The sequence below is a fragment of the Nocardia callitridis genome, from assembly GCF_039543305.1.
Lineage (GTDB): Bacteria > Actinomycetota > Actinomycetes > Mycobacteriales > Mycobacteriaceae > Nocardia > Nocardia callitridis.
In genome coordinates, this window is the sequence record NZ_BAABJM010000002.1 from 1357618 (window position 1) to 1415288 (window position 57671).

The following is a 57671-nucleotide window of genomic DNA, read 5'->3' on the forward strand; positions in this document are numbered from 1 at the left end:
TTCACGTCATCACCCACGGCAAGAATGCTAGCAATCTACCTTGTTAGCCACAAGAGGTGACATTCCTACGGCTCGGCGCCAGATTCCCGTGCGAGCTCGACGGGCCGTCCCGGTCGGCTCACGACGCGGCACCGTCGATCAGCCAGTGATACTTCAGTCGCGTCGCACGCTCCATCGCCGACAGCGCCGCCGCGACACCGATCGCGACGTTCGCCCACCCCGAAAGGTGGATCGGCGAGACAAAGGTGCCGATATGCGCCGCGATCACCGCACTGCGGGTGAGGGCTTCCGCACCTTGTAGCAGGCCGAGGACCAGCGCGCCAAGGAGAATCACGACGGTCATCACCCCGACGACGGCACTGGTGCGCGAGAACCGCTTGTCGAATCGCGCCCGCAGTCCCTCCTGTGAACGGTGATGCGGGTGCAATGCGCGCCGATCGCCATCCTCGGACACGAAGCGGATGCGCTTGAGACCGAAGGAACTGGTTGCCACCTCGATCACGCCGCCAGCCACCGGAAAGGTCGCGGGAAGATTGGCGCGAGCGACCTGAAAACCATTGCGGTACAGCGCGACAGGGCTCTTACCTTCGCCGTTCTCGTGCTGTTTCCTGGTTTTCGCGTCCGCGAGATATCGAACATCCACCGCGAAGGTATCGCCGCGTCCGGTGTGGTCGGTGAGCTCGAGGAAGAACAGTGAACGGGCGAAGAGCTGCCAGAGCCGGTACTCGGGGAGCGCGCTCCCGTCCCCCGGCCGCACCCTGCTCAGCTGCCAGCGCTGTCGGAACTTCTTGACCATGTTTATCTCTTCCTCGGGTGCGACCACGTGGTCGGCGTTTCGATGATCGGAGGTCGGGCCGTCGCGGAGAAACCATGCACGACCGGCGCCGACGCTCAGTACAAACGCTGCCCCGGGGGCAAGGTCAAGCGCGGCGCCGCACGAGCACCTCGGCGTGCTTGACTGTGCCCCAGGGGCACGGTGTGCACTGGACACCCAGTCGCGCGGCATACGGGCTCCCCGCGATGATCGGCATCCTCCGGAGGCAACAGCGCATGGCATTCAGCACTCGGCAACTCGCCGACCTCGCGGGCACAACGGTGAAGGCCGTTCGGCATTATCACGAGATCGGATTGCTCGACATGCCCGAGCGCGCGTCCAACGGGTACAAGCAGTACAGGATGTCGCACCTGATGCGACTGATCCAGATCAAGCGGCTCAGCGACCTGGGCGTGCCGCTATCGCAGGTCGCGGCGATGGGTAGGGCCGACGAGGAGCCCGACGAGGCGATCCGTGTGCTCGACGCCGAACTGGCGGCGACGGTCGACCGGCTCAACCGGGTACGAGCCGAGCTCGCCGTCATCCTGCGCCATCGCGCGCCGATGCATGTGTCGCCGGATCTCGCCCCCCTTTCTCGCAACCTCTCCGACTCACAGCGATCGCTGCTCACGGTCTATTCGAAAATACTCAGCAAAGAGGCCCTGCCGGAATTCCTCGAGATGATCTCCGAGTCCCACAGCACCGACGACGACTTCGAAACGTTTCCCGACGACGCCGATGAGGCCGCGATCGATCAGCTCGCCGAACGCATGCTGCCGGAAGTCCGTGCGCAGATCGCCAAGTACCCGTGGACGAAGAACCCGGCGGCGACTTCCCCACTCGGACCGGAGTTCGCCGCCAACGCGATGGGGCACGCGGTGGCGGAGTTCTACCGCCCCGTGCAGATACAAGTCCTGATCCGTTTGGACGCCCTGCTCAGTCAGCAGGAATCCGACGACGACACGATCTGACGAACTGTTCGGCGCGCCGTCTCGCGGCGAACGATCAGCACGCGAGTCGGCGACCCGATCTCCGAGGACCGGGTCGCCGACTCGCGTCACTCAGCCGGAAGTCCTTGCCGCACAAGCCACGTCCTGCTCCGGCATGGTCCCGTTCACCAGGAAGTTCGTGGTGACGTTCAACGCGCAAGGGTTCTTGCCGAGCACGAAGGCACCGTGCCCGCTTCCGTCGACACTCACCAGCCTCGACCGCGCACCGAACTTCTCGTTGATCAGCTCCGCGCCACGCAGCGGTGTCACCGGGTCACGCTGGTTCTGCACGACCAGGATGTTGCTCGGCCCCTGGTCACTCACCTGTACCGGCGGCTCGGTGGGACCCGATTGCCAGAACGCGCACGGCATGATGTTGGCGGCGGCGCCACCGTAGAGCGGATAGCTCTGACGGTCCTCGGCCGCGGCGCGTTGATAGGTCTGCACATCCTCGGGCCATTCGACGTCGTTGCAGGTCACCGCCAAGAAGACCGACCAATTGTTGTCGGTGGGCACGGGCCCGGGCGCGGGCTTCTCCTGCGGCGGCGCAGTCCCGGGTTCGAGCAGCGACTGCCAGGTCTGCGCGGCCATACCGTAGGACGATTCGTTGTACAGCGACGCGAAGGTGCTGAACCGGAAGAGGCCGCCGTCGATGCCGAGCGCCGGGGTCTTGTCGAGCTGTTCGGCGAGCCGGAGATAGGTCGCGCGCACCTCTTGCGGCGTGCTGCCGAGGCCGTAGCTGTCGTTGCGTGCGGCAGCCCATTTCGCGAAGTCCTGGAACGTCTCCTCCATTCCCCTTCCGTACCTGCGCATCCCGTCGTGGTCGAGGAACGTGTCACCGATATTGCTGTCCAGCACGATCCGATCGGTAGTGTCGGGGAACATCGACGCGTAGGCGGCACCCAGCGCTGTGCCGTAGGAGTAGCCCAGAAAGCTGGCCTTTTCCTCACCGAGCGCCGCCCGGATCCGGTCCAGGTCGCGAGCGTAGTTCGCCGTCGTCAACTGACTCAGGTGCCCATCGTGGTCCTTGGCCGCGCATTGCTCGGCGACCCCCCGGGCGATCGTCGCCTGTGCCTCGACCGCAGCGTCGTCGACCGCGTACGGCGGAATATTGCCGAAATACGGCTGATCGGTGGTGAATCCGCAACTCACCGGCGTCGAATGCCCGACGCCCCTGGTATCCATCCCGATCAGGTCGTAACTGTCGAGCACGGTCTGCGCGATCCCCTGGGAAACAAGCAGCTTCGACAAGCCCAATCCCGACCCGCCGGGTCCACCGGGATTCAACAGCAACACGCCACGACGCTTGTCCGGGTTCGCGCTGGCCAACCGAGAGATCATGATCTCGATCTGCGCGCCCTCGGGATCGGCATAGTCCAGCGGCACCGGCACGGTGGCGCACTGCAACTGCGGCGGATCGGCAGGAACATCCTCCGGACACGCCCCCCACTCCACCCGCGCCGCGCCCTCCTCTTTCGCCGCCGCGGGACAAGCCCCCACCAAGGCGACGATAAGACCGAGTACGGCCGTCAAAGCCACCCCTCGACCAACATTTCGTTTTCGGACCATCTGTCGAACTCCCGACATATCGCGCAAACCAACCCTGTCGAGAATCAGTCGACACCGTGTCCTCGGGGCAGGGTCAAGCCCAACACATCGCGCACCACACCCGTTCGCAGACACGATGCGACCGAAGCGCACCGCCCCCGCACACGAGTCGACGCCGAGCGCTGCGCCCACACACGGAGGATTGGGTAGCGTCGAGCGATCCACCCGGTGATCGTGACCGCGAGCTGATCGGACCCCGACGACAGCCGCACACTCGACACCGGCTCGCTGTCGGTGTCCCGGCGGACGGGGCGGGCGCGCCGTCGAATGAGTCAGCGGGGTGCCGCGCCCACCAATTGTGGCCAGATGCTGTTCCCGAGCTGTTCTGGCGTGCCAGGGCAGTCGTGCCGCAACCATTCCAGGACGGTGCCGAGGAGCGCTCCGGCAAGGAAGCCGCCTGCCGGATCGTAGGGAGCTTCCGTGGGGTCGTCGGCGTGTGTCGCCGCGCCGTCGCCGGTGGAATTGGCGTAGATCGCGACCACGATGCGCCGATGCAGGTGGTTGATCACCCGCGCACTGCCCGCGCCGCCGAGCACCGCGCGGTAGAGACGCGCATTGGCCGCGACATGGTCGAACACCACGACCAGTGCCGCACGCGCGCGCCGCTGCTGCGGCTGCGTCGCCGCCTGGTTCAGCGCGAATACCGGTGTGGCGGTGATCAATTCGTCGAACATGTGGGTGCACGCCGCATCGGCGAGGTCGTGCACGTCGGTGTAGTGCTCGTAGAAGGTCGAGCGGTTCACCTCCGCCCGGGTCGTGACGTCGGAGATGGAGATTCGAGTCAGGTCGCGTTCGGTGATGAGGTCCAGGAGCGCGGCCTCCAGCGCGGTGCGTGTACGACGCGTTCGTCGGTCGAAAACCTGATCGGCAGCCACCAACACAGCGTAACGTGTCCAACATATGTTGGCTAAACAACATGTGTTGGAAAAAGAACAAGGACCCGCGCTCGGTCGCCGAGCGCGCTCTCGTGGAAAGCGAACAGGGATGGCGCAGCAGGTTTTAGTGCTCATCGGAGCTGGCGGCATGGGCCAGGCGATCGTGCGTCGTATCGGCGCGGGCAGTCACCTACTCGTGGCAGATCTCGATCAGGAAGTGCTGCATCGGGTCGCCGAGGAGCTGCGCACCGAGGGGCACCTCGTGAGCACCCAGACCGTGGATGTTTCCGCGCGCGAGTCGGTCTCGGCACTCGCGAGGCGTGCGACGGAGCTCGGTGAGGTCAGGTCGGTGGTGCATACCGCCGGGTTGTCGCCGGTGCAAGCCTCGGTCCAGTCGATTCTTGCCGTCGATCTACTCGGTGTCGCCCTGGTTCTCGAGGAGTTCTCCAGGGTCGTCGCGCGCGGTGGGGCAGGCGTGGTGATCGCGAGCATGGCCGGACACTTCCACCCGGGTTTGCCCGGCGCCGAAGCACTTCGACTCATGACGACACCCCCGGACGAGCTGCTGTCGGTACCGAGCACGAACCAGGACAACTTCGATCCCGGCTCTGCTTACGCATTCGCCAAGCACGTCAACCGGTTACAGGTCCGGGCGGCAAGTACGAGTTGGGGTGCCCGCGGCGCACGGATCAACTCCATCAGCCCCGGCGTCATCGCGACCACCATGGGCAATGCTGAACTCGCCAGTGAGCGCGGCGCGACCATGCGCAGATTGATCGACGATTCGAACGCAGGTCGCATCGGCACCTCCACCGACATCGCCGCGGCCGCCGAATTTCTGCTCGGCCCGAACGCCTCCTTCATCTCGGGGACAGACCTGCTCGTCGACGGTGGTGCCGTCGCGGCACAGACCAGCCGCAACCGCCCGGACACCGAGGGCACGGTGCGTTGATATTGTCCGACAACGCATTCCATCCTGATTTGCACCGACTGGCACGCTTTCTGCCACGGCAACCGGTATCACGGCGCACCCTTCCACTGATCCGTCGGATCCAGGGCTTCGCCGGGCGCCGAGGCGACGACGGCGTCGAAATAGTACGACTCGACAATGACGTCCAGCTCAGAATTCATCGTCCGCCGACGTCGACGGGAAGCACACCCGCGCTGCTGTGGATTCACGGCGGCGGATACGTCATCGGCAGCGCGCGACAAGACGACCGGCTGTGTCGGCGGTTCGTGAACAAGCTCGGGATCGTGGTAGTCGCCGTCGATTACCGACTTGCCCCAGAACACCCCTACCCGACACCTCTCGACGATTGCTACAGCGCGTTGACCTGGCTGGCCGATCGCCCCGAGATCGACTCCACGCGTATCGCGATCGGCGGCGCCAGCGCGGGCGGTGGACTAGCCGCGGCCCTCGCCCTGCTCGTACGCGACCGCAGCTCGGTCACTCCCGTACTACAACTACTCGCCTACCCCATGATCGACAACCGCACGGTCGCTCACTCGGACACCGCCGCCTACCACCGCCTCTGGAACGAGCGAAGCAATACTTGGGCATGGTCGTGTTACCTGCGTGATGCCGACCCATACGAAGCGGTGCCCGCCCAACACCCCAGCCTCACCGGCGTTGCCCCCGCCTGGATCGGCGTGGGCACCTACGACTTGTTTCATGACGAAAACCTCGCGTACGCGCAGCGACTCACCGCCGCCGGAGTAGCGTGCGACCTCGAGATAGTCCCCGGCGCCTTCCACGGGTTCGATATCGTCACCCCCACCGCCCCGGTGTCTCGCTCATTCTTCGCGAGCCAATGCGAAAAACTAGCGACAGCCTTCGACGCCAGCACCGCACCGTGAGGCGGCAATCCACTCGAACCTGTTGGCCTGCACCGCAGTAGATGGTCCCAACCGTTGGCCCGTCACCGCGAAATCCGAGGGAGTGAGCGGCCTCGCTACGCCGTCGTTATCTTAGGGCGCACGGCCGATAGCCCACCGCAGCTCGCGCAGTCACCTCGGTCGTAAGTCGGTAACCAAGCGAAAACGTTCGAGGACCAGCAGGGTGTCATCGTCGACGGTGAACCGGTTGTCCGCCATCGCCGCGCGCATTTCGGCGCTGTGCCAGAACTTTTCATGGTCGGCTCGCCACTCGGCGACAGTGCTGAAGCCCTCCCCTTCATCGACGGCGTGCGCCAGGTCGACATCCGCAAGCCGGGTCACCCGGATGTCGATCGTCTCGATGACCGCTACCCGAACCTCGTCGGAATCGATCACCGCCGCGAACGAGCCGACCTCGGGCAGCGGGTCTGCGTCGTGCTCGTATTCGGCGAGCACTCCGGTTGTCGCGGTCTTCGAACCGTCGAGGATCGCGGCCACGAGTCGGTCACGGAGCGGGCCGGGAAAGGCGAACTCGGTGGTCGGCAACGAAGTCGGATCTCCGCGCACGGAAGGTTCCGTTGTCATGCGGCTGAATCCTAGGCGCATGCGGCGCGAAGGACCGGCGTCACATTTATTTGGTAGTTAGTAACTGGTAACTTATCCTCCGTAGCCGACCGAAGGATTCGATCGGTGGGCCCGGATACCCGACGTCGCGGCGAGGGAGTTCGTCGCACGGATGACAAGGGAGCCGCGATCGCCCCGTGCGAATGAACTGCGGGATGTCAGCACCGCCGCAGTCGACGCTGTTCTCGCACAGCACAAACGGAGAAAACGATGAACACCTCGAACGACAACGCCACCCGCCACGACGAACGACTCGGCGCCGCGCTGGTGTGCACGGCATTGGCGGGCGCGGTCATCGGCAGTGTCGGGGCGCCGCTCATCACCGCCGTCGCCACGGGAATGAATGTGTCACTGAGCTCCGCGCAGTGGACGTTGACGGTGCCGCTGTTCACCGGCGCGATCGCCGGTCCCGTACTCGGCAGGCTCGGCGGTGGTCCGTATCGCCGGATCACCATCCTGGTCGCGCTCGCGCTGGTGACAATCGGCGGACTGCTGACGGTGCTTCCCCTTCCGTTCACGGCATTGTTGATCGGGCGCGGATTGCAAGGACTCGCGGTCGCGGTCGGGGCGTTGTTGATGAGTGTCGCTCGAACCCACTTGCCCGAGCAGCGATCGATATCGACGATCGCCGCGCTCTCCGTCGCGACGACGGTGGGCATCGGGGTCGGCTATCCGGTGATCAGCCTGCTCGACCAACTCGCGGGACTGCGCGCCGCGTACGGACTGGGACTCCTGCTCTCGGCCATCGCATTACTCGTCGCTTGGCGGACGTTGCCGATCGAGGCGCCCGGTGCGCTGCCCCGAATCGACATCACCGGTGCCATACTCCTCGCACTCGGGACCGGTGGCCTGCTCCTGGTCATCGCGCAGCCCTCGCTCTGGGAATCCTGGTCGGCCAGCGGAGTCCTCGCCGGATCACTTGTGGTGCTAGCTATCTGGGCATTTCTCGAACTGCGCGCCAGCACCCCCCTGGTGAATCTGCGACTACTCGGCCGAGAGCCGATCCTGCGGGCGAACCTGGCGATACTTGTCGCGGGAGCAGGGTTGTACCTGCTGTTCAGCCTGTTCACCCGCTACGTGCAAACCCCGGCGGGCGCCGACTACGGGTTCACACTCCCCGGTGTCGCCGCCGGTGCGGCGCTGATCCCGTTCTCGCTGCTGGGATTCGTGGCGGGGAAAGCGATGCCGCGTCTCATCATGCGAATCACCGAAAAGTGGACCTATGCGCTCGCCGCGGTGACGGCCATGGTCAGTGCGCTGCTGTTCGCCGCGTGCAACCAGTCGCTACTGGTTGTCCTGGCCGCGATCGCCCTGCTCGGTTTCGCCGTCGGCGCTACCTTCGCGGTCGTTCCCAGGCTCGTCCTCGTCGGCGTTCCCGGGGAGGAAACCGCCAGTGTGCTCTCGATCAATCAGATCGCGCGCAGTATCGGTATGAGTGCCGGCAGCGCACTCGCTGGTTTTCTCCTCGCCACCAGCACACCGAACGACGCTATGCTCCCCACCCGGCACGGTTACGTCACGGCCGCGCTGTGGGCACTGCCGCCGCTCGCCATCAGTACATTGATCATTGTCACGAGGCGGTCCGGCCGCCACGCCGCCCAGGCGTAGCGGGGGTAGGACAGTGCGCGGGTTGCTGGTCGACTACACCGAGTTTCAAAACCCTCAGCAGGACAAACACATTCATGCATGTTCCCGGCACGTCATAGACACGCCGGTTGCGTCGCGGTTTCGGAAGCGACGGCCGAAGAATCACTCAGGGTGACCGTCAGGAAGCGTGGCCGATAGATGCCGGTGTCGCGGTACAGATCTCCGTCGGTCGCGGTATCGAAGCTGTTCACATTGTAGGAGATGACCAATGTCGTCGCGGTCGAGAACTCGGGATGGACGTGCGCGTTGTAGGTGTAGATGTCCGGGTCGCGGTACGAACCGGAGGCACCGGTCTCCGGCGTGATGTACAGCGTTGTGGCTGGTCCGAACGGTCCGGTCGGTGTCGAGGCGTATCGGCCGATCATGCGATCGCTGAGACCGTCGCCTGCCATCGTGACCAATAGATAGCGGCCTGCCGAGACTCGGTGAACGGACACTTCGGAATTGACCCCGTCGACGACCCTTGCCGATTCCGCCTCGGAATCCGACCATCGGGTCCCCGTCCAGAACGACAGTGGTTGTCGCAGATCCGTTCCGGCGACTCGTGCCACGTGGAGATGCTTGTCGTCGCCTTCGGTCTCGACCCCGTAAACGTAGGTCCATGGCGCCTCCCACTGAACCCACTGTCCCCATTGAATCGCTTTCGTGCGAGGCAGCGGTGTCATCGAAACAGGTTGCCGCAGATCATGTTCGGCGACTCGCACCAGCGTTGATCCGACGAACTCGATGTCGAAGGCACCTGGCCCGACCGAACGCCACTCCCCCACCGGCACCTGCAACGCACCATCGCCGACCGTGACAGCGCCCAACCAGTACCAGTGCGACGGATCGGGTGGCGCGAGCCAAGCCTCCGGCTTGTCCTGGGAGCCGCCGACGAGTGTGGACAGCCGACCGTCGCGCTCGCGCACGACCAACGAGTTGTGCACGAACACCGCCTCGGACGGTCGGGTCGGCGCGGTAACAGGAGGCAGAAACGTATCGGAGAACGCGAACACCTCGCGGCCGTCGGACAAGGCGGCCGACCAGGTCGAATCACCACCGGTCCAACCCTGTCCCGAGTCGGCGTAGTGAGCGAGGGCGCTGTCGAGACAGGTCAACGGTCGAGCCGCGTCGACGACGGGAGCGGCGGCGCCACCGCCCACCGCGGCAGGTTCGGAGCAGGAAACCATCAACCCGGCGGCGACGATCACGACCGTGCCGAGTGATCGAGTGCGGCTCAGCACGTGCAGTCGGGGTGGCATCGACGCTCATCGTTCCACCATCATCGCCAGATTCGACAGGCGGCCTGAACCGCCCGCCGCGAGAAACAGCGCGCGCCCTGTGATCGAGTTCAGCGACGATCCCAGCACAGACACTTACGACGCGGCGACGGCGCTCGCCCAGCGATAGTTGGCCTTACCCGCCGGGGTGCGCTCGACCTTGTCGACCACCACCATCGAGCGCGGAATCTTGTACCCGGCCAAAGTTTTTCGGCAGTGCTGCTGGATCTCCCGCAGGGTCGGACGCGCCGTGCCGGCGTAGATCTCGACGACCGCCGCGACCTGCTGACCCATGCGTTCGTCCGGCACAGCCACGACGAGCGCGTCGGCGACCGAGGGGTGCGCGTGCAGTGCCGCCTCGACCTCTTCGGCGAAGACCTTCTCGCCGCCGGTATTGATGCATTGGGCACCCCTACCGAGAAAGACGATGGTGCCATCGGATTCCACGCGCCCCATATCACCGAGTACCGCGAGGCGGGTGCCGTCGGAGCGCGTCGGGAAGGTCTTCGCGGTCTTCTCGTCGTCCTTGTAGTAGCCGAGCGGGATGTTGCCGATACGGGCGATGTAGCCCTCCTGCTCGGTACCGGGCGCGAGTTCGTTCAACTTCTCGTCGACCACGATCATCGTGTCGGACTTCGGCATTCGCAGACAACCGGTCTCGTCGACGCTGAACGCCCCGTCGTTGCCGGTTTCCGAAGCGCCGAAATTGTCGCGCAGCAGCAGTTCCGGCTTCACGGCCAGCATGCGGTCGCGCACGCCGACCGACCAGATGGCGCCACCGGAGGTGATCGAGAACAGCGAACTGAAGTCGATGTCGTCTTTGCGGCGTTCCATCTCATCGACCAGCGGCAACCCCATCCCGTCACCGACGATCAGAATCACCTGCAGCGACTCCTGTTCGATGGCCTCGACGACCTTGCGCGGCTCGAAATCACGCATCAGCACCACACGGGCGCCGAGGGTGAAGAAGGTGAACAGGGAATACAGCGCGGCGCCGTGCATCAACGGCGCGGCGATGAGGAAGGCCAGCTCGGGGAACTCCTTCGCGGCGGACGCGACCTCGCCGAGATTCTCCCGCCCCTCCCCGCCGTAGGGGTTGCCACCGGAGAGGGGCTTACGGAAGAAGTCGTCGTGGCGCCACATGACGCCTTTGGGATATCCGGTGGTGCCGCCGGTGTAGAGCAGGTAAAGGTCGTCACCGGAACGCGGGTCGAAGCCGCCGTCGGAGGGCAGGTCGCGCGATTCCGAAAACGCGACGACCGCGACCGACCGCGCCGCAGCCGCAGCGGCCAACTCTCCGGTCACTTCGCCGACGACGATCACGGTGCGCAGCAGCGGGCACGACTCGAGCAGGTCGGCCAGCGCGCGTTGGTGTTCGGGCAGCTCGACCACCACCGCGACCGAATCCGAGTTGGTGAGCAGGTATTCGAGTTCGGCGGCCGTGTACCGGTAGTTGATGTTGATCGGCACGGCACGGCTCTTGATCAGTCCGAGAATGGTGGTCACGTGCTCGACGCTGTTCTTCAGATACAGCGACACATGTTCAGCCGGGGCGATGCCTGCCCGAATGAGTAGCCGCGCCACCTGATTCGCCTCGCCGTCGAGCTGCGTGTAGGTGAGGCCGCGCCCCTCATAGGTCAGCGCGACGCGGTCGGGCACCGCCGAGGCGACAGCCTCGAAGACATCGGCCAAGTTGAACTGCACCATCGCCTCTTTCCTGACGTCGTCTTCGACGCTTTCCACTGCGTCGCCGCGCGGCGGCGGGCATGTCCACGACCGAAGCGCCGTCACCACGCGCGCGAAATGCCACCTGACGAATCCACACGCTCCTACTAGAACTTGTTCTAGATTATGCCACCATAGGCGGTCCGTAGCCCGATCGAGCAGACCCCGATCCAAGGTCACAGCCGTTACCTGCGACGCGCCCGAAACGGGCACACATCGTCGCACGACGTGCACGGCGGCGCGGTAATATAAGTCGACACTTATATTAGGAGGTAAGAATGAGCATGCTCACCGACCCTGTCGCCGTGGCCGGACTCGTCACCCGCGAGATCCGCGCCGGAGAACGACAGGGCGCGCCCACCAGGATCGCCGTCGCACGCCGTACTTACGCCACCGATCCGGACGATCTGTGGGACACACTCACCGATGCCGAACGAATCCCGCGGTGGTTCCTGCCGATCACCGGCGAGCTGACCGTCGGCGGTAGGTACCAGCTCGAAGGAAACGCGGGCGGGGTGGTCGAAGAATGCGAACGGCCGAAGCACTTCGCGGTGACCTGGGAGATGGGGCCGATGATCTCCTGGCTCGAAATCAGGCTCGCCCCTGCCACCGAGGGGACGACGCTCGAATTACTGCACGAAGCGGCCGTCGATCCGGACATGTGGAATCAATTCGGCCCCGGCGCGGTGGGCGTCGGTTGGGATCTCGCCCTCATGGGTCTCGGCTTGCACCTGGAATCCGGCGCGGCGGTCGACCCGACACTGGCACTGGATTTTCCGTCCACCCAGGAAGGCGTGCAGTTCATCCGAACCGCGGCCACCGGCTGGGCGGAGGCCGCGATCGCCGACGGTGACGACCCGACGCTTGCACGCGAAGGCGCCGAGGCGACCACCGGCTTCTACACCGGCGCCGCAGGGTAGGAGTAGGACCACCTCGCATGAACGGCCCCTCCCCCGCGCGCGTGTTCGAGGCGCTCGGTGATCCGATCCGCCGCGCGATGCTGCGACTGGTGGCCGGCGGTGAACGGTCCGCCGGCGCGCTGGTAGCCGAAATACACGAACACACCCCGATCTCCCAGCCCGCCGTCTCCCATCATCTGAAAGTGCTGCGCGAAGCCGGGCTGGTCCGGGTGCGCGCGGAGGCGAACCGCCGCCTTTACTCCCTGGACCCCGCGGGCCTCACCGCCGCAGGGCAGTGGCTCGCCGATCTCATCGACCCGCTGACCCCTTTCGCCCAGCCCCTCGACGCCTTGGCGACCGAAGTCGCGCGCGGCAAACGCGAGCGGCGCGGCAAGTCCGCCGAAACGGAGCGCACGAACCGAACCGCTTGACCTACTCCTCCTTTCGAGCAAACGGACGCGCATGTTCTGGAAGCATCCAGGAGAGGAACGTCCGAGTCGAAGGCGGCCGATGCGCGGCATTCGGATTCGGAGGCAACACGCGGAGACGACCCGATCCAACGACCGGGTACCGGCACCGCGCGAGCGGAAGATCCCTGCCGAATCCACACATCCCTCGACTAGAACTTGTTCTAGATTATGCCATCGCGCCGACGGGCTCACCGAGCACGTTCTCCGACCCGCGGCCACCGAGCCAGCCGCGACGCACCCACCGCGTGCACGCATCGTCGCACGAGCCGGCCACCAAGTGGCCGGCTATGCGCCAAAAGCCTCACCCGGATGCCACCGGGCCACGCAGCGCGAAACTACCCGACCTAGACAGTTTTCCAAATCTGTATACCCACGGCAGAAACCTGTTCTAAATTTGGACATATGGCTGGAACAGTGACCGAACTACTGTCAGCACGTGCCGAGGACGACGGCGTCGCCATTACCTATCGCGAACGCACCTGGACGTGGCGCGAACACCTCGCCGAGGCGCGGGCGCACGCGGCGGCGATCCTGTCGGTCGCCGATGCCGACCGGCCGATGCACGTCGGCACGCTGCTCGGCAATACCCCGGAGATGCTCACCGCGCTGGCCGCGGGCGCACTGGGCGGATACGTCACCGTCGGCGTCAACAACACCCGGCGCGGCAGCGCGCTCGCCGACGACATCGCCCGAGCCGACGTGCAGATCCTGATCACCGACGCCGAGCACCGCGGACTGCTCGACGGACTCCCACTCGACGGCGTCACGGTCGTCGATACCTCGACGACGCGATGGGCCGAACTTCTCTCCGGCGCGGGCGAATTGACGCCGTACAGCGTGCCGGAGCCCACCGACACCTTCATGCTCATCTTCACCTCGGGCACGAGTGGCAACCCGAAGCCGGTGCGGCTGGCGCACATGATGCTCCCGTTCGCGGGGCCACCACTGGTCGATCGATTCGGCATCGGCCCCAACGACGTCTGCTATCTGTCGATGCCGCTGTTCCATTCGGCCGCGATCCTCGGCGGCTACTGCGTGGCACTGTGCGGTGCGGCGGCGATGGCGCCCGCCAAATTCTCGGCGTCGACCTTTCTCGCCGACATTCGACGCTGCGGTGCGACCTACCTGAACTACGTCGGCAAGCCGCTGGCCTACCTGCTGGCCACCGAGCAGCAGGCCGACGACGCGGACAATCCGTTGCGCGTGGCGTTCGGCAACGAGGCGACCGACCGCGATATCGAGGAGTTCGGTCGCCGGTTCGGTTGCGTCGTGTGGGACGGATTCGGCTCCACCGAATTGGCGATCATCATCACCAGGGAACCGGGCACTCCGCCGGGGTCCATCGGGAAAGGGTTTTCCGGTGTGGCCGTGTACAATTCGTCCACCGCCACCGAGTGTCCACCGGCTGTCTTCGATGAGCACGGCGCACTCGCCAACCCGGCCGACGCGATCGGTGAGATCGTCAACGCCAGCGGCACCGGACTGTTCATGGGCTACTACGGCGACGACAGCGCGACCGCCGAGCGACTGCGTGACGGGATGTACTGGTCCGGTGACCTGGCCTACAAAGACGCCGAGGGCTGGATCTATCTCGCCGGCCGCACCAGCGACTGGATGCGCGTGGACGGCGAGAATCTCGCGGCGGGACCGATCGAACGAATACTGCAACGGCATCCCGCGATCAGCAGGGTCGCGGTGTATGCCGTCCCCGACGAGACGGTCGGCGACGCGGTGATGGCCGCGATCGTGCTGCGCGACACCACTTCTCTCGATCCGGGAGAATTCGCCGCATTTCTCGCCGACCAGGTGGACCTCTCACCCAAAGCATGGCCACGCCACGTGCGCCTGTCCGACGATCTGCCGACCACCGCCACCAACAAGATCCTCAAACGCACCCTGGTCGAGCAGGGTCCGAACCCGGAGGGTGCGACGCTGTGGCACCGCGAGGCCCGTTCGATGTCGTATCGCATCACCCAGCACCACACCGGGAGTACCGATGTCCCGCGATGAACCGGTCGCGGAACAACTGACCGAGCTCGGGTACTACGCGCTCTCGCGGCAGCCGGTCGCCCCCGCCGAACTCGCCGAGGAGACGGTCTTCGCCGATCGGATCGGTCTCGGGGCGGCCTTCATCTCCGAACGGTTCGGTCTCAAAGACGCTGCCGTGCTGGCGGGTGGGCTCGCAACGGCCTCGCGCCGACTCGGCATCGCCACCGCGGCGACCAATCACCACACGCGCCACCCGATGGTCACCGCGACCGTGGGCGCCACCCTCGCGGAACTCAGCGGCGGCCGATTCGGTCTCGGGCTCGGACGCGGCATCACACCGCAGTGGCAGGTCCTCGGGCTGCCGACCGTGACGAGTCGACAGCTCACCGAGATCACCGACATTCTGCGCAGGCTGTGGCGCGGGGAGACGGTCATCGGCCACGACGGCGCGATCGGCGCGTTCGGCGCGCTCCATCTCGGCGTGACCCTCGAACCGCCACCACCGATTCTGTTGGTGACGATGAGCCCACGCACCTTGCGGCTCGCCGGGACGATCGCGGATGCCGTTGTGCTGCATACCTTCCTGAGCGCTGAGGCGACCACGCACGCGGTGACCACGGTACGGACCGCCGCAGAACAGGCCGGACGGGATCCCGCGTCGGTGCGGATCTGGTCGGTCCTGGCGACCCTCGGTGACCACCTGAGCGAAGACGACCGATTGCGCCGCCGCTACGGCCGCCTCGCCACCTACCTACAGGGCTACCCCGATGCCTTGACGCGCGCGAACGGTTGGCGCTCAGCCGATCTGGACCGCGTCCGGGCGACGACGGCGTTCACGAACGCGCGCGGGCCGATCGACGCCACCGCCGATCTGGGCGCACTACGCGAACTCGCCGACGCGATCCCCGAGCACTGGGTGCAAGACAGCGCCACCGGTTCCGCGCGCGCATGCGCCACGACCATCGATCGACAATTCGAGCTCGGCGTCGACTCGGTGATCCTGCACGGCGCCACGCCGACCGAACTCGCTCCCACGGTCGAGGCCTACCGGGAAATCCGCTCCGCGCAGCGCAACCTGCCCGCTAATCCCGGTGCCACCCAACAGCTATCGTCAGGAGGCCGGGCATGAGCGCCGCACAGAACATTCCGACGGATGTCGCGCATCTGACACCACAGTGGCTCACCCAGACGCTGCGCGAGCACGGCCACGAGGTCGTCGTCGAGCACGCCGACGCGACACTGGTGGGCTCGGGGCAGATGGCCGCGTCCTATCGGCTGTCCTTGCGCTATCGCAACCCCACCGCGTTGCCGACAAGCATGATCGCCAAACTGGCCACCGGATCCGAAGAGCACCGACGCTTCGGTTCCGGCGCCTTCCGCAACGAAATCCGTTTCTACCGCGATCTGGCCGACACGGTGCGAGCGCCGGTGCCGCACTCGCACGGCGCCGTGGTCTCCGAGTCGGGCAGCGAATTCGTGCTGCTCCTGGAAGATCTCGCACCGGCTCGACAAGGCGACCAGATCGCGGGATGCACCGTCGAGCAGGCGCGAGCCGTCGCCGTGGCCGCGGCGGGGTTACACGGGCCCCGCTGGAACGACCAGACCCTGTTGGACAACACGCTTTCGCTGCCCAGCGCCGAGGATCGCGAGTTGATGGAGTCGGTGCTCGCTCCGATGGCCGAGGTGTTCTGCGACCGACTCACCGACCGACTCACCGACCTCGAACGGTCTGCGGTCGCCTGGCTGGTCGCGACCGCGGGCGAATGGCTGATCACCCCGGTCCGACATTTCGCGCTCCTGCACGGTGACCTGCGCATCGACAATGTCATGTTCGGGCAGGACAACGCGGTGACACTGGTCGATTGGCAAACCATCACACCGGGAAACCCCTTGCGCGACATCGCTTTCCTGCTCTCGACAAGTCTGCCCACCGAGGACCGACGCGCGTGCGAACGCAATATTGTCGGCGACTATCATCGGGCGCTGCTCGAGCACGGCGTGCGCGACTACAGCGTCGAGGAATGTTGGCAGGACTACGCGTCCTCGTTGATCCAAGCCCCGCTGATCATCGTATTCGGTTGCGGTGCGGCACAACCCACGCAGCGCGGCGACACCATGTTCCATACGATGCTGACCCGCAGCGCCACCGCTATCAACGATCTCGTCCCCGGGGTGCTCGGGTAACGCTCGTGACCGAGGGCCGGCCCAGGGCTCAGCATTGCGCGCCACAACGAGCCGCGGCGTGTTTTCCGGCCGTCGATCGGCTTGTGACGTGCCACGGCGACGCGTGTTGTCCGAATACCTTGATGGCCCACGGCCAGATCGCGGCGGCAGCTCGGGAAAGCGTGGGTCGACACCGACCTCTTCGCTCGCCTCGATGATGTCGTGGATGCTCGAGTCCACCATCTGGAGGTCCGCGGCGCTGGCCTGTCCGCCGCGCTGTGCGGCATCGGCGGCATGTTCCATGAAGAACGGGGTCGCCGAGAACAGCAGTGTCGCGGGGTTTATCGAATTCGGGTAATCGGCACCGACGGGATCAGGACTCGGCCGCGCCCTCGATCATCGACCGGATCCGACCGCGGACGTCGGGGTAGCGACGCAAATGCGCGCCGCCGTCGAGATCAATGTCGGCGCCCGTCATCCAGCCCGCACGGTCGGAGGTGAGAAAGGCCACCGCGTCGGCGATCTCCTCGGGACGACCACTGCGGGCCAACGGGGTGTTGTCCAAGTACTCCTCGGTCAGTCCCGGCACCAGCGCGATTCCGGCGACCATCGGGGTCTCGACCAACCCCGGCGAGATCGCGTTCACCCTGATACCGCGCTCGGCGAGCTCCAGCGCCGCGACCTGCACCAGCATCAGCACACCGGCCTTGGCCGCGCAATAGGCGGCCATCGCGGTGCCGGGTTGACGTCCGTTGAGCGAGGCGACGCAGACGATGGCGCCGCCGTCCGCGAGATGCCTGCCCGCGTGTTTGAGCACCAGAAAGGTGCCGGACAAACAGACATCGAGAGTGCGCTGCCAGTCGGCGAATTCGAGGTCGGTGATCGCGCCGGGGATCGACTGTCCCGCACAGTTCACCACCGCGTGCACGCCCTCGTGCGCCAGGAATCCTGCCTCGACCGACGCCTCGTCGGTGACATCCATGGCGATCGAGGCCGCCTGCGGACCGAGGTCCGCGGCGGCCTGTCGCGCCGCGGCGGCATCGAGGTCGGCGATGAGCACCCGGTAACCCTCGGCGGCGAGGGTCCGCGCGGTCGCCAGGCCGATACCGGAGGCGCCGCCCACGACCATCGCTGTGCGTGGCGTGGTGCTCATTCTGGTTCCCCGAGCGCCGAAACCGAATGCCGTGTGCGGCGCAGTACGTGTTCTCGCAGGAACCTCACCTGATGCTGCACCGCCGACTCGAACTAGCTGTTACCCGCGAAGAGGTCGAAGTGATCGCACGGGTAGTGCCGTACCTGGGCGCGCGCTTTGCAGGCTGCCTTCATCGTCGCGAATGGCGGTGCGACACGGTCGAAGTCGGCGACCTGCACCAGTACCGGTGCGCTGATGTCCTCGACCCGCCGGTCGGCTCGATAGCCGCCGAGTTCGAGGCCGACGGCGGCATCCACTTCATTGCGCCAGGTCGGACCCGCCTGGGCCAGGTAGCTTTCGTAGTACCCCTCGGCGGTCAGCGCCGCACGCTCCCCCGGCTTGCCGACCAGCGGCATCATCGTCGCCGTTCGACCGAATCGTTGCGCGAGCGCACTGCGTACACCGGCGGCCGTCGACCGTGCCAACGCACCCGCTCCAAGGTACGTCAAAGCCAACCGCCCTGCGGACAAGCCGTTGACCATCGGCACCATCGCGATCACCGCGCAGACGTCGGATCGATCGGCGGCCACGGTCAACACGTGCCCACCCGCCTGCGAAACCCCCCACAGCACAATCCGTTCCGGATCGACGCCGGGTTGCCGTGCGGCCGCGAGGATCGCCGCGCGGTAGTCCTCGATCTGGTCGGCCATGCTCACCCGCTGTCGCGGCTCACCGCCCGAGGCGCCGAACCCTCGGTAGTCGAAAGCGAAAACGGCCACACCGGCCGCGGCGAGGCGCCGCGCGAACGGCTCCAGGCCGGAATCCTTGGTCCCACCGAAACCGTGCGCCATCACCACCACGGGGACCGCGTCGGACGCGCTGACGGTGGGACTGAAAAGCCATGCGTCACAGGTGGTTGCCTGCGATTCGAATTCGATCCGTCGATAATCCGCTGCCACACCCCGCGTGATCACCGATTCGGTGGGCCGTACCCACGGCGGTGGCGCCTGGGTGCGCGCGCGTTCGGCGCCGGTCGGCAACTCGCGCGTGCGCATGTCGTGCTCGTAGAGGAAGTAGTCGACCTGCTGGGTATGCCGAGGGGTGTCGAGCATATGCCCGGTGTAACGCTGCTGATCAGCGACGATCACCCGCTCCATCGTCGATCGCGCCGGCAACCGGTATCGACCCGTCGCGTAGGCACCGATCAGGCGGGCCTGCGATTCGACGAAAGGGAACAGCGTCGGCGTGGACTGCGCGAATCCCGCGAAAACCAGGTCGTCGAGACCCGGCACGAACATGCGCTTGTACAGGTCGATGCGATTGTCCGGCGCGCTGAGGAATTCGGGGTCGAAGAACGGGAAGGTGATGTTGTAGCCCGTGGCGTAGATGATGATGTCGAAGTCGTCGCTGGTGCCGTCGACGAAGTGCACGGTCGATCCGTCCAGCCGCGCGATATCGGGCTTGGGCAGCACATCACCCGAACCGAGCCGCAACGGCAGCTCGACCGATTGGGTCGGATGTGCCTCGAAGAACTGATGATTCGGTGTCGGCAGACCGTACAGTTCGGGACGTCCCGCGGTGATCGGCTGTCCCCACTGCGCGATCTTGCGCTGCCAGGAGTACGGAATATGCGGGCTGGTCCGGTAGTACTTGTCGGCGGGGCGGCCGGCGATGTACTTGGGCACGATCCATGCGCCGGAACGCGTCGACAGCGTCAGCGTATTACCCAATGCCTTGGACGACAGTTCGACGGCGATGTCGGCGGCGCTGTTGCCGAGCCCGACCACCAGTATTCGTTGATCGGCGAACTCCACCGGCGTGTGCGGGTCGATGTAGTGGTGCGCGTGCAACGTCGTCCCGGTGAACTCGCCGGGGAAATTCGGCGAGCGCGGATCCCAGTGGTGCCCATTGGCCACCACGAGCAGATCGAACAACCGTGTACCCGTGCGCTGGGTGCTCAGCTCCCACCCGCCGCCGGGCAGGTGACGCGCGTGTTCGACATCGTTGCCGAACTCGATCGCGTCGGCCAGATCGAATGTCGCGCAATAGTCGTCGAGGTACTGCTTGATCTGGGAGTGGTGTGGAAAGTCCGGGAAGTGCTCCGGCATCGGAAAATCCCGAAACGACAACCGGTGCTTGGAGGTGTCGATGTGCAGCGACCGGTAGGCGCTGCTACGTCCGTTCGGGTTGCCGAATGCCCAGTTGCCACCGATCCGATCCGACGATTCGAAGCACACGTAGGGCACGCCGTAGTCGTTGAGCATCTTGCCCGCGGTCAAACCGCTGATGCCAGCCCCGATGATCGCGGTCCTCGGCTGGTTCATGTGACATTCCTTCCTGCCCATGCAGTAGACAGATTCTGCAAACTGTCTACTAGTCACATTCTCAGATCTGTCCACTCGTTGCTAGGGTTTTCGGAGAACCGGATGCCTGCCTCGGCAGGCACCACAAGACGAAAGCGAGGCACGTGACCGAAGCACCGGCCGCCACCGTGATCGATCGTCTGCTCGACGCTACTCAGAAATTGATGGCAGATAAGGGGATTCGCGCCACAACGGTCAGTGAGGTCGCCGAAGAGGCCGGGATCTCACGCGCCTGGCTGTATCGACACTTCCCGGACAAGTCCGCACTGATCGGCGCGGCGATCGTGCGCCTCACCGATACCTTCGGCGCCGAAGGACGACAGCAACTCGATGCCATCGACGACTTCGGCACACAGCTCGCGGCCGGCGTACGTATCGGCCGCGGCGCCTACGACGACCCCGGCGCACTCCTGATGCGGTTACGCATCGAAGAGCCCGAAGAGTTCGCGGTCTGCGCGGGAGTGGGCGTTTCCGGGCTGGTCCCCGACCTCGCCGCCTTCTGGCGCCCTTACCTCGACGCGGCGGCCGCAGCCGGCGCGATCCACCCCCACCACGACCTTGCGGAGGCTTCGGAATGGGTCGCCCGCATCCTGATCAGCCTCGGCACGGTCCCCGGCGACACCATCGACCCGGACAACGAAGCCGCCGTCCTGCGCCACATCCACCGCTACGTGTTGCCCGCGTTGCGGGCCGACCCCCGCAAACACTGACGATTAAACCCTGGCCACGCCGGCATATCCGCGCCCTCGGCGCGCTGAACCACCCTCAGCGAATCCCTCGCCGCTGCCCGACCACCGAGCCAGCGCGGGCCTCGCGTGTCTTCTCCCCGGCGCGGCTCGACCGGCGTCGGTCGGGCTGATGGAACCGCTGATAACGGCGAAACTCGTCGACGACATCACCGACACCCACTCCGACAAGACCCGCGAAGGCTGGGGTCGGCGCACTGCGTAGCAGGTCGCAGCGCCATTGATAGCGTGTATCGGTGCACTCGACGAAGAAAGCGGACAATCCCGGCGCAGCGGTAGACGCGGAAGCGAGCTGGATTCGGCGCGTGGCCGATGCCGCGATCGAGCATGCCCGCGAAGCCGGATCGAGCACGATCGTCTGCGCCTCGGGGATCAGCCCGAGTGGGCCCATCCATCTCGGCAACCTGCGCGAGGTGATGACCGCGCATCTGGTCGCGGAGGAGATCAAGGCGCGCGGACTCGCAGCGGAGCATATTCACAGCTGGGACGATTACGACCGCTTCCGTAAGGTGCCCGCCGGGCTCCCGGCGGAGTGGAACGCACACATCGGCAAACCGCTTGCGGCCGTGCCGGATCCGTACGGGCGCAGCGATTCTTACGCCGCACACTTCATCACCCGATTCACCGCGGCGCTCCAGCGACTCGGCGTGCGGATGCGCGAGATCCGACAGTCCGAGCAATACCCCGCCGGCACCTACAACGCCTCGATCCGACAGGCGATGGACCATCGCGCCGAAGCCTTCGACATTCTCGAGCGATTCCAAACCGAAGGGCGCCACGAACGATCCGTCGAGGACCGCAAGGCCGCCTACTACCCCTTCAAGCCGTACTGCGAGGAATGCGGAAAGGACTTGACCGAGGTCACGGCATGGGCGGAGGGCGTGGTGTCCTATCGGTGCCGGTGCGGCCACCAGGATCGGATGAGCATTGCCGACGGTGCGCGGATCTCCGGAAAACTGGTGTGGAAGCTCGACTGGCCGATGCGCTGGGCCTTCGAAGGCGTCGACTTCGAACCCGCCGGAGAAGACCATCACGCGCCGACCAGCAGCTTTGCCTCCGGACGCGAGCTGGTGGGCGAACTGTTCGACGGTACCGCGCCTTCGACCACCGTCTACTCGTTCGTCGGCTTGGCGGGCGGCAAGTCCAAGATGTCGGGCTCCGCGGGCGGCGCCGCCACACCCGACGACGCACTGGGCATACTCGAGCCCGTCATGGTGCGGTGGCTGTACGCACGACGGCTGCCCGCTCAATCGTTCACCATCGACATGTCGCCCTCGGCGATCGTGCGACTGTACGACGAGTGGGATCGCTACACCGTGCGCGCCCAGTCCCCCGACGCCTCCGGAGTCGAGGCACATCTGCATCAGACGTGCGTCGAAACATCAACCGGCCCGGTCGAACACACCGCGCGCCCGGTGTCGTTCCGGTTGCTGTCCTCGGCCGCCGACATCACCGACGCCAATCCCGAACAGATCGAACGCCTCGTCCGCCCGCAACTCGAGGCCGACGGCGCGAGCCTGCCCGACGACACCGCGTTGCTCGCCGAACTCGAGCCGCGGCTGCACAACGCCGTCAACTACGCGCGCTCGCTGCCGCCCGAAGACCGCACCGTCATTCGCACCACCTTCAACGCCGAGGCCTGGTCGAACATGGACGACAAGTCCCGCGACGGCGTGCGAATCCTCAACGCGCGCATGACCGAAGCCTGGACCCTCGACGGGCTCACCACATCGGTCTACGCCGTCCCGAAACTCCTGGAGGGCCTCGCCGAGGACGCCGACCCCACCCCCGAACTGAAGAAGGCACAGCGCACCTTCTTCAAGGCGCTCTACCAATTGCTCTGCTCGAGCGACACCGGTCCGCGACTGCCGACGTTGCTGCTGTCGATCGGACCGGAACGCGCACGAGAGCTGCTCGGCCACGAGGCGTAACGACCGGCGCCACCCACTCCATAAGACCCAGCCAGACCCTGCGATCCAACCGCCACCCACAGCACTCGAATACCAGCCAGGCCAACAGAAGTCAGCGGTATAGCGGACTGATCAGGGCTCGAGGTTTTCCAAGTCTTGGAGCAGGCTCGGGTGCTCGGGCTTCCAGCCGAGGGATTCTCGGGTGCGGGCGCTCGAGGAGGGCTGGTCGGTGGCGAAGATGGGGCCGATCGGGCCGAAATTCTCGGCGGGGACCGCTGCTACCGGGAGGCCGAGCCGGCGACCGATGACGGTCACGATGTCGAGGACGGGGTCACCCTCGTCGGCGACGGCATGCCAGACACCGCCGCCGGGTGACTGCTCGAGGGCCAGCCGGAAGAGCACGGCCGCGTCGAGCGCGTGCACGGCGGGCCAGCGCTGGCTTCCGTCGCCGGGGTAACCGGCGACACCGGCGCCGCGCGCGATCTCCGCGAGCATGCCCGCGAATCCACCTTTGCCCTCGTTGTGCACGGTGCGTGGCAGCCGAACCGCCGAGCTGCGCACGCCGCGCGAGGCCAAGTCCAGTACCGCCATCACGGAGTTGGCGCGCCCACCGACCGGACCTTCGGTCGAGAACGGATCGGCCTCGGTGGAGGCGCGTCCCTCCGCGTAGGGCGTGCCCGAGACCGTCACCAGCGGACGGTCACTGCCGACGAGTTCTTCGCCGAGTGCGGCGAGCGCGGCACTTTCCTCGGCGACGCCCGCGGTCAAGGTGGCCTCCGAACTGAAATCATTACTGAAGGCCAGGTGGATCACGCCGTCGGACTGCCCCGCAGCGGAGCGCAGCGTGCCGATATCGGTGAGGTCACCTCGAATCGGCTCGGCGCCGGCCTTTTCCAGGGTCGCGGCGGACTTGTCGGAACGAGCGAGTGCGACAACGGCGTGGCCGTTGCCGAGCAGTTCGGCGACGACCGCCGAACCGACCAGGCCGGAACCGCCGGTGATGAAGACGCGCATATCTCTCCCTCAGAAGCATGGGCAGTGATGGGACTGTTGTCCCGTCACAGTAGCACGATTGATGCGATAAGAGTCCCGTCACTTACTATGGTCGCATGGCACGTTGGGCACCCGGAGCACGTGAGCGGCTCGTGTTGGCCGCCGTCGACCTGTTCACCGAACAGGGGTACGACGCCACCACGGTGGCGCAGATCGCCGACCGTGCCGGTGTCACCAAGAGCACCTTCTTTCGCCACTTCCCCGACAAGCGTGAACTGCTAGCGGCAGGACAACAGGCGTTGAGCAATCTCCTGACCGAAGGAATCACCGAGGCGCCCGAGAACGCGACACCGCTCGAGGCGGTCGGCGCGGGCCTCGAACGCGCCTCTAGCACCATGGGTCCACTGAACCGCGAACTCGGCCCCCGACTGAAGGCCGCGATCGCCGCCAACAGCGAACTCCAGGAACGCGACGCACTCAAGAACGTCGGCCTCGCGGCGGCGATGACCGACGCCCTGCGCGCCCGCGACGTACCGGATTCCCTCGCGCATCTCGCCGCCGAACTCGGCGTCCTCGCATTCAAACGCGGGTACGCCGACTGGCTACCCACCGAAGGCGACACCCCGCTCGCACCGTATGTCCTTGCGGCACTGGAGGACCTACGTGCGGCGACCAAGTCCCTGACATGAGCGAGAGTCATGTCGGCATTGCTCGAGAAGGCTCGCATCCGTGGCCAGCGGTGCCGATTCGCCGGCGAGGGCGTACGAGTCTCCCCTAAAGGTGGAATGCTGCCCGCTGGCATTCGCCGAACAGTTCAGGTCACGGCGCCGTCAGGCGAGCTTCACTCTGAGGTAGTGCGGGATTCCCAGGCGTTCGAAGGTGCGCTGTCGCTTCGGTGGGAGCAGGGGTGAGGCCGCGTGTGCGTCGATTACTTCGGGCGCTGTCACGTCGAAGGTTTCGCCCTCGACCGAGAGGCGGGCGCACCCGGCGGTGAGGACGTTGCGCAGCCAGTCCGCGTCGGTCCCGTAGGCGAGCGGGATGAGGAAGCCTCCTTGCACGCGGTCGGCGCCGACCGGGGTCGAATACTGTGTGCCCGACTTTCTGCCGGTGTGCCGGATCACGGCCGCGTACGAGTTCTTCTTCCCCCCACGCGATCCCATGATCGGGTTGAGCAGGTACTTGTTCGAAAGACGAATCGCACGGAGCACCGGACGGGGCCAGGTTCCCGGTGCGATCGCCATGCTGTCGATGTTACGCACCTCGGCGGGCCTACGACGGCGACGGCAACAGTTGCCGCCCCCGGCCAGCAAGCGTTTACCCTTGCACGTGGACCTCATCCCCCTGCTTCCTCGACTTTCCTTTCTCCGGTTCCCGGTCGGTCACGCGTACCTCTGGGCGGACCAGGAAGGGTTGACCCTCATCGACACCGGCATGCCGGGCTCGGGGCCGCTGATCGCGGAGGCGATCCGCAGGCTCGGATACCGCACGGAGGACCTGCGGCGGGTAGTGCTGACGCACTTCCACATCGACCATGCCGGATCAGCGGCCGAGATCGCGGAATGGGGTGCGGTGGAGGTACTCGCGCATCGTGCCGACGCCCCGTTCATCCGCGGGCAGGTCGAAGGGCCGCCGCCGAACCTGCTCGACTGGGAGCGCCCGCTCTGGGAGCAGGTGCAGGCAGGCTTGCCGGAGGAAACGGTCGCGCCTGTGCGAGTGGATCGCGAACTCGACGACGGTGACGTCATCGAACTCGGCAGCGGGGTGACGGCGACGGCGGTGGCGGCGCCCGGTCACACGCCGGGCAGCGTGGCCGTGCATCTTCCGGCACACCGGGTGCTGTTCACCGGGGACGCGATCGCGCGCGTTCCACACGGCGAGCAGATCATCCTCGGGGTATTCAATGTGGATCCGGCACGAGCCACCGAATCCTTCGCGAAGCTGGCGGAATTGGATACCGACATCGCGTGCTTCGGACACGGCGAACCCGTGGTCGGGGGCGCGGGACCCCGATTGCGCACAGCGGCCCGGCCGGACTAGGCGCGCGCCGAACGGCGCGGGGGCCGCAAACCGAGCGTGCGACGACCCGCTGCCAGCAGTTGCTCGCGTAGTGCGTCATCGTCCAAGTCGCCGAACTCCACACCCGCGGCCGCGGAGATTCCCGCCATGACGATCGCCGCTTTCACGGTGCCGCCCGCACCCGGCTCGACACCGGCGAGAAGGCGCATCTGGCGCACCACAATCGAGCCCCACTGTGTTCGTTCGCGCAGCATTCCCACGACGCCGGGGTCACCGTTGAGCACCGGGAGCAGGTGCCGGTTGGCGGCGGCGAGCGCCGCATATCCGCGCAGCACGTACTCCGCGCGTGCGCGAGGGCCGCGCAACGCCTCGGCTTCCTCGACGATCACGGCCAATTCGCCGATGAGCGGCTCCATGACGGCGCTCAAGAGTTCGTCGCGCGTGCGAAAGTGATGGTAGATCGCGGATTTCGTCAACCCGAGCTCATCGGAGATCATCTGCAACGACGTGCCGGCGAAGCTGTGCTGCCGGAACAAATCGATGGCGACATCGATCAGCCGCTGCCGCGTGGGCGTACCGGCCTCCTGTGGAGTTCCGCTCACCTTCCGCTCCTGTCCCATGTTTTGCGAGCCTTCAATCTAGCCGAGCCGCCCTCCGACGATCTCCTATACGATCGGTCAGGATAAGCCTGTACGTTTGGTCAGTCGCTGAACAGTTCGACAAAGGTAGCCGACCCCCCGAAGCGCGACTTCCCCGATCTGCCCCACAGCACCGTCAGCGGTGGACCCGACACTCAGTTCAGCCCGAGGAGCACCCATGACAGTCAACGACACCTCGCCGATCGATACGGCGAGTCCCGGCGCGGACGCTGCGGGGACGATCGATTTCTTCCACGACGAAACGCTGATCGTGGACCCGTATCCGATCCTGGAGCGCATGCGCGAGACGAATCCTGTTCTGCGTGAACCGCACTCCGACGTTGTGGTGGTCACCGGGTACGAGGAAGCGCAAGCGATCGTCGGCGACCCGGAGACCTTCTCCTCGTGCAATACCGTCAGCGGTCCGAACCCCGGCTTCCCCGTGCCGCTCGAAGGACGTGACGCGGACGAGATCCGCGCACTGATCGACGCGCACCGCCACGAACTGCCCTTCAGCGATCAACTCCCCACCTTCGACCCGCCCACGCACACCGCGCACCGTTCGCTGCTCACCCGCCTGATCACCCCCAAACGTCTCAAGCAGAACGAAGAGTTCATGTGGCGCCTGGCCGATCGCGTGCTCGACCCGTTCCTGGCTCGTGGCGGCGGCGAATTCCTCGGCGAGGTCGGAAGTCCGTTCGCTCTGCTCGTCGTCGCGGACCTGCTCGGCGTGCCCGAAGCCGATCACGCCGAACTCACCGCGGAATTGACCGGCGAACTCAGCCTCGGCAGCACCGACGGCGACGCCGTCATGGCGCACGCGCCACTGGAATTCCTGTACGCGCGCTTCACCGATTACATCGAGGCTCGGCGTAAGACACCACACGGCGACGTCATGACCGAGATGGCCGACGCCACCTTCCCCGACGGGTCCACCCCCGAAGTCATCGACGTCGTGCGGGTTGCGGCCAACCTGTTCTCCGCAGGACAGGAAACCACGGTGCGTCTGCTCTCCTCGGCGCTCAAGATGCTCGCCGAACATCCTGAGCTGCAACAACAACTGCGCGATGCGCCCGAACGCATTCCCAATTTCATCGAGGAATCGCTGCGTTTCGAAAGCCCGATCAAGGGCGACTTCCGGCTCTCGCGCGCCGAGTCGACGATCGGCGGCGTCGACCTACCCGCGGGCACCACGATCATGGTCCACTACGGCGCGGCCAACCGCGACCCCCGCCAGTTCGAGAACCCCGACATTTTCGACCCCGATCGTCCGAATGCCCGGCGCCACATCGCTTTCGGTCGTGGCATCCACACCTGCCTCGGTGCGCCGCTTGCTCGCGCCGAGGCGAAGGTGATCTTTCGGCGACTACTCGAGCGCACCACCGACATCACCGTCGACAGCGAGCACCATGGGCCCGAGGGCGACCGGCGTTACGATTACGTGCCCACCTATATCCTGCGCGGGCTCACCGACCTGCACCTGGAGCTCACTCCGGCAGCGGAGTCGGTGTCGTGAGGATCCATGTCGATGACGACTCGTGCTGCGGCCACGGTGTATGCGTCGGGCTGTGCCCGCAGGTCTTCGCCCTCACCGACGACGGATACGCCGAAGCCGTCGACGCCGAGATCCCAACGCAATGGGAAGCCGCGGTGACCGAGGCCATTGCCCGGTGTCCCGAACAGGCGATCCAGACGCACTGAAACCCGTACCCGCACCGGGTACTACGCCATCACGGAAGGGTCGAATATGGGAAATGAACTGTCGGGCAAGGTCGCCGTGGTCACCGGTGGCGCTTCGGGAATCGGCGCCGCAGCCGTCGCGAGATTCGTGGCGGAAGGCGCACGCGTCGTCATCGCCGACGTCGACTGTGACCGTGGCGCGGCACTGGCCAGTGACTTCGGCGCCGACTGCCTGTTCAAGGCGACCGATGTCTCGGACGCCGCGCAGATCGCCGAGTTGGTGTCCGCCACGGTGGAACACTTCGGTGGTCTGCACATCATGTTCAACAATGCCGGTGTTTCCGGGGCAATGCACCAGAGCCTGTTCGATGAGGACTTCCAGGATTTCCGGCGCATCATGGACGTCAATGTGCTCGGCGTCATGCTCGGCACCCAACACGCGGCGCGGCACATGGCCGCCCACGGTGGCGGCGCCATCATCAACACCACCTCCATCGGTGGCATCCAAGCAGGGCGCGCCGTACTGACCTACCGGGCATCGAAAGCCGCGGTGATCCAGTTCAGCAAATCGGCCGCCATCGACGTGGCCGAACACTTCATTCGGGTCAATTGCATTGCACCGGGGGGTATTCCGACACCAATTCTGTCGGAGGCCACCGCGGGTCTCGAATCCGAAGGCGGCACAGAGGTCACCGAAGCCCTCCGCGTCGCCATGCTCGCCGACCGTCCGATCAAACGCAACGGCACCACCGCCGACATCGCCAACGCCGCAGTGTTTTTGGCCAGCGACCGCTCCACCTATATCACCGGAACGGTGCTCCCCGTCGACGGCGGCACGGTCGCGGGCAATGCGAACAACCCGATGCCGACGATCCTGCAGCGCCTCACGACGGCTCCGGCGGGCTAGCCCCGTCGCGCCGGGTGAGCAATACCGTCCAGCGCTGCGCCGAGGCCACCGTGTCGCGGCTGACATGATCGAGAAACTCGGCCATGTCGACCAATCGCCGACCCGCCGCCGTGTCGACACCGAGCTCGGCGGCGCCGGTGCGCGCTGTCCCGGCGATGGCGGTGTTCTGCCGGACACCTGCCAGGGCGGCGCGCAGCCAGGCGTCCTCGTGCAACCGATAACGATCCCGGCGTCGAGGCATATCACGCTCCCGTGAAATCAACTCCTGCGCTTGCAAATACGCGATGGCGGCGGAAATGGCAGCCGGGCTCACCCGGAGCATCGCGGCGAGTTCCGCGGCCACCGCGCTGGCATTGTCGGCGGTGTACAAGCAGGCCAGGATTCCGGCGGCCGTACGAGGCATACCGGTGTCGACGAAGCGTGCGGTGAGCTGATCGATCAGCGGGCGCGGGACGCCGGGGGCCTCGATGCCGTCGACTTTCAGTGCCCGCGATGTCGCGCCGGAACTCGCCTGTCTGCGGGACCGCTGTCGGCTGGCAAGGTGTGCCCGGTCGGGGCGGTAGCGCCCCGGTCCGCCGTTTCGGCTCACTTCCCGGCTGATCGTCGACGTCGGACGGTCCAGCTGCCGCGCTATCGCGGCATACCCGATTCCCGCACGCAGCCCCTCGGCGATCTCGGTGCGGTCTTGCTCGGTCAGCCGTGATCCCGGCATCGTGACGGGCTCCTCTCAGCGGCGCGTTCCGTTCGGGGTGCAGCGTTAACCGTCAAACCATTGCAACACAAGTTTCCGCTGTGAGCATTCACGCGCAGCACTGTTGCAATGAGTTTTGACGAGTTACCAGTGGCTTTCCCGATATATCACGTTTGGTTGTTGAGGCAAAGGTTAACGCAACGTAGCGTTCGGTTCTAGCTGAAATGTGTGAGCACGAGGAGTGACCATGACACAGTCTCCGACAGCAGCGGGAAACTCGACCACCCCGTTTCCCACTCGCAGACCGCCGGGACGCCCGCTCGATCCGCCGGTCGAACTGTCGGAGCAGGGCGAAAAGTGCCCCGTGAGCCGATGGACTTTCCCCGACGGCCACCGCGGTTGGCTGGCCACCGGTCATGCCGAAGTCCGTGCGGTACTGGCCGATCGACGGTTCAGCTCCCGATTCGAGCTGATGCACAATCCGGTGGCCGATCTCGGCCCGTTGTCCCCGGCCCCGGTCGGCGACCCCACGGGTCTGGACGCACCTGAGCACACCAGGTACCGCAGCATGCTCGCCGGAAAATTCACGGTCCGCCGGATGCGGCAGCTCACCGCACGCGTCGAGCAGATCACCGCCTCGTGCCTCGACGCCATGACCGAAACCGGCGGGCCGGTCGACCTGGTCGAAATATTCGCCTATCCCATTCCGGCGCAGACCATCTGCGAGCTGCTCGGGGTGCCTTTCGCCGAACGGGATGCGTTCCAAAGCCATGCGAGCGCCGTCAACAGTGCCGGCAGCAGCCAATCCGACCAGATGGCGGCATTCACGGCGATCGCGCAATATATCCGCGATCTCGTCGCCGTCAAGCGATCGGCACCGACCGACGATCTACTCAGCGATCTGACCACAGCGGACCTCGACGATGAAGAACTCACCGGGATCGGCACATTCCTCCTCGGCGCGGGTTTGGACACCACCGCGAACATGCTCGCTCTCGGAGTGTTCGCGCTGCTTACCCACCCCGCACAGTTCGCCGCCCTGCGCGATGATCCCGATCTCGCGGACCGTGCGGTCGAAGAGCTGATGCGTTACCTGAGCATCGTGCACACCAATTCGCGTGTGGCACTTACCGATGTCGAACTGGCCGGACACACGATCGCCGCGGGAGAGACCGTCGCGCTGTCACTACAGACGGCGAATCGGGACCCTCGCCGGTTCGACACCCCGAACGTGCTGGACATTCGCCGCAACGCCACCGGCCATCTCGGCTTCGGCTACGGACCGCACCAATGCCTCGGTCAGCAACTCGCCCGTGTCGAGATGCGGGTTGCTTTACCGGCGTTGGTATCTCGCTTTCCCGCGCTGCGTCTCGCGGTACCACCCGACGACGTGCCGCTGCGGCACGGCGACGATGTCTATGGCGCGCGCCGTCTCCCGGTCACCTGGTGAGCCGGGCATGGGTAACGGTCGATACGGGACTGTGCGTCGGTGCGGGGATGTGTGCACTGATCGCGCCGGAGGTGTTCGACCAAAACGACGAAGGTATTTCGGTGGTGCTCGATGCGGACCCACCGGTCGAGCGGCACGATCGGGTGCGTGAGACGCAACAAGCTTGTCCTGCCCGCGCGATCCGCCTCGGCAGCACGAGGTAACTGCTTACTCCGCGGTCCACTGCGGGTTCGGGCGGCGAACTACGAGGCCGAAACCAGCTACGGCAGTGGGCCTTTAGCGTCATCGCCCAGGGCCGGCGCCACCCGGGGCGACTGCCAGAAGCGAAGCCGCGTGATCCTCAGTTCCTCCGCACGGTGGTGCGATCACGCATCGAGCCGTCGGCCGATCGCCGTTCGACACCCTCGAGCGATCCGGATCGGCCTGCGGCCTGGTCAACTCGGGATGTGTTGGTATCAGGCTCTTCTCGGGTGTCGGTCGCGTTTTCATCGAGGAGGTCGCGGGCCATCAGCGTGGCGCCCGCGACCGCGCCCGGCATCAGGAACACGGCGGCGAGTGGGATCAAGAAAATGACTGCCAGCGGGACTCCGAAGCCCCAGGCGAGCCGTTTGCGCTTGCGGAGCAAGGAAAGTCGATCGGTCGCCGGGATCGATCGGCGCTGCAAGGCGACCGCGGTCAACTCCTCGGTGAGGAAGAATCCGGAGACGATGATCGCGACTACCGGAACGACCGTCTGGCCGAGGACGGGTATCAAGCCGAGGACGAACAACAGCACGCCCCACAGCAGGACACGCACCAGAATCCTGACAGAGTCGCGCAACGACACCCAGAGTTCACGCCAGAACGGCGACTCCGACTCGGGAGCGCTTCCGTCCGGCGAGACCGAGCGGTCGACACGCAGCGAAATCGCCTCGTAGAACGGCTGACCGATCAACAACGTCACCGCCGCGAAGGCCACGACGGCCACCAACAGGAAGATCGCGATCAACGCCACCGTCAAGACGGCCCGCAACAAGCCGGGCCACGGACTGGGCCAGGTGTCAGCGAACGGCGTCATCGCCGTCGCCAGATCCGGCCCCCACACCACCAACGCCGCGAACGCCGCCACGTACAGAACCAACGTGACTACACCCGGCAACAACCCGAACCCATAGAGCCGGCCGCGCCCGAGTATCCAACGCTGCCCCTGAACCAAATACCCGAAACCCACCCCGAATTCACTCACCCGGACAACCTACCGTACCGGCGCGCGGATTAGATTCAGCCGATGTTCAGGATCGAAATGGCGCGTGCGTTCGAGGCCCGACAAGGCCTCTCCTCCCCGCCTGGCGGGCTTCGCGGTAACCATGCGAGTGGGGCTCGAGTTCTCCGACGACCAACTCGACGAACAGCGGCGCTTTGTCGACACCGGCCCCCTCGGACCGCGTCTCGACGAGTACGCCACTCATCTTCCAGCGACCCGTGGCAAGCGCTGTTCGAGCAGCGTCCGACGTTCGAGTTCGTGGCTCATTCGTTGTACCAGCAACTGGCCCAACGCATCCCGCAACTGACAGACATCACGCTCAGCAACGACACACTCGGGGTGGTTACTACCTATCGCGCCGGGTGAGGACCACACCGCGTTCGTCAGGGCGCAGCGCACCATCGTCCTGAACCGTCAGCACACCTCAGAAGTTGTGCGCGGTCCAATGCACGTAATCGTTGCGCTGACGGGGGCGCCTGCGGTTCACGTCACGACGAAACTTCGCCATGTCACGCACCACCTCCGCGCCCAATGCGTCGGGCCCTTCGGCGGCGGACCACTGCTTACGCCGCCGCAACCGGCTGAACGTCGCTCGAATACCCATGCTGATCAACCCCTTCCGCGTTCACCCCATTGTAGTGACGGGAAACGCACGCGGTGTACCCCATGATAGTTGGGGCCCCGATACTACTGAAAACTCAACCGGCTGTGGAACCGACTCGTCGGCCGCCGCACTACGCGGTGGATCGCCTGCGGTTGATCGACAGGTCCCACCGCCGCCGCGGAGACCGACAAGCCGGAGGCTACCTGGTCAAGCGTCGGGGCGGGCGATATCGCCACGCCAAGCGCCTGTTTCGTCGTGTCGGCTTTCGATGAATTGCTTGAAGCGCTGGAGATCGCCGTTCACACGGTGTTTCAGCACACCGAGTCGATCGGCGGCATTTTCCACGAAACCCGCTGGTTCCAAATCCATTTGGGCGGTCACCCTGGTGTGGGTGTCATCGAGGCGGTGAAACGTGATCACTCCCGCGTGACCGGGACCCGCGTCGGATTTCCACGCGACGCGCTCATCCGGATGCTGCTCGGTGATCGTGGCATCGAACTCACGCGTCGACGGGCCGATATGAATACGCCAGCGGGTGTGCCGATCATCGAGCTGACGCACCGACTCGACGCCCTCCATGAATTCTGGAAAAGACTGGAATTGCGTCCACTGGTTGTAGACGACGCGGACCGGCACTTCGACGTCCACGGTTGCGGCCAAACTGCTCATGGGTGCTCCTTTTCTCGCGGTGGTCACCTCTCGACCTCTCGGTCACGGATCGTGGTACCCGAGTAATCCGATCGAAAACAGCAGAAGACCGCACCGGCGGCCACACCCGACTCGACAGCGGCGGGACACGATCAACATACGATCAAAGGTTCAGTACCGCAGTCTATTCAACGCTCGTGTGCGGTCTCGCCGCCAGCGATCGCACGATTGGCGATGCATCGTTTTGAAAGACTCGTTCTGAATAAGCACGGTTTGAAAGAAACGTTGTTTTCCACGAGGCACATCGGGTCCTCGACGACACGAATCGTGTGAATTTCTCGTGCATTACCTGCACGTATTTGAGTCGGAGGCGTACCAGGGGGTTGCGAACGCCGCACTGATACCTGACAGTCGTCTACAGGGGATCTATTGGTACGCCAATACTTTCGGTACATCGATGAGGGTCCGTTCACCGGCCCGAATACGATGTGCCGCACACACTCACCTGCCTACTCATCTTCGCGCGCCTACGGGAGTGATTCATGGCTGAACCGCTGGTATCCGACTGCAAAATCGAAGATTTCAACTCCACATACGATCTAGTCAGCCACGCACCCACTGATTACGACTGCATTGTCGGCAACGTCGCCACATATCTTTCGCTGCGCGGAATCAACCCCGACTCAGCACTGGGCCGGGTATGTGTGCTCGATGCCGCCGACCCCGAGTCCGAGACACCTAATTTCCGCTCCTTGGGTCGACACCAACTGGACGCGGCCACGGAATCGACCGCTCTTCGATTGCGGCACAGCACAAGCGGCATACGGCCGACCGTTTCCATGGATCGACCATACGTAGCGGTCGGCGACGGTTTCGACATGCCATGGACACCTTATTACCGGAAACAACACGTCGAACACGGATTTCTGGTTACCGAAGGAAGGCTGGCGTTCGATGCCTACCGGACGATCACCGAATACGGAGAAGCCGTACCCAAGGTGCTCGAGCACGAAGAATGGCGGGAAGTACCGACGTATCGATCGCTGATCTTGAGTACGGACGGGCCACCGGAACACGACGACACCGACGCGGAACCCGCCGTGGTATACGACCCGCATTCGGTGCGCAGGTACCTGGATGATGTTACTCGGCAACGGATTCCGATCGATCAGCTCTCGACGGATACGTGGCTGATGGCCCGGGCACGAAAGGTGAACCAGCGCTACGCTCACGCCTCCCGATTGCCGGTCCTCGACGCCGTCGCTAGATCCGTCGACGCGTGGGCAGCCGCGTCGGAAGCCGTATATATTGCCTTGCGCCGCTCCCGTCGTGGTCGCGGTGTCCCGACCTCCTATATGGCGGCCATCGGCTCGGCACTCGACACCGACCGCGCGTTGGTCGAGAGGTGGGGTCGATGACCCGAAGCATCGTCGAGGACACCGTGGAGTCATTGCGGTCCTTCGGAAACAGACCGGCGGTGGAGTCCGACGGGGCTGCCGTCACCTATCGACAACTCGCCGACGACGTCGACCGGCTCGCCCGTTGGTTGTGCCCACAGCCCGCGCTTGCGGGCAGGCGGCCGGCCCTGATCACCAGCTCCCATACACCGAGGACCGTCGCCGCGATACTCGCGTGTGTGCGGGCATGTGTCACCTACGTCCCGGTCCCCGCCGATACGCCGGAAAGCCGACTCACCCATATCCGCGAAGCGGTCGACGCCGGTGTCCATCTTCGAGACACCAACGGGGACATCACCGTTCAATCACTCGACACCGTCGGACGCGATTCCGACGAGCGCGACGACATCGCGCTGGCCGTCCTGCACACCTCGGGCTCCACCGGGGCGCCGAAGTCGGTCGTCATCGAACATCGCAATCTCGATCACTTCCTCCGATGGTGCCGACACGCTCTGCCACTGACCGACACGGACCGGCTCGCGCTGCTGTCGCCGCTGCATTTCGACCTGTGCACGCACGACATCTACCACGGCCTCGCATCCGGTGCGACGCTCATCATGCCGGACGAGTTCGAACGGACGAACGCACAGGCGGCCGCACGATTCATCGTCGAGCGCGGTGCCACCGTCCTGTATATGGTGCCGACATTCCTCGAACGCGTCGCCACGGCGGTAACCCGTTCGGTCGGCCGCGCTGTCGATGTGCGGACTGTCATGTTCGCCGGGGAAAGACTGTCCGCCCGAGGACGTACGGCAGTCGAGGCGGCGTTCCCGAACGCGCGCCTGCACAACCTGTACGGGCCGATCGAGACCAACGTCATCACGGCGCGAGAACTGTTGCGTGGACGGGCCAACGACAGCTCCGACGTCGGACAAGCTCTCCCGGGAGTCGGCCTGCGAATCAGAACCGCCGACGGCTCGATCACCGAGGCTGGACGAGGCGAACTGGTTGTGTCCGGCACCGCGGTCACCCCCGGTTACCTGGACAGTCACCACAACATCGGGAAGTTCGTGACCGCACCGACCGGGGACCGGTTCTACCGCACGGGAGACGAGGCCACGCTGTCCGCCGCGGGCGTCCATCTACACGGTCGACTCGACAACATGGTCAAACTTCGCGGACAACGAATCGAACTCGACGAGGTCGAAGCGGTGATCGCCGAACTGGAACACGTGGCGCAGTCCGCGGTGATCGTCGGCGCGAGCGCCGACGCGCTCGAGGCATACGTGGTCCTTTCCGACGCGGACCATGAACGACCGACGTCCGAAGAGCCCGTGATCGGCGGTCCGATCACGGCGCACTGCCGTGCCCGGCTGCCCGAGGTCGCCGTTCCCGCACACGTTTTCGTCATCGACGGCATGCCGATCACGGCGACAGGCAAAATCGACCGCCGATCTCTCAGGGAGCACAGGCTTCGAACCGCTCTCCCGGTGCCAAGCGGCGTGAACAACTCGTCGGAACCCACTGATCCAGTGCATGCGATCGAGGAGTTCCTCGCTGACCACCTCGGGAACACCCCCGCGCAACTGCGCGCATTACCCGTGCTGCGTGAGCACCCCGCTTTCAATTCGGTCGTAGCCGCCCAGTGCATCGAAGCCGTCGAGGACCGACTCGGGTGCTCGGCGGACTACGACCGACTCACCGGTCATTCGTTCGACACGATCACCTCGATGGGAGAACTCTTTGACCACCACAGCTGACACCGCGACGGGCGTATTCGGAAGCCTGCTCGCCGCGGCGCCGAACACATTCCGACTGCACGACGAGCACGGTTCGCACGGTGCCACGACGATCGACCGGTGGGCTCAACAGACCACGACCGCGCTCCTACGGGCAGGCGTCGTGCCCGGCGACCGGGTCGTAGCGACGATCGGTCGAACCGCACGAGATATCGCAAGGTTGATCGGTGTGCAGAACAGCGGCGCGATCGTCGTCCCTGTCGACGCCTCGGCGCCGGAGCGCCGACGCGAGACCATCGCGTCGGATTGCGCCGCTCGATTCGCGATCGGCCCCGACGTCGTCGGGTCGGACATCGTTCGAGACCTGTTCCCCGCGACCGGCAACGAGACCGACGTCACGCCGCACGCGGGCAGCCTGATGATCTACACCTCGGGAAGCTCGGGAAAACCTAAAGGCATTCTGTGCCCGCGTTCGGCAATCGAATTCGCGGTCGACGCGATCCAGAGCTGCCTGCGGTACCGGCCTACCGACACGATCGCGCAACCGCTGCCCCTGACCTTCGATTACGGGCTCTACCAAGTTCTGCTGGCCATGCGCTCCGGCGCCCGGGTGCGCATGTACCCCGACGGCAGCACCGGACCGACATTCCTCGGACGTCTGGAACGTGACGAAGTGACGGTGCTACCGACCATGCCGGTGTTGTCGGACGCCCTGATTCGAGTCTCGACCCGCAGGCACCGCACGCTGGGTGGAATCAGATTGATCACCTCCACCGGAGGGGCCTGCTCGAAGGACCAGCTAGCCGGGCTGCGCCGCCTCGCCCCGGACGCGCAGGTACTGCCGATGTACGGGCTCACCGAGTGCAAACGCGCCACCATCACCACGCTCGGCGCTCGCGGAGACGAACTCGGTGCGGGGCGGCCGCTGCCGGGAACACAGATACGCATCGGTAGCGACGAGACCCCGAGTCGCGGGAGCAGCGGAGAAATCCACGTCGGCGGCCCACATGTGATGGCCGGTTACTGGCCGCTTCACGACCGCACCCTCAACCGCGCCTTCCGCACCGATTCACGCGGCGTGCCCTGGGTGGCGACCGGCGATACCGGCCGCATAGATACCGAAGGGGTCCTGCATGTCGAAGGCCGTCTGGACGACATCTTCAAGGCGAACGGCTTCCGCACCAGCACCTCCGAAGTCGAATCGGCGCTCATGGCCGTGGAGGGGGTGACGCATGCCTGCGTCCTTGCGCCGAGTAACAACGGCGCCTTTGCCGCCGCCTTCGTTGGCAGCGTCGCCGAGCACGAGGTCCGTACCCGGCTCGGCGACCATCTCGAGGCGGCGAAACACCCTCCGACGCTGATAAAGCTGGCCGCGATGCCGGTCAACGGAAACGGGAAAGTGGACCGAAACGTGGTCGCCCATCACATCATCGACAAGGGACAAGCGTGAATACGGACGACACGAGCACCTACGTCTACGACCTCGACGAGTTGGCAGCATCGATCGACGAGCTCCGCGCTCACCTGCCCACACAATCGGCGCTGCTGTACTCGATCAAGGCCAACCCACACCCCTACATCGTCGAACATGCCGCTCGTCACGGCGCCGGCCTAGAAGTCAGTTCCGAAGGCGAACTGGCGATCGCCTCGGCGGCACGCGTGCGCGCGAACACCGACGCCGAGATCGTCTGCACAGGACCGGGAAAGACAACCGACTACCTCGAGTCGGCTGTCGAAAAAGGCGCTGTGATCAGCATCGAATCACCCACGGAGTTGACCCGTCTGCGCGAACTCGGCAGCACGGGCCAGAACGTCCTCGTGCGGATCAACGCCACCGCCACCTCGCAACGGTCCGGGCTCCAGATGACCGGCACCGCCTCGCCCTTCGGCGTCGACGAGCAAGACGCCGACACCGTCGTGCGCCGCGTCATCGACGACGGGCACAATTTTCGAGGCGTGCATCTGTACATGGGCAGCAACATCCTTTCCGAAGACGACCTGGTCGACCAATTCGAGATCTCCACCCGAATAGCCGACCACTACGTGGATTACGGTTCAGGAACGTTCATCGCCGATCTCGGAGGCGGATTCGGTCATCCATTCGCCGCCCCAGGGCCGAGGCCACGATGGCAAGGGCTCCGACGACGCGTCGAGTCGCTCACCGAGAGGCTCAGTGCGCGAAGAGCTCTCGTGACCTTCGAATCGGGCAGATACATCGCGGGCAGTTGCGGGACGCTGAGTGCCACGGTCCTCGATGTCAAGCAATCCAAGGGGCAACGGTTCGTGGTGCTCTCTTCCGGAGTCAACCACTTGGGTGGCCTCTCCGGTCTGCGTCGTCTACCCCGAACACGAGTCGCGCCAACACCGTACGAGCACGGTGGCGGCACACCGGAAAGCCTGGTGGGGCCGTTGTGCACTCCGGTAGACGTACTCAACAAACAGTCACCGACGAACCTCGAGGTGGGCGACACGGTGACCATCCCCAATGTCGGCGCGTACGGCTTGAGCGCCTCACTGGCCAACTTCCTCAGCCACCCCTACCCGACCGAACACATCCGGTTCGGCGGCCGACTCATCGCCACAACCCGCTCGCAGATCACCTATCAGGAGGTAGTACCGACATGACCGAAGCCACTCCTCACACCATCGCCGCCACCGTCATCGACTGCGTCAAAGCCGAAGTGCCCGCCGTCCCGACCGACGTCGAACAGGACGCCGAACTGGCGGCTTTCGGTCTCAACTCGATGAAAGTGGTCGAGGTCCTGTTCGGCCTCGAAGATGCCTTCGACATCGCCATCGATGAGGATGACGTCACCGAAGACACGTTCGCGTCGGTCAACTCGATCGTCACCTTTCTCGCCGAGGAGAACAATGTTGCTGACCGATGAACAACGGGAGCAACTGACCGAAGCCGTCGACGCCGCCGAACACGACGCTCGCTTCCCCACCGAGGCACTCGACCTGGCCCGGGCATCGGGTCTGCTGTCGGCGGAGGTCTCCGACGCGACGCGGAGCCACGTGCGGGATCTCCGACCGATGGTCCAGTCGATCTACGAGGCGGGCCGCGTCTGTGCCTCCCTCGGCACCATCGTCAGCATGCACCTGCAACAGGTCCACGCCATCGCGGTGCACGGAACCCCTCGACTCAAGAGCGATCTGGCCGAATCTCTTGCCGCGGGGAAGAATTACGTGGGTTCGATCACCACCGAACGTGCGTCCGGCGGGGATCTGCGGTCCTCCGACTCGACGATCGAACGGCGGGCAGACACCCTCGTCATCGACCGCGACGCACCCATCGTCACCGGCGGCGAACTCTGTGACTCGTTCCTCGTCAAGGTCGCCGAACCAGGCGGTGGGACATCTCTGGTGTATGTGCCGCGCGAGGACGCCGAGGTCGATATCGGCAAGTCCTCGTGGGATCCGATGGGTATGCGCGAAAGCGCTTCGGTGTCACTGCGATTGCGCGCCACAGTGCCGGACTGGCACGTCCTGGGAGCCCCCGGCCAGTTCGACAGGATCGTCAGCGACAACTTCGGCGTCTTCGCCCACATCGGTTGGGCCGCAGCATGGCTCGGCACCGCGACCGAATGCGGAAACCGCCTGACCCAATGTATCAAGGAAAAGCCCGCGCTTCGCCGCAAACTGGCCGACAGCGACGTCATGCTCGCACGATTGTCCTCCGCGCGAAGCTCACTCGACACGGTGCGCTTCGCTCTGGACACCGTCACCAACGACTACGCCGACGGCGCGACAGGGACCGCACAGTTCGCCATCCACACCAATGAGCTGAAGGTGCTCGCCTCGGTCAAGTGTTTCGATGCCGTCGACACGATGATCGAAATCGGCGGCCTGTCACTGGGTTACATGCGCAACCCACGTACCAGGCTCGAACGTGCCTTTCGCGACCTGCGCAGCGCCAGCCTGAACTTCTCCAACGACAAACTGGCTGTCGCCAACGGAAAGTTGATCATGCGTGCGGGCTTCGGCAAACCACCGTCCACCGCGAGGGCGGTGACGCGATGACCTCGAATCGCCTACCCCGCGTGCGAATCACTGTCGCGCCACGCCATGATGAGCAGAACACGAGCAGCCGCGATGTGCGTTCGTTGCTTCGACACGACGCCGAATACCACGGAATTCCGAGTGCCTGCGAGGTGCGCAACTCCAGCAGCGGCGCCCCATTCCTGACACACAGCTCCCAGCAGGTATCGCTGACCCACGATCTGCACTGGATGGCGGCGGCGACCTCGCCTGTGCCGATCGGAATCGATATCCAACAACAAACGAGAGTGACGGACAGATTTCGTCGACGCCTGGGCTGCGGCACGGTCCGCGAAGCCACCAGGTCGTGGTCTGTGCGCGAAGCGATCTCGAAACTGAGAGCGCGCGGTCTCGCCGACGCACCATGGCGCTACCGAATCGACGCACCACGAAACGAGATCGGCACCTTCGAAGAGGCCCACTGGCAGTGCGTGCGCGTCGGGTTCGACGTCTTCCTCGCCGTGGCCGCGGAATGCCCGGTGGAACTCGTCCTCAGGGGGGCAACCCCTTGACGACCACACCGACGTCGGCTCACGTCACCACGGTCGTGCGCGACAGGGTGGCATGGCTGGAGTTCGACGGGTCCCGCGCCTTCGACGGCGCGTTCTGGACAGACCTCGGCGCAGCACTCTCCACTGCCACGGCCCTCGATGTCCGCTGCCTCGCGCTGACCGGCGGATCGACTTTCTCGATCGGCAACAACCTCGCGTGGTTGTCCCGCTCGGTGGGCACCGCGATGCGACGAGGCGACCGCCGCACGGCACTGCACGCGAGCGGAGAACCGATGCGCCAGGTAGCGCGACTGCTGGGCGACTCACCAGTGGTGACCATCGCGGCCGTCGCCGGCGACGTCGTTGGCGCCGGCGCCGAACTGGCCTGCCTGACCGACCTGAGGATCTGCCTCGGGCCGGTCACCGTCACCCTGCCCGAACCGCAACTCGGCGTCGTACCCGATCTGGCCCCGCCCGAGCTTCTCGATGACGTGCTCGGTTCCCGCACCGCACGCAGGTTGCTGCTCGCGGGCCAGTCACTGCACATGGAGCCCCCGACCACCGAAACGTTCGCCGACTACGGCTGCCGCGACATCACCGAGGCCGACGCCCTGCTGCACTCGTTATCCGCGTCGTTCGCCACGGGTGCCGTGCTGCCACGCCTGCGCCGGGCAGCGCAGCACGCCAGACTCGCCGAAGACGCGGCGGCCTTCAATTCCCGAATATGCGAACCGACGGAATTTCGAGCATCGATCCGTAGATATGTGGAGGACAAGCATGGCTGAACTGACAGTCCGGCGGCCCACCGTCGCCGACGCCGCCGCCATCCACCGACTGGTCGCGGACACCGAGGGACTCGACACCAAATCCCTCTACATGTACGCGTTGTGGTGTCGCGACTACCCGGAGTGCAGCGCGGTAGCGCTGGAGGAAGACCGTCTGGTCGGCGTGCTGACCGGATACCTCCGGCCCGAACTCCCCACCACCTACTTCGCCTGGCAGACAGCTGTCGCACCGGCCACGACCCACAGCGACATCGCGCCGCGCATGTACGACCTCGTCCTCCACCATCTTCGCGACCAACGCGTCGACAGCATCGAGATGTCCATCGACGACAGCAACCGCAGCATCAAATTCCTGCTGTCGCGCCTCACCAGGCGCTACGGCGCGACACGCACGTCGGAACCGTTGTTCTCCACCGATCAACTCGGCCACGACCATCATCCCGAGACACTGCATGTCCTGCGTTTCGCGCCACAGACCCCTGCGGGCCGGTGCCGCCTCCATTGACACAGCGGTTGACCACCGACCACCACCCGGAAGGGAAAACTAGCGAGCAGCACGCGTGCTCGACTGTTACGCCGCTGATCGCAGAATCCACGCAAGGGTCTCGTTCAGATGAGGCAGCATGCGCGGCACGCCCGCCGCCCGCGTCGGGTTGATCTCGCCGAGGGTGAGCACTCGCCACCTGCTGTCGGCCACCACCACTCGCAGCGCGTCCGCCAGTTGCGCGAGGCTGGGTCCGAGATTGCGCCCGCTGGTGTTCTCCGCCAGCGGCGCGTCGGTGAAATCGAGCACGTCGACGTCGACGTGCAGCACAAACGGGTCGTCGTCCTGGAGCGCGGCGAGGGCCGAGTGTGCCGCGCGCACAGGATCATCGATGACCTCGCTCTGTGTCGTGACGTCGAGGCCGAGACGTGCGACATGCTCGCGTTCGAAATCCGTGGCTTGACTGGGGTCGACGCCGAGAAAGGCGACACGACCTGGCCCGAGCAGCGGCCGGGTATCGAACGCCGCGGCGTACTCGGTCAACGCACCCGGCAGATCGAGAGCGTGTCCGAGGCCCATCCAATCCAGCGCGCCCTCTCGCGTGGTTTCGGGGGTGTTCATGTCGAAATGGCGGTCCACGTAGACGATTCCGCACGGCGTGCGCAGATGGCGCTGGAGACCGGCCACAGCCCCCGTGGCAACGGTGCAGTTGCCGCCGACGACGAGCACGCGCCGTTGTCGCTCGAGCTCGTCGTGAACGCGTCCCGCCAGAGCGGTCACCGATTCCACGACCGCGGCCGCGTTCTGCGCACGAGGCGCGGCAGAGTCCGGCGCCCAGATCTGCTCGGGAAGGTCTCCCCGGTCGATGACCCCGATCCCCGCGTCGAGAAGTGCCCTGATCAACCCGGCCTCGCGCAGCGCTCGTGGGGCGCGCTCTTGTCCCGCCGCATAGCTGCCCGCGCTGCTCGGCACACCGAGCAGGCTCAACTCGAACGGCTTACGATGTGGATCCGTTCCCATGGTCACAGTCGATCACACCGCGCCGTCGATCGACCCGCGGCGCGGGAAACAGACGCTCGACGGCGATCCGCGCTCACCGCTGCCGCACGACTTGTTCGAGTAAGCGCAGGTAGGTGCTGATCAGAGGTTGGCGGACGCTCCCGGCGCGAACGAACGTCAGCACCCGCCGAACGGGCAGGTTCGGGCCGGACAGCGTGATCCGCCGGACTCCCGCCGTGTTGATCGGCGCCATTCTCGGGTAGAGGCACACCCCCATCCCGCCGGCGACCAGGGCGAGTGCGGAGTTCCAATCGTTGGTCTGGTGCTCGAAATGCGGGACGAATCCCTCCATCGCGCACGCTGATTCGATCAGGCGGCGCTGGTCGTGATGCGGTTCGACCCAGCGTTCCCGGCTGACGTCGAGCAGCCGGTCTACACCGCACGTCGCCAGCTCGCTGTCGGCGGCGACCACGAGGTCCTGCGGATCATCGAGGAGTGTGTGCTGGTCGAACCGGGGGTCGTCGAGCGGATGGTCGACCGGTGCGGCCACCACCGCGAGGTCGATGGTCCGATGCAGCAGCAACGTGAGACTTTCCGCGGTGTCGGCCTCGCGCACCGAGACCGTCACCCCGGTTCGCCGCGTCGTCAACGTGACCGCGGCCGAGGCGACCAGCGAGGGGATAGCGGTAGCGAAACTCCCCAGGGACAAATGACCCGACAACTGCTCGCCCGAAGCCAGAACATCAAGCTCGGCACGCACGTCTTCCCAGGCAGCGGCCACCGAGTGCGAGTACGCCAACAATGTATAGGCCGCAGGCGTCAACCGGATCGACCGCCCTTCCCGCTCGAGCAGTGTGGTCCCCACTTCCGACGCCAACTGGCGAATCTGCTGCGACACCGCGGACGGCGTCAGATGCATGACCCGAGCGACTTCGGAAATAGTGCCATGATGCTCGACCGCGCGCAGCATCTGCAATCTGTTGGGATCGATCATGAAGGCCATTCTTCACGAATAGTGTAGAAAAGAGTCGCTTGACCAGCTCCAGAGGTCATGAGGAACTGGAGAAGTGCCTCAACTCCTCACTCGTGCGAGCGACAGGCCCAGTACGGTGCGAGCTGTAGTGGGCCGGTTTCGCCGCCCACCCGCCGCTGTTCTCGTATTGTGCAGCGTTTCGAGCGTCCAATTCGGACAGGCGCTGGGAAAGCAGTTGTTCGACAGCGCAAGTCCCGAAGGCGTGGTTACGCTACGTCTGGTCATTTCCGCGCTTCTCGTGGGAGTCGTGGTCCGACCCGCCCTGCCGCGTACCGCGCGCGAAATGGTACTGACGGTCGGTTTCGGCACGGCGATAGCCGGAATGAACATCGTTTATCTGGCATTGGAGTATCTGCCCGTCGGCGTCGCCGCCACGATTCAGCTGCTCGGCCCTCTGGCGGTTGCCGTGTCTATGTCGCGCAGATATCTGCACATCGCGACCTCCGTGCTGGCACTTGCCGGGCTAGCGTTGTTCGCGGTGCCATCGCTGGTCAGCAGTAACGGGCTGTCCTTGGTGGGAATCGCACTCGCGGCCCTGTCGGCGGTTTCGATGGCGGCCTACGTCTTGCTCAGCAAAATGGCGGGGGCCGCTTCGTCGGACGGTCGGTATCTGGCGCTGGCCCTGATCTGGGCGTCCGCTCTCTGGCTCCCGTTCGGCATCCACTCCGACGGAACAACATTGGTCCGGCCGAGCGTCCTCATCGTAGGTTTCGTCGTCGCGATCCTGTCGGCCGCGGTGCCTTACTCGCTGGAACTGGTCGCCTTGCGCAGCTTGAGCCCCCGCGTAGTCGGCACTCTGCAAAGTCTGGAACCAGCGGTCGGCGCGCTGGCCGGACTGGTCGTGCTCAGCGAACTCCTGACACCCACCCAACTCATCGCCATAGCCTGCGTCACCATCGCATCCATCGCTTCGGTTTCGACTCGCCAACAGCGTCCACCCGATAGCACCGCGACCGCAGGCCTCCCCGACCAACGCGTGTCGCTACAACCGTCGCGCGCGAGCCCTACCCCGTAATCCGCGATAAATAGAGAAACGGAAAGGTAAACATGTTGATCAAGAGCTTGGAAAATATCCTGGATACCGACAGCGATGTCCATGGCGAAGGCTGGGAAAGTCGGCGACTTCTGTTGGCGGACGATGATCTCGGCTACTCGTTTCACGATACCGTTATGCAAGAAGGCGCTATTGTGGAAATGCACTACAAGCACCACATAGAGACCGTCTACTGCCTGTCCGGAGAAGCCGAGGTTACCAACGAAGAATCAGGCGAGGTGCACCACATCACCCCGGGAAAAATGTATGTCTTGAACAAGCACGAACGACACACATTCAAAGCACTGACCGAATTCCGAGATATCTGCGTATTCACGCCCGCACTCAGTGGTCGGGAGACCCACGATGCGGACGGTTCGTACCCACAGGCATGACCCTCTCGGACTCGCGCGACCTGCTGCTCGGCAACCTCGCCCGCACGAATCAGTTGCCCGAAGACGGCGTCCAACCGGGCGATCGTCCGGCGAAGCCGAGCAGGCGGTCCAGAGCCGAGGCGTCCGCGCTGACCGGGACCTCGTGCGCGAACGGCAGGCCCTCGCCGCGGAACTCCGGCTTGATCTGGTCGGCGAGTAGGGAGTACGCGAGCTCCGAGGCGGCGGGGCTCGGGTCCCACTCCTGGCCGGTGGCCCGGGCGAGGTCCCACCCGTGCACGACGGTCTCGGCGGCGAGCATGCTCAGGACGTAGTCGCCCTGGAACGTACCGCCAAGGGCAGGGACCTGAACAAGGACCGATTCGACGCCGTCGGCGAGCGCGGTGCGGACTGTCGTCGACAGCTGCTCGAGTTCCGCGACCAACACCGCCGCCTCGGTGGGGCCGGCGTACGCACGCGGATCCGGGCGCTGATCACCGGCGGGATCGGCGAAGGCGAGGGAGAAATACCCCATCCCGCCGAGCAGATGCTGCCGCAGCGCGACCACGTCCAGGCCGGTGCACGGGGTCGGCGTGTGCTCTTGCTCGGGAGTCGTCGCGACGACGACACGCGCCAGGTTGTCCAGGACGGGAAGGACCGGATGGGAAGACACGCGGATTCCTTATCGATCAGTGAGTGGTTCTCAACCATTTAACACCCGTCACGCAGGACGTCGTTGGGGACCGCGAGGCCGGACCTGCCAGTGGCACAGCCCTGTTCGAACATCATCGCGGAACCATTATCGCGGAAACCAACCTCGTGCACCATACGAGGGCGGGCCGACAGGCCTGACAGAATTCCCTCCCACTTAAATATATAGCCGACCGGGGGTCTTGCCGCAAGGCCCTGGTTGTGGTGCACAATCACCGACCTGACGCAGAATTGGCGGAGCCCCGCCCACACCGACTGTGATCAATAGAGGGAGCAGCAGTGGTTGGTAACGCGAGCAAGACCTCCGCGTCGTCGTTCAGTGAGTACGTACTCGAATTCGAGGAGATCGACCGGAGTCTGGTCGAGGTTGTCGGCGGTAAGGGCGCACAACTCGCGGAACTCTCGCGGATCGAGGGTATTCGGGTACCCGCCGGTTACTGCGTGACCACCGCGGCTTTCCATCGCGTGCTCGATGACGCCTCGTCGCTCGATCAGCTGCTCGATCAGCTCCCGCGATTACGGCCGGGCGACAGGGCAGAGATCGCCGAGCTCAGCGCCCGAGTTCGCACCGTCATCGAAACAACCCCGATCCCTGCGGATTTGGCGCAGGCGGTCATTCGGCCGCTCGGCCGCTCGAACGAGCAGACCGCGTACGCCGTTCGCTCGAGTGCCACCGCGGAGGACTTGCCGACCGCGTCCTTCGCGGGTCAGCAGGACACGTATTTGAACGTGATCGGACCCGAGTCCGTTCTCGAACACATTCGGCGGTGTTGGGCGTCGCTGTTCACCGAGCGCGCCGTCACCTACCGGCTGCGCAACGACTTCGACGGCCGCAAGGTCCACATGGCCGTTGTCGTGCAACAGATGGTGGCACCGCAAGCGTCCGGCATTCTCTTCACCGCCGACCCGGTGACGTCGAATCGCAGGATCACCAGCATCGAGGCGAGCTTCGGCCTCGGAGAAGCCCTGGTTTCCGGTGTAGTGAACCCGGACGTCTTCCAGGTACGCGACGGCGCGATCATCGACAAGACCATCGCCGCAAAACAATTGGCGATTTACGCCGCCGCGGGAGGCGGGACGCGGCAGGAAACGCTCGGGCCGGATACGCAGCGGCAACCCGCGTTGCGCGATGCGCAGGTGGTGACGCTCGACCGGCTCGCTCGCCGCATCGAACAACACTTCGGTCGCCCGCAGGACATCGAATGGTGCCTGGTCGACGGTGCGTTCCAGTTCGTGCAGAGCAGGCCGATCACCACACTGTTCCCCATCCCGGAAACCGAGAAGACCGGCAACCGGCTCTATGTGTCGGTCGGTCACCAACAGATGATGACCGACCCCTTTCGGCCGCTGGGCCTGTCGTTCTGGCAGATGACCACGCCCGCACCCATGGCGGAGGCGGGCGGCCGACTGTTCGTCGATGTCACCGAACGATTGGCGACACCATCCACCCGCGCGGGGCTCCTCGAAGCGTTCCGCACCCACGATCCTCTGCTCAGAGACGCACTGGATACGGTTTTGGACCGCGGTTTCCTTCCGACGGCGCCGGAACCCACCGACGCACCGCCGACAACCACCGGCGATCCCACGCCGATCGAGCCGGACCCGGCGATCCCCGTCGAGCTGATCGCGCGCAACCAGGAATCGCTGGCCGTCGCGGAGCGCAACATCGCGACCAAGCGGGGAGCGGCGGTGTTCGACTTCATCCTGGAAGACTTCCAGGAACTGCGACAACGCCTGTTCGACCGAGAAGGCCACACGGTGTTCATGGCAGCGATGGATGCCGCGCAATGGCTCAACGACCACCTGCACACCTGGTTGGGCGACGACAACGCGGCCGACGTGCTCACCCAGTCCGCCCCCAACAACGTCACCTCGGAGATGGGCCTCGCACTGCTGGAGGTGGCCGATGTGATCCGCCCGCACCCGCAGGTCGTGGCGTTTCTGCGCACCGTCGAGGACGACGACTTCCTGGACCGACTCCCCGCCCTCGACGGCGGTAGCCGAGCACGAGAGGCGATTCGGGACTACCTCCACAAGTACGGCATGCGTTGCGTCGGCGAAATCGACATCACCCGACCACGGTGGAGCGAGCATCCCAGCACCCTCGTCCCGCTGATTCTCACCAATATCGAGAACTTCGAACCCGGTGCGGGCCAACACCGTTTCGACCAAGGACGCGAGGAAGCACGGCGGCATGAGCAACAGTTGCTCGAACGGCTGCGTGCCGTACCGGACGGGGAACAGAAGGCCGCACAGGTGAAGTCGAAGATCGACCTCATGCGGACCTACATCGGCTATCGCGAGTATCCCAAGTACGGCATGGTCAGCCGCTACCTGATCTACAAGCGCGCCATGCTGCGCGAAGCGCAACGCCTGGTCGGGGACGGTGTCCTCCTCGACGCGGAAGACATTTTCTACCTGCGGTTCTCGGAACTGCACGAGGTCGTACGCCAAGGCGCGGCCGACTACCAACTCATCGATGAACGCAAAGCGGCGTTCGAGGGACACCGTGCGCTCACGCCGCCGCGAGTGCTCACCTCCGAAGGCGAGGCGTTGTCCGGCTCATATCGGCGAGACAACGTGCCCGCCAACGCATTACCCGGTCTCGCCGTGTCTGCCGGAGACGTCGAGGGACGCGCCCGCGTTGTCTCCGACCTCAGCCAAGCCGATCTCGAAGCAGGCGACATCCTTGTCACCGCTTTCACCGACCCCAGCTGGACGCCCGCCTTCGTCACGATCAAAGCCCTGGTCACCGAGGTAGGCGGCATGATGACCCACGGCGCGGTCGTCGCGCGCGAGTACGGACTGCCCGCCGTCGTCGGGGTCGACAGTGCCACCCGGTTGATTCGCGACGGGCAGCGCATCAGGGTGCATGGGACGAGCGGATATGTCGAGTTCCTCGACTGACGTAACTCGTGCTCGATTCCTCCACCGGCCTCGGATGTCACGGGAGGTCGTGCCGGAACGCAGAGGGGACGCCGAAGCCGAAGCCCCTGTCGCGCGGGGCCGACCGGCACGCCGGTTCGTTGTGACCGCGAGTCCGTCGCTGGGCCGATCGATCAAGCGGGGTGCGACGGGTTCTCGTCCAATGCGAAAGCACAGGATCGACTTCCGGAAACCGGCGTGTACATCGAAGACTTTGTCCGGCACTACTTTTTGATGGAGAACCGGAGGCGCAGCCGTGTTCGAATCGCCAGCCGTGAACGTGGCGTGCAATCCCCCACAGACGTTACGACCGGGAACGAAGCAGTGAAATGGTCACCGTGGGAGTGGGTTTGAGGCCGAGCACGAAGAGGGAAGTTTCGGTTGAGAGCACGCGACCCGCACCGATATAGCGGTCAGCGAATCCATCGGCGGGCTGCTGAGGAACCTGGTCGTGGCGCCGAAACAGCACTAATCGCGTCGTGCGTTGCGCGCGGTGCCCCGGTGGGCGGGGACCGTGGTGGGGTCTTGCGGCCACGCGTGCTTGGGGTAGCGGCCGCGTAGGTCGGCGCGGACCTGGGGCCAGCCGGTGCGCCAGAAGGAGGCAAGGTCGGCGGTGACCGCGACCGGGCGTCGGGCGGGTGAAAGTAGGTGCAGCACGATCGGGACACGGCCGTCGGCGAGGCGGGGTGTGTCGGTCCAGCCGAGGACTTCCTGCACTTTGACCGCAAGTATCGGTGATTCGGTCGAGTAGTCGACACGGGGGTGGCTGCCGGAGGGGACTTCCAGGCGTTCGGGCGCGAGTTCGTCCATTCGGGCCGCCCCGGGCCATGGCAGGAGGCGACGCAGCGCTTGACCCGCGTCGACGCGTTCGAGGTCGGCGCGGCGGCGGGCGGTGGCGAGTTCGGGGCCGAGCCACCTATCCGCCGCCGCGAGCAACGATTCGTCGTCGACCGGCGGCCAAGGAGCACCGAGCGCGTGGTGCAAGAAGGCGAGGCGTTGCCGTAAGGAGATTGCGCCCGAATTCCAGTGCAAAACATCTGGTCCGACTTCCCGAAACCCGCGATGCACCGCGGCACTGAGCAATTCAGGATCGGGGTCACGTATCGGCTTCTCCGACAACAGGATCGCGCCCAGGCGCTCGACCCGCCGGACCACCACATCGCCGTCCACCCAATCGACCTCGTCGACGGTCGTCAGCAAGTTCGAGGCGGCACGGCGGGCCAGCTGTTCATCGGCGGCCGCGGCAAGCCGAATCATCCCGTCGGATCGACCGGGATCGCGCGTCGCCACGCCCACCGCCAGCCACCGCGCGTCGCCTGTTCCCGAACCGGGCGGCAGGGTCACCGCGGTGCCACCGACCATGAGGTAGCTCGTGGAACCCGGTCCACGCTGGCGCGCCAACCGTTCCGGGTAGGCCAGTGCCACAACGAAAGCCGGGTCATCGGGGCCGTCCGAACCGCCCGAACCGTTGGAGCGGTTGGAGCTCTCGACCGAGCGAGCCAAGCGTTCGACTTCTTGTCGCCATCGTGCCGGTCGGTCGCGCCGCAATACCCGTAAACCGGCACCGAGGTCCGCGCCGGAGATCAGGGTGTCGTCGTCGAGAATCGCAACCACTTCGGCAGCCGCATGCGCACCGACCTCGGCCGCCGCGTCGAGCAATGCTCTGGCCAATCGTGGGTGCAGGCCGACCGTGGCGATCCGCCGTCCACGGTCGGTCACAGCGCCGTCTTCGTTGACAGCACCCAACGCGCGCAATACTTCTCGGCCAGCAGCCAGCCCGCCCGACGGCGGCGCGTCCCACCAGGCGAGACCTTGCCCATCGGCCGTGCCCCAGCACGCCAGTTCCAACGCCAATCGGGTCAGATCCGCCGTCCGAATCTCCGGCACCGGATAGGCGGACAGCGTGCCGTGCTCGTATTCCGGCCAGCATCGCCACACGCGCCCTGGTGCCTCACGCCCGGCCCGTCCCGCACGCTGCTCGGCCACGGCCGCCGAAACCCGCACTGTCGCAAGGCCGGAAAGTCCTCGCCCACGATCGATGCGTGGCACCCGAGCCAGACCCGAATCCACCACCGCCCGCACGCCCGGCACCGTCAAACTGGATTCCGCCACCGCCGTGGACAGCACCACTCGCCGTCGCGACCCCGGACGTAACGCTGTGTCCTGCGCTGCCGCGGACAGCCTGCCGTGTAACGGAACCACATCGACGCCGTCGATATTGTCGAGCAGCGCTGTGGTCCTCCGGATTTCGGCGGCACCAGGCAGGAAAACCAGCACGTCCCCCTCGGTTCCGGCCAGCGCTTGCCTGGTGGCGCGGGCCACCTGCGCCTCGACCCGTTCCCGCGGCAACACGGGAACATACGTCGTGTCCACGGGGTACGTTCTGCCGTGAACCTGAATGACCGGTGCCGCGTCATTCCCGCCCAATAGATCCGAAAGCCGTTCCGCCGCAACGGTAGCCGATGTAGCAAGTACCCGAAGGTCCGGCCGCAACCCGGCCCTGGCGTCGAGCAGCAACGCCAACAGGAGATCCGCGTCGAGATGACGCTCATGGCACTCGTCGAGCACCACCACATCCACCCCCGCCAACTCGGGATCGCCCTGCAACCGCCGCACCAGCAACCCGGACGTGACGACCTCGACCAGGGTCCGTTTCCCCACCCGCCGATCTCCACGCACCGAATACCCCACGGTCTCCCCCACCGATTCCCCCAACAAGGCAGCCATTCGTCCGGCCGCGGCCCGAGCCGCCAACCGTCGAGGCTCGGCTACCAACACCCGCCCCGAGGTCCCCGCCGCCAACGCCAACGGCACCAGCGTCGTCTTCCCGGTCCCCGGCGGCGCGACCAGCACCGCGGTGTCCCGCTCGGCCAATGTCTCGACAATGCGATCGAGAAAGCCACGGACCGGCAGATCGGGAAGTTCAGGCAGTTTCATCGTCCACCAGTCTGCCGCCTCGGCGCGGTGAACCACGGCAGCACCCTGGTGGTGACCATCGGCCCCCGCGTTGGCTGTGGTGCGGATCGGCTTCAGACCGAGCGCACCAGCTGACGCACCGTCGAGAGGTCCGGCTGTGCGGCCTCGATGACGGCTCCGACGACCCGCTCCACCGCCTCCGGCACGAGCGCAGTTTTCGTAGGTACCGCTGCTCGTCGGGAACTGCTGTGTCTTCGAGACCGACGCGGTTTGGTAGATTGCGGGCCTTGTGGGATCTATAGCGCCCTGGTGGGGGTCGAGTGTCATCGCGCTCGGTGGTGCGGCGTTCACCGCTGCGCTGGGAGCGGTCTTCACGATCCTGAGCAGGCGCACCGAGACGCGGCGACTGTCCAGGGAGGACCGACTCTCGGCTTACCGCCGCCTCGCCAAGGCAGCGCGCACACTGGCGAAAACAGTGGTGTGGCCGACTGATCCCGAGGCCATGGCGGCGGAACGGAACGACGTACTCGAGATCGCCGAAGAAGTAGCTTTTCTCGGCTCCGCACGTGTCAATGCCGCAGTGGAGACATTGGTGATCGCCACCGAAGCACACTGCACCCTGATCGCCGAAATCCGCGAAGACAGCGATCCCGCGCATCGGGGCGGGATCGATCGACGATTCCAGGCGAAGTACTCGACGTCGGTGACGGAATTACGCGGTGCCATCGATGATTTCACGCGCGCGGGCCGGGCCGAGCTGGAGATCCGCGGCGCGTACCGTCCTATTGAAAGCGCCGGAGATCAGACCGCCGACGGCACCCCATGACCGCCGAACACCCTACTGCGGATACCACGACGGAACCACGAATCCCCCACGCTGCTGGTACAATTGGACAGTCAGCCGCAGTCAGCCGCAGTCAGCCGCAGTCAGCCGCAGTCAGCCGCAGTCAGCCGCAGTCAGCCGCAGTCAGCCGCAGTCAGCCGCAGTCAGCCGCAGTCAGCCGCAGCTGGGCGACCATCGATGTCGGCTATCGTGTTCTCGCCGTAACCAGGACGGTTACTTCTCTCGACCGCATCCTCGACATTCTTCCCGCACTCGCCGGCGATCTCCGGATCGAGGTGTACTTCACCGTCGATGCGGGATCGGAGTTCAGTTCCGGTGTAGCAGAACATATTCGGAATATCGGTGCGCGCATTGTCTCGTGGGACGAGGCGAAGCGGACCCGCTTTCAGCTGATCGTCGCCGCCAGCGACAACAGTGATCTGCACGAGCTCGACGGCCCGCTGTTCCTCACCCCGCACGGCGCCGGATACCAGAAGTATTCGCCGCACTCCGACCCCGCCACGGGCGCACGCACGCTGTCCGGATTCGCCCCGTCCGCGTTGTGGCACAACGGTATTCCCGTTCCGGCGCGCATCGGGTTGTCACACGAGAATCAGCGCGCGCACCTGACGGCCGTCGCGCCCGAGCTTCTCGATCGAACCGTCGTGATCGGCGACCCCTGCCTGGACCGGCTGACCGCGCTGACCCGCGACCGCGACCGCCTACGCCGCCAGCTGGGGCTGCGACGAGGGCAATCGCTCATCGTGGTGACCTCGACCTGGGGCGCGAACTCGACGATCGGCCAGTGGCCATCGCTACCCGCGGACCTGCTCGCACAGCTGCCGCACGACGAGTTCCGCGTCGCGGCGATCCTGCACCCGAATATCTGGACCTACCACGGCGCTTGGCAAATACGACAGTGGCTTGCCCGAGCTCGCGACGCCGGACTGATCCTGGTCGAAGCGACCGGACCGTGGAAATCTCTGCTGGCGGCGGCGGATTGTGTCATCGGCGACCACGGCAGCCTTTCGGCGTACAGCACCGGCCTGCTGCGACCGCTGATGCTCGCGGCGTTCGGCACCGCCGAGGTGCCACCGAACACCTCGATGTTCGAACTCGGCCAACGGCTTCCACATCTTGCCCACGACCGGCCGCTCGCCCCGCAGATTCGCGATGCCATCGACTCGGTCGACGATCCCCTGCTCGAACGACTCGCCGATCAGGTATTCGAGCACCGGGGCGCGTCCCAAACACGTGCGCGCACAGTGATGTACGAGTTGTTGAACCTGACGCCGCCGCCGTGGTCGCCGCTGGTGCCGGTACCGGAGCACCCCGAGCCACTGCCGGGTACCGTGCCGCGCGCGTTCCGTGTCGCGGTCGAGATCGACCACCGCTCGGGCGAGCACCGCACCCTCACCCTGCGTCGTTATCCCGCGATACTGGACAACCCCGCCGAACACCAGCACGGTAATCACCTGGTCGTCGCGTCGAACGAACCCGACGAACGGCTTGCCCAGAATGCCGCCATCGTGGTCGCCGACACCTCGATGACCGTCGACACGGCATACGACTGGGCAGCCGAAACCTTGGGCGAACTACCCGGTTGCCGGATCGCCGCCGCTGCCAGCGACGACGGCACCCTGTTCGCACTGCTGCGCGACGGCAGGACGATTAGCGCCCGTGCCATCGACGCACCCTGCGATCCGCACGTCCTCGCCTCCGCGCTCCACTACCACCTGAGCAACCAAGCTCAGGGCGATACTTCACCAACCCTGTTGATTACCACCGGTTCGCAACGGGCCACGATCGAATTCCACGCACTGCCCTAGTCCAGCGACAACCGCCTACGTCGACAGTCCCTCCAGATGCCGCTCCCACTGCGCCAATTCCGGCGAACCACTCTGTCGATGCAGCTGCACCACTTGCTCCACGTAGCCCCGCACCACATCCGGCGCTTCGATCCCGGAAGCGATATCGGCGAGCAATTCCAGCGGATCGGCCAGCAGCATGCTCTGCCCCAACTCGGCCGCGAAATCGCGGGCGGCGTGCAAGCTCGCCACCGCCTCCTGTCGCTGGCCGAGCGCGATCTGCACCTTCGCCCGACTGAACGCGATTCGCGACGCCGTGCGTGCGTCGTCGAATGGCACAATCAGCCTGGCAGCACGGTCGAAGGCGACAAGCGCCTGCGTCCCACGTCCGAGTTTGCCGAGGCATCGACCACGAAATTGCGACTGCAACGCGATCCCGCGCTCGTCGCCGAGCCGCTCGTTGATCGCGAGCGACTGTTCGAACGACTCGAGCGCATTGTCGTAGCGACCCTGCTGGAAGTTGTTCTGACCGACGAAGTCCAGGACGGATGCGAACAGCGGACCGTTCTCCGCTCGACTCGACTCCGTAGCGCGGCCGAGATCCGCTTCTGCGGCCACAAAATCACCGGACTCCCAGAAAGCCCGCGCCCGCAGACACAACATCCGCGCCTCGGCCGCTCGATCTCCGTCCGCGACAGCTGCCGCCACGGCGAGATCGGCCGCTTCCCGCTGCGCTTGCCGACGCGGGTGGGTGCTGTAGAACGGCCACATCGCCTGGAACAGCTTCCACACCAGCGAATGTTGCTCCTGCGCAGCCGCCTGACGCAGCACCGCGAGCAAATCGTCGTGCTTGCCAACGAACCATGCCATGGCCGCCGCCGGCGAGCCGAATGCACGCGCCTGTGGGGAAGGCCGCACGTCACCGACCCGAAACCGCTCCTTGCCGAGAGCGAAGTCGCCCGCGATCGCGTCCTGCAGCCACGCGTTCATCGCCCGCACGACCGCACGGTCCAACTCCGTCGGATCAGCTTCCCGCGCCGCGACGAGCCGAGCGTGCCGCCGCACCAGATCCAGCATCCCGAACTCGTCGCCCAACTGCTCCAGGAGGTGCTCGCCGACCAAAGTCTCTCGTGACTGCGCGATTTCGCGGATCGTCAGGTCCAGAGCCGCCGCGATGATCCGCTCCGACATCATGCGCCCCGGCAGCTGCCCCAGTACGCGATACAGCACCGCCGCCTCGGGCGGCAACCGGTCGTAGACATCGGCGAACAAGCCGATCAACTCTCGGTCCAGCAACCTCAACGACTCCGTCGAGGCCGCGAATGACGTGCGGCTGTCGAGATTCTCGACCAGCTCCTCCAGCGAAGGACCGCGCCCCGACCGCAGATGGCCTGCGAGGATACGGATGATGCCCGGCGAGCCGTCGACCAACGCCACCAAACGCCAAACCAGATCAGGGTGCGTGGCCGCCTGCTCGACACCCAACCGTGTGAGCAGCTCCGCACCGTACTCGGCGGCCAAGCCCAGGACCCGATGCACGATTGCCCCGTCGTCGCCCAATTCCGTCAGCGCAGTCTCACTCACCGCAATGACCAGCGCGTGCGGCGAATTGGGCAGCAATATCGAGACCTGCCCCGCATCGGAGACGCCGTCGAGCAGCAGCAGGACGCGCTTACCCTCGGTCACCGCCCGGAATCTGCGTGCTTTGCCAGCCAAATCGTCTGGTATCCAGCGTTTTTCGACCCCAAGATCGCTCAGCACACCGGCGAGCACGTCATCCAAAGGCACCGCACCACCGTGGCGCGAGGACTGGAAATCGATCGAGAGTCCGATATCGAACTGCTCGCGTAGGTCGGTGGCGATCCGACGCATCAGCATCGTCTTGCCGATCCCGGACAGCCCGTACAGAGCTACGGTCGCCGGTGTGTTCCGCACGTTTTCGGCGGCCGCGCGGACCATCGCCAGCACCTGATCCCGGTCGACGAACAACGCGGGCGGTGGTTCGATGGTCCAGGTCGTGAGGCCCTGCCCCGTCACCGTCACACCGGGCACCACCCCCCGGTCACGATCGAATTCCCCTTGATCCCGTACCAACGACAATTCCGCACTCCCCCAATCACTTCACGGTCGGCCATGGGCCGCCCACTCTACCGAACA

Annotated in this window: 53 protein-coding genes and 1 pseudogene (1 of these 54 running past the window's edge); 32 read left to right on the forward strand and 22 right to left on the reverse strand. The window is 65.5% G+C overall.

What is annotated here, in order from left to right; all coding sequences use genetic code 11:
- Nucleotides 1–17: the start of a ribbon-helix-helix domain-containing protein gene (locus tag ABEA50_RS14945; RefSeq protein ID WP_345495956.1), read on the reverse strand. The gene continues 127 nt to the left of window position 1, outside the view; only the first 17 of its 144 coding nucleotides appear in the window; it begins with the start codon at nt 15–17; the stop codon falls past the left edge of the window.
- Between the two features lie 101 nt (nt 18–118).
- Nucleotides 119–796, reverse strand: coding sequence for a hypothetical protein (locus ABEA50_RS14950; protein ID WP_345495957.1), 678 nt, complete (start codon nt 794–796; stop codon nt 119–121).
- 254 nt (nt 797–1050) lie between these two features.
- Between ABEA50_RS14950 and ABEA50_RS14955 the strand changes: the two genes are divergently transcribed.
- Nucleotides 1051–1785 carry a helix-turn-helix domain-containing protein gene (locus tag ABEA50_RS14955; protein ID WP_345495959.1) on the forward strand — a complete coding sequence of 245 codons (735 nt, stop codon included), beginning with the start codon at nt 1051–1053 and terminating at the stop codon, nt 1783–1785.
- 90 nt (nt 1786–1875) lie between these two features.
- On the opposite strand, the gene ABEA50_RS14960 is transcribed toward ABEA50_RS14955, so the two are convergent.
- A complete protein-coding gene (locus tag ABEA50_RS14960) occupies nt 1876–3342 on the reverse strand; it encodes an alpha/beta hydrolase (RefSeq protein WP_345495960.1) in 1467 nt (488 codons plus the stop codon).
- Between the two features lie 341 nt (nt 3343–3683).
- Nucleotides 3684–4286 (reverse strand): TetR/AcrR family transcriptional regulator, encoded by a 603-nt coding sequence (locus ABEA50_RS14965; protein ID WP_345495961.1) that lies wholly within the window; start codon nt 4284–4286, stop codon nt 3684–3686.
- A gap of 109 nt (nt 4287–4395) precedes the next feature.
- Between ABEA50_RS14965 and ABEA50_RS14970 the strand changes: the two genes are divergently transcribed.
- Both ABEA50_RS14970 and ABEA50_RS14975 read left to right on the forward strand, forming a co-directional pair.
- Nucleotides 4396–5238: an SDR family oxidoreductase gene (locus tag ABEA50_RS14970; protein WP_345495962.1), complete on the forward strand. Its 843-nt coding sequence runs from the start codon at nt 4396–4398 to the stop codon at nt 5236–5238.
- A gap of 2 nt (nt 5239–5240) precedes the next feature.
- Nucleotides 5241–6143: an alpha/beta hydrolase gene (locus ABEA50_RS14975; protein WP_345495964.1), complete on the forward strand. Its 903-nt coding sequence runs from the start codon at nt 5241–5243 to the stop codon at nt 6141–6143.
- A gap of 150 nt (nt 6144–6293) precedes the next feature.
- Here ABEA50_RS14975 and ABEA50_RS14980 read toward each other — a convergent pair whose 3' ends face one another.
- A complete protein-coding gene (locus tag ABEA50_RS14980; protein WP_345495966.1) occupies nt 6294–6746 on the reverse strand; it encodes an ASCH domain-containing protein in 453 nt (150 codons plus the stop codon).
- 249 nt (nt 6747–6995) lie between these two features.
- On the opposite strand from ABEA50_RS14980, the gene ABEA50_RS14985 reads away from it, so the two are divergent.
- The gene (locus ABEA50_RS14985) at nt 6996–8393 is read left to right on the forward strand and encodes an MFS transporter (protein WP_345495967.1); all 1398 of its coding nucleotides are present in this window, start codon (nt 6996–6998) and stop codon (nt 8391–8393) included.
- Nucleotides 8394–8485: 92 nt separating this feature from the next.
- On the opposite strand, the gene ABEA50_RS14990 is transcribed toward ABEA50_RS14985, so the two are convergent.
- Both ABEA50_RS14990 and ABEA50_RS14995 read right to left on the reverse strand, forming a co-directional pair.
- A complete protein-coding gene (locus ABEA50_RS14990; protein ID WP_345495968.1) occupies nt 8486–9673 on the reverse strand; it encodes a DUF4185 domain-containing protein in 1188 nt (395 codons plus the stop codon).
- Between the two features lie 114 nt (nt 9674–9787).
- Nucleotides 9788–11395 (reverse strand): AMP-binding protein, encoded by a 1608-nt coding sequence (locus tag ABEA50_RS14995; RefSeq protein ID WP_345496574.1) that lies wholly within the window; start codon nt 11393–11395, stop codon nt 9788–9790.
- Between the two features lie 299 nt (nt 11396–11694).
- On the opposite strand from ABEA50_RS14995, the gene ABEA50_RS15000 reads away from it, so the two are divergent.
- The 5 genes from ABEA50_RS15000 to ABEA50_RS15020 all read left to right on the forward strand — a co-directional run bounded on the left by ABEA50_RS15000 (nt 11695) and on the right by ABEA50_RS15020 (nt 16958).
- Complete coding sequence (locus ABEA50_RS15000; protein WP_345495969.1) at nt 11695–12336, forward strand: SRPBCC family protein; 642 nt, start codon at nt 11695–11697, stop codon at nt 12334–12336.
- Nucleotides 12337–12353: 17 nt separating this feature from the next.
- Nucleotides 12354–12746: an ArsR/SmtB family transcription factor gene (locus ABEA50_RS15005; protein ID WP_345495970.1), complete on the forward strand. Its 393-nt coding sequence runs from the start codon at nt 12354–12356 to the stop codon at nt 12744–12746.
- Between the two features lie 441 nt (nt 12747–13187).
- Nucleotides 13188–14795, forward strand: a complete 1608-nt coding sequence (gene fadD1 / locus ABEA50_RS15010) for a fatty-acid--CoA ligase FadD1 (RefSeq protein ID WP_345495971.1) — start codon at nt 13188–13190, stop codon at nt 14793–14795.
- Complete coding sequence (locus ABEA50_RS15015; RefSeq protein ID WP_345495972.1) at nt 14782–15903, forward strand: TIGR03857 family LLM class F420-dependent oxidoreductase; 1122 nt, start codon at nt 14782–14784, stop codon at nt 15901–15903. The genes fadD1 and ABEA50_RS15015 overlap by 14 nt, the downstream gene beginning before the upstream one ends.
- Nucleotides 15900–16958, forward strand: a complete 1059-nt coding sequence (locus tag ABEA50_RS15020; RefSeq protein WP_345495973.1) for a phosphotransferase — start codon at nt 15900–15902, stop codon at nt 16956–16958. The genes ABEA50_RS15015 and ABEA50_RS15020 overlap by 4 nt, the downstream gene beginning before the upstream one ends.
- Before the next feature lie 352 nt (nt 16959–17310).
- Here the strand turns inward: ABEA50_RS15020 and ABEA50_RS15025 are convergent, their stop codons facing one another.
- The 3 genes and pseudogenes from ABEA50_RS15025 to ABEA50_RS15035 form a co-directional block, all read right to left on the reverse strand.
- Nucleotides 17311–18090, reverse strand: a complete 780-nt coding sequence (locus tag ABEA50_RS15025) for an SDR family NAD(P)-dependent oxidoreductase (RefSeq protein ID WP_345495975.1) — start codon at nt 18088–18090, stop codon at nt 17311–17313.
- Nucleotides 18091–18182: 92 nt separating this feature from the next.
- Nucleotides 18183–19043 carry an alpha/beta hydrolase gene (locus tag ABEA50_RS15030; RefSeq protein ID WP_345496575.1) on the reverse strand — a complete coding sequence of 287 codons (861 nt, stop codon included), beginning with the start codon at nt 19041–19043 and terminating at the stop codon, nt 18183–18185.
- Nucleotides 19041–20393 (reverse strand): annotated as a pseudogene (locus ABEA50_RS15035) (flavin-containing monooxygenase); the annotation flags it as partial. The pseudogene ABEA50_RS15035 and the gene ABEA50_RS15030, both read right to left, overlap by 3 nt.
- A gap of 143 nt (nt 20394–20536) precedes the next feature.
- Here ABEA50_RS15035 and ABEA50_RS15040 point away from each other — a divergent pair.
- Entirely contained in the window at nt 20537–21142 is a 606-nt protein-coding gene (locus ABEA50_RS15040) for a TetR/AcrR family transcriptional regulator (protein ID WP_345495977.1), read from the forward strand.
- Nucleotides 21143–21414: 272 nt separating this feature from the next.
- Nucleotides 21415–23109, forward strand: coding sequence for a lysine--tRNA ligase (gene lysS / locus ABEA50_RS15045; protein ID WP_345495978.1), 1695 nt, complete (start codon nt 21415–21417; stop codon nt 23107–23109).
- 111 nt (nt 23110–23220) lie between these two features.
- Here the strand turns inward: lysS and ABEA50_RS15050 are convergent, their stop codons facing one another.
- Entirely contained in the window at nt 23221–24102 is an 882-nt protein-coding gene (locus ABEA50_RS15050) for an SDR family oxidoreductase (protein WP_345495979.1), read from the reverse strand.
- Nucleotides 24103–24197: 95 nt separating this feature from the next.
- Here ABEA50_RS15050 and ABEA50_RS15055 point away from each other — a divergent pair, with 95 nt between their 5' ends.
- Nucleotides 24198–24770 carry a TetR/AcrR family transcriptional regulator gene (locus ABEA50_RS15055; protein ID WP_345495980.1) on the forward strand — a complete coding sequence of 191 codons (573 nt, stop codon included), beginning with the start codon at nt 24198–24200 and terminating at the stop codon, nt 24768–24770.
- A gap of 141 nt (nt 24771–24911) precedes the next feature.
- Here the strand turns inward: ABEA50_RS15055 and ABEA50_RS15060 are convergent, their stop codons facing one another.
- The gene (locus tag ABEA50_RS15060) at nt 24912–25322 is read right to left on the reverse strand and encodes a nitroreductase family deazaflavin-dependent oxidoreductase (RefSeq protein ID WP_345495981.1); all 411 of its coding nucleotides are present in this window, start codon (nt 25320–25322) and stop codon (nt 24912–24914) included.
- On the opposite strand from ABEA50_RS15060, the gene ABEA50_RS15065 reads away from it, so the two are divergent.
- Nucleotides 25321–26118 (forward strand): MBL fold metallo-hydrolase, encoded by a 798-nt coding sequence (locus tag ABEA50_RS15065; protein ID WP_345495982.1) that lies wholly within the window; start codon nt 25321–25323, stop codon nt 26116–26118. The two genes, ABEA50_RS15060 and ABEA50_RS15065, sit on opposite strands and share 2 nt — an antisense overlap.
- Here the strand turns inward: ABEA50_RS15065 and ABEA50_RS15070 are convergent.
- Entirely contained in the window at nt 26115–26717 is a 603-nt protein-coding gene (locus tag ABEA50_RS15070; RefSeq protein WP_425577613.1) for a TetR/AcrR family transcriptional regulator, read from the reverse strand. The genes ABEA50_RS15065 and ABEA50_RS15070 overlap by 4 nt on opposite strands.
- A gap of 196 nt (nt 26718–26913) precedes the next feature.
- On the opposite strand from ABEA50_RS15070, the gene ABEA50_RS15075 reads away from it, so the two are divergent.
- The 3 genes from ABEA50_RS15075 to ABEA50_RS15085 are packed head-to-tail and all read left to right on the forward strand — an operon-like array spanning nt 26914 to nt 29322.
- Entirely contained in the window at nt 26914–28251 is a 1338-nt protein-coding gene (locus tag ABEA50_RS15075) for a cytochrome P450 (RefSeq protein WP_345495984.1), read from the forward strand.
- Nucleotides 28248–28436 (forward strand): ferredoxin, encoded by a 189-nt coding sequence (locus ABEA50_RS15080; protein WP_345495985.1) that lies wholly within the window; start codon nt 28248–28250, stop codon nt 28434–28436. The genes ABEA50_RS15075 and ABEA50_RS15080 overlap by 4 nt, the downstream gene beginning before the upstream one ends.
- A gap of 46 nt (nt 28437–28482) precedes the next feature.
- Nucleotides 28483–29322 (forward strand): SDR family NAD(P)-dependent oxidoreductase, encoded by an 840-nt coding sequence (locus ABEA50_RS15085; protein ID WP_345495987.1) that lies wholly within the window; start codon nt 28483–28485, stop codon nt 29320–29322.
- Here the strand turns inward: ABEA50_RS15085 and ABEA50_RS30955 are convergent.
- A complete protein-coding gene (locus ABEA50_RS30955) occupies nt 29300–30034 on the reverse strand; it encodes a helix-turn-helix domain-containing protein (protein ID WP_425577614.1) in 735 nt (244 codons plus the stop codon). The genes ABEA50_RS15085 and ABEA50_RS30955 overlap by 23 nt on opposite strands.
- 226 nt (nt 30035–30260) lie before the next feature.
- Between ABEA50_RS30955 and ABEA50_RS15100 the strand changes: the two genes are divergently transcribed.
- Together ABEA50_RS15100 and ABEA50_RS15105 are read left to right on the forward strand one after the other, a co-directional pair.
- Nucleotides 30261–31463: a cytochrome P450 gene (locus ABEA50_RS15100; protein WP_345495988.1), complete on the forward strand. Its 1203-nt coding sequence runs from the start codon at nt 30261–30263 to the stop codon at nt 31461–31463.
- Nucleotides 31460–31666, forward strand: a complete 207-nt coding sequence (locus ABEA50_RS15105) for a ferredoxin (RefSeq protein ID WP_345495989.1) — start codon at nt 31460–31462, stop codon at nt 31664–31666. The genes ABEA50_RS15100 and ABEA50_RS15105 overlap by 4 nt, the downstream gene beginning before the upstream one ends.
- A gap of 137 nt (nt 31667–31803) precedes the next feature.
- Here the strand turns inward: ABEA50_RS15105 and ABEA50_RS15110 are convergent, their stop codons facing one another.
- From ABEA50_RS15110 to ABEA50_RS15120, 3 genes are all read right to left on the reverse strand, one after another.
- Nucleotides 31804–32688 carry an EI24 domain-containing protein gene (locus ABEA50_RS15110; protein WP_345495990.1) on the reverse strand — a complete coding sequence of 295 codons (885 nt, stop codon included), beginning with the start codon at nt 32686–32688 and terminating at the stop codon, nt 31804–31806.
- A 442-nt stretch (nt 32689–33130) separates the two neighbouring features.
- Nucleotides 33131–33310, reverse strand: coding sequence for a hypothetical protein (locus ABEA50_RS15115; protein ID WP_345495991.1), 180 nt, complete (start codon nt 33308–33310; stop codon nt 33131–33133).
- 207 nt (nt 33311–33517) lie between these two features.
- Complete coding sequence (locus ABEA50_RS15120) at nt 33518–33979, reverse strand: SRPBCC family protein (protein WP_345495992.1); 462 nt, start codon at nt 33977–33979, stop codon at nt 33518–33520.
- An 857-nt stretch (nt 33980–34836) separates the two neighbouring features.
- Here ABEA50_RS15120 and ABEA50_RS15125 point away from each other — a divergent pair.
- The 9 genes from ABEA50_RS15125 to ABEA50_RS15165 are packed head-to-tail and all read left to right on the forward strand — an operon-like array spanning nt 34837 to nt 42916.
- Nucleotides 34837–35376 carry a hypothetical protein gene (locus ABEA50_RS15125; protein WP_345495993.1) on the forward strand — a complete coding sequence of 180 codons (540 nt, stop codon included), beginning with the start codon at nt 34837–34839 and terminating at the stop codon, nt 35374–35376.
- A complete protein-coding gene (locus ABEA50_RS15130; RefSeq protein ID WP_345495994.1) occupies nt 35373–37115 on the forward strand; it encodes an AMP-binding protein in 1743 nt (580 codons plus the stop codon). Before ABEA50_RS15125 ends, ABEA50_RS15130 begins: the two co-directional genes overlap by 4 nt.
- A complete protein-coding gene (locus ABEA50_RS15135) occupies nt 37099–38544 on the forward strand; it encodes a class I adenylate-forming enzyme family protein (protein ID WP_345495995.1) in 1446 nt (481 codons plus the stop codon). The genes ABEA50_RS15130 and ABEA50_RS15135 overlap by 17 nt, the downstream gene beginning before the upstream one ends.
- Nucleotides 38541–39719, forward strand: coding sequence for an alanine racemase (locus ABEA50_RS15140; protein ID WP_345495996.1), 1179 nt, complete (start codon nt 38541–38543; stop codon nt 39717–39719). Before ABEA50_RS15135 ends, ABEA50_RS15140 begins: the two co-directional genes overlap by 4 nt.
- Nucleotides 39716–39982, forward strand: a complete 267-nt coding sequence (locus tag ABEA50_RS15145) for a phosphopantetheine-binding protein (protein WP_345495997.1) — start codon at nt 39716–39718, stop codon at nt 39980–39982. The genes ABEA50_RS15140 and ABEA50_RS15145 overlap by 4 nt, the downstream gene beginning before the upstream one ends.
- Nucleotides 39966–41117 (forward strand): acyl-CoA dehydrogenase family protein, encoded by a 1152-nt coding sequence (locus tag ABEA50_RS15150; protein WP_345495999.1) that lies wholly within the window; start codon nt 39966–39968, stop codon nt 41115–41117. Before ABEA50_RS15145 ends, ABEA50_RS15150 begins: the two co-directional genes overlap by 17 nt.
- On the forward strand, nt 41114–41647 hold the full coding sequence (locus ABEA50_RS15155; RefSeq protein ID WP_345496000.1) for a 4'-phosphopantetheinyl transferase family protein: 534 nt from the start codon (nt 41114–41116) through the stop codon (nt 41645–41647). Before ABEA50_RS15150 ends, ABEA50_RS15155 begins: the two co-directional genes overlap by 4 nt.
- A complete protein-coding gene (locus ABEA50_RS15160) occupies nt 41644–42411 on the forward strand; it encodes an enoyl-CoA hydratase/isomerase family protein (RefSeq protein ID WP_345496001.1) in 768 nt (255 codons plus the stop codon). The genes ABEA50_RS15155 and ABEA50_RS15160 overlap by 4 nt, the downstream gene beginning before the upstream one ends.
- On the forward strand, nt 42404–42916 hold the full coding sequence (locus ABEA50_RS15165) for a GNAT family N-acetyltransferase (protein WP_345496002.1): 513 nt from the start codon (nt 42404–42406) through the stop codon (nt 42914–42916). The genes ABEA50_RS15160 and ABEA50_RS15165 overlap by 8 nt, the downstream gene beginning before the upstream one ends.
- A 66-nt stretch (nt 42917–42982) precedes the next feature.
- Here ABEA50_RS15165 and ABEA50_RS15170 read toward each other — a convergent pair whose 3' ends face one another.
- Both ABEA50_RS15170 and ABEA50_RS15175 read right to left on the reverse strand, forming a co-directional pair.
- Nucleotides 42983–43915, reverse strand: a complete 933-nt coding sequence (locus ABEA50_RS15170; RefSeq protein WP_345496003.1) for an arginase family protein — start codon at nt 43913–43915, stop codon at nt 42983–42985.
- Nucleotides 43916–43988: 73 nt separating this feature from the next.
- Nucleotides 43989–44888 carry a LysR family transcriptional regulator gene (locus tag ABEA50_RS15175; RefSeq protein ID WP_345496004.1) on the reverse strand — a complete coding sequence of 300 codons (900 nt, stop codon included), beginning with the start codon at nt 44886–44888 and terminating at the stop codon, nt 43989–43991.
- Between the two features lie 322 nt (nt 44889–45210).
- On the opposite strand from ABEA50_RS15175, the gene ABEA50_RS15180 reads away from it, so the two are divergent.
- Complete coding sequence (locus ABEA50_RS15180) at nt 45211–45942, forward strand: EamA family transporter (protein ID WP_345496005.1); 732 nt, start codon at nt 45211–45213, stop codon at nt 45940–45942.
- A 32-nt stretch (nt 45943–45974) separates the two neighbouring features.
- Nucleotides 45975–46355 carry an ectoine synthase gene (locus tag ABEA50_RS15185; protein WP_345496006.1) on the forward strand — a complete coding sequence of 127 codons (381 nt, stop codon included), beginning with the start codon at nt 45975–45977 and terminating at the stop codon, nt 46353–46355.
- A gap of 49 nt (nt 46356–46404) precedes the next feature.
- Here ABEA50_RS15185 and ABEA50_RS15190 read toward each other — a convergent pair whose 3' ends face one another.
- Complete coding sequence (locus ABEA50_RS15190; RefSeq protein WP_345496008.1) at nt 46405–47004, reverse strand: TIGR03086 family metal-binding protein; 600 nt, start codon at nt 47002–47004, stop codon at nt 46405–46407.
- Nucleotides 47005–47321: 317 nt separating this feature from the next.
- Between ABEA50_RS15190 and rph the strand changes: the two genes are divergently transcribed.
- Nucleotides 47322–49949: a rifamycin-inactivating phosphotransferase gene (rph, locus tag ABEA50_RS15195; RefSeq protein ID WP_345496009.1), complete on the forward strand. Its 2628-nt coding sequence runs from the start codon at nt 47322–47324 to the stop codon at nt 49947–49949.
- A gap of 486 nt (nt 49950–50435) precedes the next feature.
- Here the strand turns inward: rph and hrpB are convergent, their stop codons facing one another.
- Nucleotides 50436–52904: an ATP-dependent helicase HrpB gene (hrpB, locus tag ABEA50_RS15200; protein ID WP_345496010.1), complete on the reverse strand. Its 2469-nt coding sequence runs from the start codon at nt 52902–52904 to the stop codon at nt 50436–50438.
- A 268-nt stretch (nt 52905–53172) separates the two neighbouring features.
- Here hrpB and ABEA50_RS15205 point away from each other — a divergent pair, with 268 nt between their 5' ends.
- Nucleotides 53173–53709, forward strand: coding sequence for a hypothetical protein (locus ABEA50_RS15205; protein WP_345496011.1), 537 nt, complete (start codon nt 53173–53175; stop codon nt 53707–53709).
- 293 nt (nt 53710–54002) lie between these two features.
- Nucleotides 54003–55535, forward strand: coding sequence for a hypothetical protein (locus ABEA50_RS15210; protein WP_345496012.1), 1533 nt, complete (start codon nt 54003–54005; stop codon nt 55533–55535).
- A 15-nt stretch (nt 55536–55550) separates the two neighbouring features.
- On the opposite strand, the gene ABEA50_RS15215 is transcribed toward ABEA50_RS15210, so the two are convergent.
- Entirely contained in the window at nt 55551–57557 is a 2007-nt protein-coding gene (locus ABEA50_RS15215; protein ID WP_345496013.1) for an NB-ARC domain-containing protein, read from the reverse strand.
- Nucleotides 57558–57671: the final 114 nt, after the last annotated feature.

Coding starts and splice junctions, on each gene's coding strand:
- ABEA50_RS14950 (WP_345495957.1), bottom strand. CDS start 796: ATGGTCAAGAAGTTCCGACAGCGCTGGCAGCTGAGCAGGGTGCGGCCG.
- ABEA50_RS14955 (WP_345495959.1), top strand. CDS start 1,051: ATGGCATTCAGCACTCGGCAACTCGCCGACCTCGCGGGCACAACGGTG.
- ABEA50_RS14970 (WP_345495962.1), top strand. CDS start 4,396: ATGGCGCAGCAGGTTTTAGTGCTCATCGGAGCTGGCGGCATGGGCCAG.
- ABEA50_RS14980 (WP_345495966.1), bottom strand. CDS start 6,746: ATGACAACGGAACCTTCCGTGCGCGGAGATCCGACTTCGTTGCCGACC.
- ABEA50_RS14985 (WP_345495967.1), top strand. CDS start 6,996: ATGAACACCTCGAACGACAACGCCACCCGCCACGACGAACGACTCGGC.
- ABEA50_RS14990 (WP_345495968.1), bottom strand. CDS start 9,673: ATGCCACCCCGACTGCACGTGCTGAGCCGCACTCGATCACTCGGCACG.
- ABEA50_RS15000 (WP_345495969.1), top strand. CDS start 11,695: ATGAGCATGCTCACCGACCCTGTCGCCGTGGCCGGACTCGTCACCCGC.
- ABEA50_RS15005 (WP_345495970.1), top strand. CDS start 12,354: ATGAACGGCCCCTCCCCCGCGCGCGTGTTCGAGGCGCTCGGTGATCCG.
- fadD1 (WP_345495971.1), top strand. CDS start 13,188: ATGGCTGGAACAGTGACCGAACTACTGTCAGCACGTGCCGAGGACGAC.
- ABEA50_RS15015 (WP_345495972.1), top strand. CDS start 14,782: ATGTCCCGCGATGAACCGGTCGCGGAACAACTGACCGAGCTCGGGTAC.
- ABEA50_RS15020 (WP_345495973.1), top strand. CDS start 15,900: ATGAGCGCCGCACAGAACATTCCGACGGATGTCGCGCATCTGACACCA.
- ABEA50_RS15025 (WP_345495975.1), bottom strand. CDS start 18,090: ATGAGCACCACGCCACGCACAGCGATGGTCGTGGGCGGCGCCTCCGGT.
- ABEA50_RS15050 (WP_345495979.1), bottom strand. CDS start 24,102: ATGCGCGTCTTCATCACCGGCGGTTCCGGCCTGGTCGGTTCGGCGGTC.
- ABEA50_RS15055 (WP_345495980.1), top strand. CDS start 24,198: ATGGCACGTTGGGCACCCGGAGCACGTGAGCGGCTCGTGTTGGCCGCC.
- ABEA50_RS15065 (WP_345495982.1), top strand. CDS start 25,321: ATGCTGTCGATGTTACGCACCTCGGCGGGCCTACGACGGCGACGGCAA.
- ABEA50_RS15060 (WP_345495981.1), bottom strand. CDS start 25,322: ATGGCGATCGCACCGGGAACCTGGCCCCGTCCGGTGCTCCGTGCGATT.
- ABEA50_RS15070 (WP_425577613.1), bottom strand. CDS start 26,717: ATGGGACAGGAGCGGAAGGTGAGCGGAACTCCACAGGAGGCCGGTACG.
- ABEA50_RS15075 (WP_345495984.1), top strand. CDS start 26,914: ATGACAGTCAACGACACCTCGCCGATCGATACGGCGAGTCCCGGCGCG.
- ABEA50_RS15085 (WP_345495987.1), top strand. CDS start 28,483: ATGGGAAATGAACTGTCGGGCAAGGTCGCCGTGGTCACCGGTGGCGCT.
- ABEA50_RS30955 (WP_425577614.1), bottom strand. CDS start 30,034: ATGCCGGGATCACGGCTGACCGAGCAAGACCGCACCGAGATCGCCGAG.
- ABEA50_RS15100 (WP_345495988.1), top strand. CDS start 30,261: ATGACACAGTCTCCGACAGCAGCGGGAAACTCGACCACCCCGTTTCCC.
- ABEA50_RS15115 (WP_345495991.1), bottom strand. CDS start 33,310: ATGGGTATTCGAGCGACGTTCAGCCGGTTGCGGCGGCGTAAGCAGTGG.
- ABEA50_RS15120 (WP_345495992.1), bottom strand. CDS start 33,979: ATGAGCAGTTTGGCCGCAACCGTGGACGTCGAAGTGCCGGTCCGCGTC.
- ABEA50_RS15125 (WP_345495993.1), top strand. CDS start 34,837: ATGCCATGGACACCTTATTACCGGAAACAACACGTCGAACACGGATTT.
- ABEA50_RS15130 (WP_345495994.1), top strand. CDS start 35,373: ATGACCCGAAGCATCGTCGAGGACACCGTGGAGTCATTGCGGTCCTTC.
- ABEA50_RS15145 (WP_345495997.1), top strand. CDS start 39,716: ATGACCGAAGCCACTCCTCACACCATCGCCGCCACCGTCATCGACTGC.
- ABEA50_RS15150 (WP_345495999.1), top strand. CDS start 39,966: ATGTTGCTGACCGATGAACAACGGGAGCAACTGACCGAAGCCGTCGAC.
- ABEA50_RS15155 (WP_345496000.1), top strand. CDS start 41,114: ATGACCTCGAATCGCCTACCCCGCGTGCGAATCACTGTCGCGCCACGC.
- ABEA50_RS15165 (WP_345496002.1), top strand. CDS start 42,404: ATGGCTGAACTGACAGTCCGGCGGCCCACCGTCGCCGACGCCGCCGCC.
- ABEA50_RS15170 (WP_345496003.1), bottom strand. CDS start 43,915: ATGGGAACGGATCCACATCGTAAGCCGTTCGAGTTGAGCCTGCTCGGT.
- ABEA50_RS15175 (WP_345496004.1), bottom strand. CDS start 44,888: ATGATCGATCCCAACAGATTGCAGATGCTGCGCGCGGTCGAGCATCAT.
- ABEA50_RS15180 (WP_345496005.1), top strand. CDS start 45,211: ATGGTACTGACGGTCGGTTTCGGCACGGCGATAGCCGGAATGAACATC.
- ABEA50_RS15185 (WP_345496006.1), top strand. CDS start 45,975: ATGTTGATCAAGAGCTTGGAAAATATCCTGGATACCGACAGCGATGTC.
- hrpB (WP_345496010.1), bottom strand. CDS start 52,904: ATGAAACTGCCTGAACTTCCCGATCTGCCGGTCCGTGGCTTTCTCGAT.